Annotated in this window: 43 protein-coding genes (2 of these 43 only partly in view); 23 read left to right on the top strand and 20 right to left on the bottom strand. The window is 39.4% G+C overall.

Annotation, left to right across the window (positions count from 1 at the left end):
* The 3 genes from I6F48_RS05660 to I6F48_RS05650 all read right to left on the bottom strand — a co-directional run.
* A protein-coding gene (locus I6F48_RS05660; protein ID WP_197119023.1) for a S9 family peptidase crosses the window boundary here: on the bottom strand, nt 1–987 show its beginning. Its footprint begins 1,038 nt before the window's first position; only the first 987 of its 2,025 coding nucleotides appear in the window; it begins with the start codon at nt 985–987; its stop codon lies off the left edge, out of view.
* Between the two features lie 127 nt (nt 988–1,114).
* Nucleotides 1,115–2,425: a lysine N(6)-hydroxylase/L-ornithine N(5)-oxygenase family protein gene (locus tag I6F48_RS05655; protein WP_197119022.1), complete on the bottom strand. Its 1,311-nt coding sequence runs from the start codon at nt 2,423–2,425 to the stop codon at nt 1,115–1,117.
* Nucleotides 2,426–2,555: 130 nt separating this feature from the next.
* A complete protein-coding gene (locus I6F48_RS05650; RefSeq protein WP_197119021.1) occupies nt 2,556–3,893 on the bottom strand; it encodes a salicylate synthase in 1,338 nt (445 codons plus the stop codon).
* A gap of 130 nt (nt 3,894–4,023) precedes the next feature.
* Here I6F48_RS05650 and I6F48_RS05645 point away from each other — a divergent pair, with 130 nt between their 5' ends.
* The 10 genes from I6F48_RS05645 (at nt 4,024) to I6F48_RS05600 (ending at nt 21,372) form a co-directional block, all read left to right on the top strand.
* Nucleotides 4,024–10,218, top strand: a complete 6,195-nt coding sequence (locus I6F48_RS05645) for a non-ribosomal peptide synthetase (RefSeq protein WP_197119020.1) — start codon at nt 4,024–4,026, stop codon at nt 10,216–10,218.
* Nucleotides 10,211–10,423, top strand: coding sequence for an MbtH family protein (locus I6F48_RS05640; protein ID WP_197119019.1), 213 nt, complete (start codon nt 10,211–10,213; stop codon nt 10,421–10,423). Before I6F48_RS05645 ends, I6F48_RS05640 begins: the two co-directional genes overlap by 8 nt.
* Nucleotide 10,424: 1 nt before the next feature.
* Entirely contained in the window at nt 10,425–12,095 is a 1,671-nt protein-coding gene (locus I6F48_RS05635) for an amino acid adenylation domain-containing protein (protein WP_197119018.1), read from the top strand.
* 38 nt (nt 12,096–12,133) lie between these two features.
* Nucleotides 12,134–14,170 (top strand): condensation domain-containing protein, encoded by a 2,037-nt coding sequence (locus I6F48_RS05630; protein ID WP_197119017.1) that lies wholly within the window; start codon nt 12,134–12,136, stop codon nt 14,168–14,170.
* A complete protein-coding gene (locus I6F48_RS05625; RefSeq protein ID WP_331458724.1) occupies nt 14,167–15,894 on the top strand; it encodes a (2,3-dihydroxybenzoyl)adenylate synthase in 1,728 nt (575 codons plus the stop codon). The genes I6F48_RS05630 and I6F48_RS05625 overlap by 4 nt, the downstream gene beginning before the upstream one ends.
* The gene (locus tag I6F48_RS05620) at nt 15,878–16,690 is read left to right on the top strand and encodes a class I SAM-dependent methyltransferase (RefSeq protein WP_197119016.1); all 813 of its coding nucleotides are present in this window, start codon (nt 15,878–15,880) and stop codon (nt 16,688–16,690) included. The genes I6F48_RS05625 and I6F48_RS05620 overlap by 17 nt, the downstream gene beginning before the upstream one ends.
* A gap of 72 nt (nt 16,691–16,762) precedes the next feature.
* Entirely contained in the window at nt 16,763–17,977 is a 1,215-nt protein-coding gene (dapE, locus tag I6F48_RS05615; RefSeq protein ID WP_197119015.1) for a succinyl-diaminopimelate desuccinylase, read from the top strand.
* 612 nt (nt 17,978–18,589) lie between these two features.
* Nucleotides 18,590–19,510, top strand: a complete 921-nt coding sequence (locus I6F48_RS05610) for a heme/hemin ABC transporter substrate-binding protein (RefSeq protein WP_197119014.1) — start codon at nt 18,590–18,592, stop codon at nt 19,508–19,510.
* 2 nt (nt 19,511–19,512) lie between these two features.
* Nucleotides 19,513–20,565: a FecCD family ABC transporter permease gene (locus I6F48_RS05605; RefSeq protein ID WP_197119013.1), complete on the top strand. Its 1,053-nt coding sequence runs from the start codon at nt 19,513–19,515 to the stop codon at nt 20,563–20,565.
* Between the two features lie 3 nt (nt 20,566–20,568).
* Complete coding sequence (locus I6F48_RS05600; protein ID WP_166421815.1) at nt 20,569–21,372, top strand: heme ABC transporter ATP-binding protein; 804 nt, start codon at nt 20,569–20,571, stop codon at nt 21,370–21,372.
* Nucleotides 21,373–21,801: 429 nt separating this feature from the next.
* Here the strand turns inward: I6F48_RS05600 and I6F48_RS05595 are convergent, their stop codons facing one another.
* From I6F48_RS05595 to I6F48_RS05570, 6 genes are all read right to left on the bottom strand, one after another.
* The gene (locus I6F48_RS05595; protein ID WP_166377515.1) at nt 21,802–22,263 is read right to left on the bottom strand and encodes a hypothetical protein; all 462 of its coding nucleotides are present in this window, start codon (nt 22,261–22,263) and stop codon (nt 21,802–21,804) included.
* A gap of 79 nt (nt 22,264–22,342) precedes the next feature.
* The gene (locus tag I6F48_RS05590; RefSeq protein ID WP_197119012.1) at nt 22,343–24,409 is read right to left on the bottom strand and encodes a TonB-dependent receptor; all 2,067 of its coding nucleotides are present in this window, start codon (nt 24,407–24,409) and stop codon (nt 22,343–22,345) included.
* Between the two features lie 447 nt (nt 24,410–24,856).
* A complete protein-coding gene (locus tag I6F48_RS05585; protein WP_165740909.1) occupies nt 24,857–25,543 on the bottom strand; it encodes a 4'-phosphopantetheinyl transferase family protein in 687 nt (228 codons plus the stop codon).
* A gap of 345 nt (nt 25,544–25,888) precedes the next feature.
* On the bottom strand, nt 25,889–26,620 hold the full coding sequence (locus I6F48_RS05580) for a 5-oxoprolinase subunit PxpA (RefSeq protein ID WP_197119011.1): 732 nt from the start codon (nt 26,618–26,620) through the stop codon (nt 25,889–25,891).
* A gap of 1 nt (nt 26,621) precedes the next feature.
* Nucleotides 26,622–28,433, bottom strand: coding sequence for a glycoside hydrolase family 3 protein (locus tag I6F48_RS05575; RefSeq protein WP_165740907.1), 1,812 nt, complete (start codon nt 28,431–28,433; stop codon nt 26,622–26,624).
* Nucleotides 28,434–29,246: 813 nt separating this feature from the next.
* A complete protein-coding gene (locus tag I6F48_RS05570; RefSeq protein ID WP_024592711.1) occupies nt 29,247–29,771 on the bottom strand; it encodes a hypothetical protein in 525 nt (174 codons plus the stop codon).
* Between the two features lie 149 nt (nt 29,772–29,920).
* Between I6F48_RS05570 and I6F48_RS05565 the strand changes: the two genes are divergently transcribed.
* From I6F48_RS05565 to I6F48_RS05555, 3 genes are all read left to right on the top strand, one after another.
* Nucleotides 29,921–33,943, top strand: coding sequence for a rhombosortase-dependent M36 family metallopeptidase (locus I6F48_RS05565; RefSeq protein ID WP_197119010.1), 4,023 nt, complete (start codon nt 29,921–29,923; stop codon nt 33,941–33,943).
* A 459-nt stretch (nt 33,944–34,402) separates the two neighbouring features.
* The gene (locus I6F48_RS05560) at nt 34,403–35,926 is read left to right on the top strand and encodes a sensor domain-containing diguanylate cyclase (RefSeq protein ID WP_165727926.1); all 1,524 of its coding nucleotides are present in this window, start codon (nt 34,403–34,405) and stop codon (nt 35,924–35,926) included.
* A gap of 312 nt (nt 35,927–36,238) precedes the next feature.
* Nucleotides 36,239–36,427, top strand: coding sequence for a hypothetical protein (locus I6F48_RS05555; protein WP_197119009.1), 189 nt, complete (start codon nt 36,239–36,241; stop codon nt 36,425–36,427).
* Between the two features lie 181 nt (nt 36,428–36,608).
* Here the strand turns inward: I6F48_RS05555 and I6F48_RS05550 are convergent, their stop codons facing one another.
* On the bottom strand, nt 36,609–38,690 hold the full coding sequence (locus I6F48_RS05550; protein WP_197119008.1) for a TonB-dependent hemoglobin/transferrin/lactoferrin family receptor: 2,082 nt from the start codon (nt 38,688–38,690) through the stop codon (nt 36,609–36,611).
* A gap of 139 nt (nt 38,691–38,829) precedes the next feature.
* Between I6F48_RS05550 and I6F48_RS05545 the strand changes: the two genes are divergently transcribed.
* From I6F48_RS05545 to I6F48_RS05530, 4 genes are read left to right on the top strand one after another with little or no spacing between them, the layout of a single operon-like run.
* Nucleotides 38,830–39,639, top strand: a complete 810-nt coding sequence (locus tag I6F48_RS05545) for a heme/hemin ABC transporter substrate-binding protein (protein ID WP_197119007.1) — start codon at nt 38,830–38,832, stop codon at nt 39,637–39,639.
* Nucleotides 39,636–40,688 (top strand): FecCD family ABC transporter permease, encoded by a 1,053-nt coding sequence (locus I6F48_RS05540; RefSeq protein ID WP_197119006.1) that lies wholly within the window; start codon nt 39,636–39,638, stop codon nt 40,686–40,688. The genes I6F48_RS05545 and I6F48_RS05540 overlap by 4 nt, the downstream gene beginning before the upstream one ends.
* Nucleotides 40,685–41,473 carry a heme ABC transporter ATP-binding protein gene (locus tag I6F48_RS05535; protein WP_197119005.1) on the top strand — a complete coding sequence of 263 codons (789 nt, stop codon included), beginning with the start codon at nt 40,685–40,687 and terminating at the stop codon, nt 41,471–41,473. Before I6F48_RS05540 ends, I6F48_RS05535 begins: the two co-directional genes overlap by 4 nt.
* On the top strand, nt 41,470–42,189 hold the full coding sequence (locus I6F48_RS05530) for a HugZ family pyridoxamine 5'-phosphate oxidase (RefSeq protein WP_197119004.1): 720 nt from the start codon (nt 41,470–41,472) through the stop codon (nt 42,187–42,189). Before I6F48_RS05535 ends, I6F48_RS05530 begins: the two co-directional genes overlap by 4 nt.
* Nucleotides 42,190–42,255: 66 nt before the next feature.
* Here the strand turns inward: I6F48_RS05530 and I6F48_RS05525 are convergent, their stop codons facing one another.
* Nucleotides 42,256–43,188: a ChaN family lipoprotein gene (locus tag I6F48_RS05525; RefSeq protein WP_197119003.1), complete on the bottom strand. Its 933-nt coding sequence runs from the start codon at nt 43,186–43,188 to the stop codon at nt 42,256–42,258.
* Nucleotides 43,189–43,914: 726 nt separating this feature from the next.
* Here I6F48_RS05525 and I6F48_RS05520 point away from each other — a divergent pair.
* Nucleotides 43,915–44,295 carry a hypothetical protein gene (locus tag I6F48_RS05520; protein WP_010552898.1) on the top strand — a complete coding sequence of 127 codons (381 nt, stop codon included), beginning with the start codon at nt 43,915–43,917 and terminating at the stop codon, nt 44,293–44,295.
* Nucleotides 44,296–44,521: 226 nt separating this feature from the next.
* Here the strand turns inward: I6F48_RS05520 and I6F48_RS05515 are convergent, their stop codons facing one another.
* The gene (locus tag I6F48_RS05515) at nt 44,522–45,022 is read right to left on the bottom strand and encodes a lactoylglutathione lyase family protein (protein ID WP_002959229.1); all 501 of its coding nucleotides are present in this window, start codon (nt 45,020–45,022) and stop codon (nt 44,522–44,524) included.
* Nucleotides 45,023–45,141: 119 nt separating this feature from the next.
* On the opposite strand from I6F48_RS05515, the gene I6F48_RS05510 reads away from it, so the two are divergent.
* A complete protein-coding gene (locus I6F48_RS05510) occupies nt 45,142–46,017 on the top strand; it encodes a LysR family transcriptional regulator (protein ID WP_197119002.1) in 876 nt (291 codons plus the stop codon).
* Between the two features lie 61 nt (nt 46,018–46,078).
* Here the strand turns inward: I6F48_RS05510 and I6F48_RS05505 are convergent, their stop codons facing one another.
* Together I6F48_RS05505 and I6F48_RS05500 are read right to left on the bottom strand one after the other, a co-directional pair.
* Entirely contained in the window at nt 46,079–46,756 is a 678-nt protein-coding gene (locus I6F48_RS05505; RefSeq protein ID WP_024591580.1) for a haloacid dehalogenase type II, read from the bottom strand.
* An 80-nt stretch (nt 46,757–46,836) separates the two neighbouring features.
* A complete protein-coding gene (locus I6F48_RS05500; protein ID WP_165727934.1) occupies nt 46,837–47,613 on the bottom strand; it encodes a DODA-type extradiol aromatic ring-opening family dioxygenase in 777 nt (258 codons plus the stop codon).
* A 106-nt stretch (nt 47,614–47,719) separates the two neighbouring features.
* On the opposite strand from I6F48_RS05500, the gene I6F48_RS05495 reads away from it, so the two are divergent.
* Both I6F48_RS05495 and I6F48_RS05490 read left to right on the top strand, forming a co-directional pair.
* Nucleotides 47,720–48,625, top strand: a complete 906-nt coding sequence (locus I6F48_RS05495) for a LysR family transcriptional regulator (protein ID WP_197119001.1) — start codon at nt 47,720–47,722, stop codon at nt 48,623–48,625.
* Nucleotide 48,626: 1 nt separating this feature from the next.
* Nucleotides 48,627–49,574: a LysR family transcriptional regulator gene (locus I6F48_RS05490; RefSeq protein ID WP_166376680.1), complete on the top strand. Its 948-nt coding sequence runs from the start codon at nt 48,627–48,629 to the stop codon at nt 49,572–49,574.
* A 65-nt stretch (nt 49,575–49,639) separates the two neighbouring features.
* Here I6F48_RS05490 and I6F48_RS05485 read toward each other — a convergent pair whose 3' ends face one another.
* Complete coding sequence (locus tag I6F48_RS05485; RefSeq protein WP_166376679.1) at nt 49,640–50,647, bottom strand: zinc-binding alcohol dehydrogenase family protein; 1,008 nt, start codon at nt 50,645–50,647, stop codon at nt 49,640–49,642.
* 121 nt (nt 50,648–50,768) lie between these two features.
* Nucleotides 50,769–51,644: a LysR family transcriptional regulator gene (locus tag I6F48_RS05480; protein ID WP_197119000.1), complete on the bottom strand. Its 876-nt coding sequence runs from the start codon at nt 51,642–51,644 to the stop codon at nt 50,769–50,771.
* 90 nt (nt 51,645–51,734) lie between these two features.
* Here I6F48_RS05480 and I6F48_RS05475 point away from each other — a divergent pair, with 90 nt between their 5' ends.
* Nucleotides 51,735–52,163 (top strand): PACE efflux transporter, encoded by a 429-nt coding sequence (locus I6F48_RS05475; protein ID WP_165727937.1) that lies wholly within the window; start codon nt 51,735–51,737, stop codon nt 52,161–52,163.
* Nucleotides 52,164–52,623: 460 nt separating this feature from the next.
* Here the strand turns inward: I6F48_RS05475 and I6F48_RS05470 are convergent, their stop codons facing one another.
* Both I6F48_RS05470 and I6F48_RS05465 read right to left on the bottom strand, forming a co-directional pair.
* A complete protein-coding gene (locus I6F48_RS05470; protein ID WP_165727938.1) occupies nt 52,624–53,790 on the bottom strand; it encodes an aldo/keto reductase in 1,167 nt (388 codons plus the stop codon).
* 351 nt (nt 53,791–54,141) lie between these two features.
* Complete coding sequence (locus I6F48_RS05465; RefSeq protein WP_165727939.1) at nt 54,142–55,380, bottom strand: NADH:flavin oxidoreductase/NADH oxidase family protein; 1,239 nt, start codon at nt 55,378–55,380, stop codon at nt 54,142–54,144.
* Between the two features lie 100 nt (nt 55,381–55,480).
* On the opposite strand from I6F48_RS05465, the gene I6F48_RS05460 reads away from it, so the two are divergent.
* Nucleotides 55,481–55,888 (top strand): MerR family transcriptional regulator, encoded by a 408-nt coding sequence (locus tag I6F48_RS05460; protein ID WP_165739552.1) that lies wholly within the window; start codon nt 55,481–55,483, stop codon nt 55,886–55,888.
* A gap of 352 nt (nt 55,889–56,240) precedes the next feature.
* Here I6F48_RS05460 and I6F48_RS05455 read toward each other — a convergent pair whose 3' ends face one another.
* A complete protein-coding gene (locus tag I6F48_RS05455) occupies nt 56,241–56,432 on the bottom strand; it encodes a DUF3185 family protein (RefSeq protein WP_197118999.1) in 192 nt (63 codons plus the stop codon).
* A gap of 61 nt (nt 56,433–56,493) precedes the next feature.
* Nucleotides 56,494–57,671 carry the 3' portion of a DNA recombination protein RmuC gene (rmuC, locus tag I6F48_RS05450; RefSeq protein ID WP_197118998.1) on the bottom strand. Its footprint extends 295 nt past the window's final position, so only the last 1,178 of its 1,473 coding nucleotides appear in the window; its start codon lies beyond the right edge, outside the window — the gene reads right to left on this strand; its stop codon occupies nt 56,494–56,496.

Here is a 57,671-nt window from a genome sequence, read left to right as displayed (position 1 = left end):
TATGCCTTTGGAGTTTGCACTCCATTTCATTTGACCTACGCTACGATCAAAATCTGGCGTTAAGCTAGTTGTGTTACCTGTTTTTAAATCACGAATATAAAGCTGAGCGTTTTCGTAGTTAGTGCGTTTATCATCGTAACCTGTGTACGCTAAGTAACGACCATCGGGAGAGATTTTAGGTTGCTCGTCAGGTCCATTTCGGTCAGTAATTTCTGTTATATTTTGCGAAGCTAAATCAAATTTATAAATTTCACTATTTGTAGGCTTTAACTGATTGTTTGTGTGTCTATTTGCAGAGAAGTAAAGCGATTTACCATCTTTACTAAAACTAACATCACCTGCGTTATCAAACTCATCATGAGTAAGCTGTTTAGCATTCCCCCCGTTAGCATCTATAGAAAATACTTGGCTAAAACCTTTTTGCGTGTAACCGCCACCATCTGAACGGTAATAAACATCGTCAATAAATTTAGCTGGTTCTGCCCACGTTGCCCCTTTAGGTTTGCCTGGTAAGGTTACTGGCGCTGAAGCAGCACTTGGAACAAACATGCTAAATATTAATTGGCTAGAGTTAGGGCTCCATGTAATAGCACGTGGGCTATTCGTTAGATTACTAATTTTTGCCATAGCGCCTGTTTTAAGCCACTTAATATATATTTGGCTGCTGCCGTCACGGGTTGATATAAACGCAAGGCGCTGACCATCAGGAGAAAGAACTGGCGAGTAATCTATGTGCACGCCAGAGGTTAGCGGCTGCATTTGTTTGGTTTTGTAATCAACAGACCAAATATTACCCACTTTGCGATCTGTTTTTATATCCATACGATTACGCACAAAGTAAACGGTTTTACCGTCTTCGGTTATATCTATCTGATTCGCATATTCAAGGTCGAATACGTTTTCAAGTTGTAGCGTTTGCTCTGTTTGACTCGTAAAACCCGAAAAACTGACTGTTGCCAAAAGCGCAAAAGGGGTAATAAACTTCATTTTTATTCCTTGTTATTAAACAGTATCACATTTGTTATAAGGCAATAATGATTGAAAATAAACCCGATTGCGATGAATGCACATTACTTAGATAATGACTTATTTGAGTAATATGCATTTCAAGGGATTAAGCTAAAGCAACTGCTTGCTGAGCCTGTACTTGCAACTCTGCCTGTAATGAGTGTGCTATTTCTGCTGATCTCACTGAAAGTATTGAGAGTAAAGTGTCGCTTAAACCATGGGATGATTCTGAACGTCCTTGCAAAAATAACGATGGAAGAAAACGCTCGTCCGTTTTAACTTGATAATTTCGATCAATATCAATGTTTCCTAAATAGGCTTTAATAGGTTCTAACATAGGTGCCATTTTAGGTCGTTGATACCCTGTAGCTAAAATTACTAAATCGTAATTATTCGTGGCATGCTGATTTGATTTTCTATCAAGTATAGACAGCGTTATTTTTCCATTTTTTTCAGATGCTTCAGTAACTTCACTGTTAGGGCAATATGTATGTTGCTCCATCATGGCAACTTTTTGTTGATAAAAAATATTATATATTTGCTCAATCATCGATGAGTCAACAGCTGAATAATTAGCGTACTTATATTCTTTTAATAGCTCTTCTCTTTCTTGCTGCGTTTTACTGAATATAGAGTCTGTTGATGATGGGTTAAAAATTTCATTCACATAGGGACTTGAATCTGCTGGCTTCATCGAATTACCACGCATAATTAAATCAACTTTTGCGTGCGGATAATTATCATCAATATCAATAAAAGCTTCCGCAGCACTTTGCCCACCACCGATTATAGCAATGCGTAAGTCTTTTGTTTTTGCTGGAATAAGTTTAGCCATTTTTGATAGGTAGTGAGTATGATGAAATACAATCGGGGTTTGTTTTAGCGGTTGAAAAACTTCCGGTATTAAAGGGGTTCCGCCAGTGCCCATAACAAGTGATTTAGTAAAACGGATCTTACTTGTACCACCTGTATCTGCGGTTGTCACTTTGAGTAATTTTACTTTTTGATTATCCATAACCGGCTCAATAGAGGTAACCTCTTCGCCGTATTGACATTGAGAGGAAAAATGACCCGCAACCCAGCGCAGATAGTCATTAAATTCTAGCCTGCTTGGGTAGAAAGTACTTAAATTTATGAAGTCCACTAAACGATTATGTGAATGTAAATAATTTAAGAATGAGTAAGGGCTGGTTGGATTTCTCAATGTGACAAGATCTTTCAAAAATGAGACTTGTAGCCCACTTTGGTTAGTAATAGTATCACCATGCCATTGATATTCTGGCTGTTTATCAATAAATAAGGTATTTAGTGTGGTGGAATTGCTTTTAATTTCCTCTAAGGCAATCGCCAAAGCTATATTTGATGGGCCAAATCCGACACCAATGATATCGTATGTAGGTATTAGTGGCTGTGCCATGCTTAAACTCCTCGTTTAAAACAACTTTTATCTGCTACATAAATTTACTTTTTTTTATAAAAATGTGTAGCAGTGGGTATTAGCTGAATAAGGATTCATTAAGTATCCTTATTTAATGAATTACGTTAATTTAGCTTTTTTTTTCAACAACCCAAGGTGAAATGCTTGCTAGTTTTTCACTGGTTTCGGTGAGTTCTCTTTCTGGTGTTGAATCAAGTACAATTCCGGCTCCAGCCTGTAACCAGTGCTGATCGCCTTTACTCATAACACTGCGTAAAACTAATGCTGCGTCAATAACGCCTGTGTGATCTAGTTTTAAAATTGCGCCTGCATAAAGCCCTCTGCTACTGCCTTCGTGTCGTCGTATTTCTGAAAAAGCAGCCAGCTTTTGAATACCAGATGCTGTAACAGCAGGGAATAGGCTTTCGAATGCATGCCAAGCGTTATATTCTGTTTTTAGAGTGCCACAGACTCTCGAAGCTAAATGTTGCACAGAACCTCGCTTTTTTTGAACCATGAACTGTGGCACATGTACAGATTCTGGTTCACAAACTTCATTCATTTCGTCAACTGAAAGTCTCACAGATATTGCGTGTTCGTGGGTTTCTTTTGGATCTTTTAGTAACTCATCAAATATTTTTTGATCTGTTTCTGGATTACCTTCTAATCGTCGAGTACCCGCTAACGGCTCTGTTGTAACTTTACGGTTTTCATCAACTGAAAGTACAATTTCAGGACTAAACCCGGTGATTTTCCAACCAGCTAAATTCATTGTAAATGAACGAGCCGGTGTGTTCATTGAACGTCCTTGAAGCCAAGTCGCAGTGTAATCGGGAGAAAAATGTAGGGGAACCTTACGCGAGAGTATGACTTTTTCTAGTAAACCATTTTTGATATTGGCGACAGACTTTTTGACTGCATTTTTATAATTAATATTGTCTGGTATTTCGACATTTTTGTAAGGAACGTGTGCTCGTACAACTGCATTTTCTAGTATTAAGCGTACTTTTTGCTCAAGTTCACTGGATTTAGATTTAATGAGTGTTGGTTTTTTCCCTAGGGATACCGTTATTTTTGGCTCACAAATAAATAATAACGCTTCTTGGCCTGCTTTTTCTTCTTCGGTTAATAGTTCTGGTGATTTCAGGGCATACGCGAATTCAAAACTAGACCATCCACATGCTTGCCATTCACCATCCCAAGTATTTAATTCTTGCTGTAGGACTTGGCAGAGGTTTTCGCTGTTAACTTGGCACTGAGTTTTTCCTGCAGAGGTATTAGATTCAATGTGAGTTGCAAATACTGTTATAGATCGAACAATACCCCCTGCAAACCAACATTCACCGTTATCTTCGTAAATTAAATACTCTTTAAATATACCACTGTCGGCTAGAGCGGCTGCTCGTGCGAAGATTAAATTTTGCTCATCGCTTTGGGTTGTGCCTTCATTGGAAAAATTAGTTTTCATAATATCTTATGCTCCTTTTCAAAATACATTTTTCATACACACGGGATTAATTTTCAATCAATGTGTTGCAATAATAACTACAGTAAATAATAATGCAAATTATTATTATTTGTATTTTAGGGTCTGTTTTATGGATAATGCACTTAGGCTAAAGCTTGCGAGAAAATTGGCGGCAACTCGAAAAATAATCATGCCGAATAATAATGTGGACTCTTTATCGACATTAAATCAATGCTTTACAGTTTCAAAAGCAAAAAATGAGAGCAGTTATGTACTTTCTAATGCGCAAGAAAGGATGTGGTTACTTAATCAACTCGATCCACTTTCGTCTGCTTACAATGTTTGTGTCTTGTGGCAATTTAAGGGTTGTTTAGATGCGCGTGTTTTACAGCAAAGTTGTTTTGAATTAGTGAACAGGCACAGTATTTTTCGAACTTCCTATTATGCAGACCCTATTGTTGGTGCTCGACAAAAAGTGCTTGATGAGTTTCCTTTGCAGTGGTGTGAATATGATTTACAAGATTTAGATCAGCAGACGCGAGAAGTACGTCTTAAAGAAATAGCACAACATGCAAGTACAGAACCTTTCGATCTTGCAACTAAGAGTACACTTCGACTTGCTCTCGTAAAAATGACCGACAGTCATCACACTTTAGTTATGGTAGGGCAACATATTGTTTGGGACGGGGCGTCATTTGGTATTTTTTCCAATGAATTATCAACATACTATAGGCTAATTAAGAGCGGCGAATCTAAACAACGCGCTCCGTTACCCATCCAGTATTTAGATTTTGCTCAATGGCATCGTGAAAAATGGCAACAAGATTCCGAACAAAGCAAAGAGCAGGTTGCGTTCTGGCAAAAGCAGCTTACACCGCTACCTGAGCCTATTGATTTTCCAACTGATTTTCCTCGGGGAGTGAGACAAAATGAAAATGGTGGCTGGCACAGTGATAATCTTGATAAAGCAACAACACAAACCCTACTTACGTTAGCACGAGAAGAACAAGTTACAACTTTTGAAGCCATTATTGCGGTGATTGCTTTATTAATGACTCGGCTTTCTAGGGCCTCGGAAGTGACGATAGGGACAGTGGCTTCGCATCGTAATCTACCTGAGCTGAGTGACCTGATAGGTAATTTTGGTAATGTTATTCCACTGCGGATTAAGGTTGATAATAAACTTTGTTTTCGTGAACTGATCCGTGATAGTGCGACACAATGTCGTGCTGCTTTTTCACATGCAGATTTACCCTTTGAATTATTACTTGAAAAATTACAAATAAAACGAGGGGAATCGCAAAACCCATTATTAGACACTATGGTGACTTTCTTAAGCCATGGGATGTCTCCACCGGTAATCGATGACTTAGATGTACATTGGGAAAAGTATTTTAATGGTACAACGCAAACAGATCTCTCTTTTGACGCATTATTAAAAGATAACTGTCTTCAGTTTCAAGCCACTTGGCGTGCTTCATTATATAGACCAAAAACCATACCAAATCATTTAAAACGGCTGCTACAGTTACTTAAACACTGTGTCCAAGAACCAGATATAGCACTAGCTAACATTACCACTGTATTACCCGATGAAAATCAATTAATAAAATTGGGTCAACGCGATGCATTTTTAAGCCCAGTAACAACGCTCGTTGCTTGGTTTGAGAGTACCGTGGGTAAATACCCAAATCGAACTGCCGTTGAGTTAGTTGGCAGTGAAACGATAAAGAGTGTTTTGCAAAAACAAAACGTCCTGCATGACCTCAGCTTTTTAACGCTCAATGCAAGAGCAAATAGAGTCGCAAGGTGGCTAGTATCGCAAGGGATTGGGCCAGAGGATCGGGTTGCCATAATAATGCCTCGTCAGTTGGAATGGTTCGTTGTGATGCTTGGTACACTCAAGGCTGGTGCCGCTATTGTACCTATAGATCCAAATTATCCAGAGGATTACATTAACCGAGTACTTACATTGGCGGCGCCAAATATAGTAATTAATAACGGTGATACACATTCATTTGAATCAGCTAAAGCGACTGAATTACAAACTAAAACAGTCAGTTTGTTAGTTATTGAGAATGAAGCATTAAGTGTAAAAAATAGTGATCTTAATCTTACAAACGAAGAGAGATGCCGGCCATTGCGCTCATCTCATCCAGCCTGTATTACGTTTACATCAGGCTCAACAGGGCAGCCAAAAGGTGTTGTTGTAAAACATGCTTCGCTGGTTAACCTTATTGCTAGTCATAAACACGATCTCTATAGCGAAGCTTCTGCGCTTGTAGAACATAATCAGCTAAAAGTTGGCCATGCTTGGTCTTTGGCCTTTGATGCCTCATGGCAACCTACACTGTGGATGTTTGAAGGCCATAAAGTCTATTTATTTGATGCAAATACGATGCAAGACGCGGTCACTCTTGCCAAAGAGATAATGCTTAAAAAAATGGATTTTATTGAGTTAACTCCCAGTATGCTAGATGAAGTATTACCGTGGTTACAGTCAGGACTTACAGATACCAATGGGCAATTTATTGAACCTCACACACCTGCAATATTGGGTTTTGGTGGTGAATCGGTAAAACAAGAGCTTTGGCAACGTATAAAGAGCCTGCCTGGTACGTTGGGCTTTAATTTATATGGCCCGACAGAGGCAACAGTGGATGCAATGATTGCTAAAACCAATGCCGCTGAAAAGCCGGTAATAGGTGGGCCAGTTGCAGGAGGGCAAGTTTATGTTTTAGATAGTTGCTTGCAATTAGCGCCTTTAGGGGTGCATGGTGAGCTTGCAATTGCTGGTGCTGGATTAGCAAGAGGATACCTTGATCGTAGTGATTTAACAGCAAGCAAGTTTATTGCTAATCCTTTTTCTGAACAAGGTGAAAGACTTTACCTAAGTGGTGATAGAGTCAAATGGACAACTCAAGGAAATATTGAATACATTGGCCGTATAGACGAGCAAGTAAAAATTAGAGGTTTTCGTGTTGAGCCGCTCGAAGTTGAGTCAACCATTGAGCTGTTAATTAAATGTCCTTGCGCTGTGATTGCCAGAGCGGTTACTCAAAGTGCGATGGAGTTAATTTGTTATATTGAAAATGAAATTGAGCAACTAAGCGATAATCAAGAGGCTAATTTAAACTTAATAGCCCGCTTTCGCTATGTATGTGAGCAAGCTCTACCTCCTCACTTAGTCCCCAAGTATTTTGTAATTAATAAAAAACTACCTAAATTACCTAATGGAAAAATTAATCGTAAAGCGCTGTCGATACCTGATGATTTAGGTGTTATTGCCAAAAGAGCCCCTCGCAATGAACTGGAGAAAAAGCTATGTAGTTTAGTGTGTGACGTTTTAGGGATTGAGACAATAGGCATTGACGATGGATTTTTTGCAGTGGGTGGCGATAGTATTTCAGTGGTGAAATTAGTCAGTCGCGCTCGTCGAGAAGGGATCCACCTTACTCCTCGTCAAGTATTTAATGCAAAATGCATTGCGAATTTGGTTAAAGAATTACACGAAGTTGATCCCCTAGGAGACAGTCAAAATAGTAAAACGGTTAGCCACGATAGTAATGATAAAGGTCAGCTTACTTCAACTTCATTAATGCAGCGCTACCTTAATGCAGCGACACCGCTTGATCGATTTGCACAACTAGCAAGTGTAGTAGTGCCTGAAAGTATGACGGCTGGTGAACTAAAAGAGCTTGTGTATGCTTTACTTAATCGCCATGGGTTGTTGCGAGCTCAATTGGTGCAATCGGGTACGGGGGAGTTATCCCTAAATGTTCCGGTTGAAAATACCCAAACTATTTATTGTGAGCAAACTTATCAACAGTGTGATGATGATAAGTATAGAGTGTATTCTGAAAATACTGATTTACCCACTTTAGAAAACTCAGGTGTATTATCAGCAGCTGAGTTGGCAAAACAACTATGCAGTAATTTAAGTCCTAAAAACGGTGTTATGGTTGCCGTATTGTTAGTTAAAGAAAATGAAAATAATAACCAAAGGGCTTGGTTTGCCATAAACCATTTAGTCATAGATGCCTCATCATGGCATATTTTGGCTGAAGACCTTGCGATTGTCCGAAATCAGCAAGTGAATAATGAAAAACTTGAATTACCTCCCGTACCAACATCATGGCGTAGTTGGTCCAATCATATAAATAAATTAAGCCAGCAGTATATACCTGCGCCAAATTCAACCAATTTGGGAACGTTGGCAAGTGCTCACACATTAACTTGGAGCTTGGAACCTTATAATAAAACATGTCCTGCATTAACTGTCGCTCGTAGGTTAGGGCTTCCGCTGGCTAGTTTATTACCTGCTATAAGTTGCTTAGCTGCCATTACATCAAAATTAAAACCAGCTGTAGATAATCGCTGTCCTACCTTGGTACTAGAGCGGCATGGTCGAGAAATACAGGAACCAACACAAGATTTAAGCAGGACCATTGGCTGGTTTGCCCGTGAAGTTTATGTGGCTCTCAATAGTGATGTTTTAAAGACTAAATCGGATGAAATGTCGAGCCAGTTGATAGAAACAGTGTTGCGTAAATGGTGTGGTCAAATTATTCAGCAAGACTCTCCTTTTGTATCATCAAATGGTGTCGCGCCTGCTCAACAAAGTGTAAATGGTTGGTTAGTCGGTTTTAATTTTCTTGGTGATTTAAATTTATCCTCCAATTCAGATTTATGGTCAGTAACTCCGCTTCTTGAGCAGCTCACTGAAGCTTGCTCCGATCACTGGCCGTTACTAAATTCTTTAGATTTAACAGCCTACTACTGCCATAAAAAAGGGATAAAAACACTTCACTTTAATGCGATAACACCTAGTAGCGAATTGCACCATAGTGATCTACTACGATTTAAAGCTGAGTTAAATAAGCTTTTTCATCAACTACACAACTGTTTTATTGAAGAACAACAACAGCTACAAGCACAAGGTCTTGTTGGTAGTAATAATTTGACAATTAAGCCAGCTACGCCACTGCAAGTTGAAATGCTTCGCCACTGTCATGGACTAACAGATCCATGGACAACACAAATGGAAATAACTCTTTCTAATCAACACACCCCAGAAATATCTGAAAGTGCTTTAAAAGCAGGGGCCGCAGATCTTCTGCGCCGTCATGACGCGCTAAGATCAGGCTTTTTTATGAAAACATTTTCTACCTTTACTGCCGATATACTCGAGCCTGCATGGGAAACTTTAGATTTACGTGGTGAACCAAGTGAGCAATATGAAGCATTGTTAGTGCAGCATCGCACAGCATGGTACCAATATCGCTTTGAATTTGATGCTCCGCCACTCATGCGATTTTTATCTATACGTATAAGTGATAGTCAGTGGCTAATTTTGATTCATTGTCATCACTTACTGCTGGATGGTTGGTCAGCCCCTCGAATTTTGCAAGAGTGGCTTGGTGGAATGAGTGCTGAAGCCACTTTAGCTTATCCAGATTTACATTGGGGTCAATATCTTGATTGGTTACAAAAACAAGATCCGACAATAGCTTGTCAATATTGGAATAAAGCGCTGAATGGTTTCAAAGCCCCTTCATTATTATGCCCGACAAGACAACAACGATTTCCTTCACAAGAATTATCTAGTGTGCTTTGTGCTGCTGTAAATGCAGACATTAAAGCATTAGCTGCAAAGATTAATGTATCTACGGCCATGCTATTTCAATTGGCATGGGCTAAAACAGTGGGTAATGCACTTAATCAGGACGATGTCGTATTTGGTTTATTTGATTCTGGTCGTGCAGCGTCGTTAGCAGGTATTGAAACGCTTGTTGGGTTGGTTACTCAGTTAGTACCAATACGGATTAAGACCGGTTCTTTGAGTAGTCCAATTGCGTTGTTGCAGCAGTTGCAAACTGAACAATTTGAATGGCAAGCGTTAGCTCCGGTTAGGTTGGATAATTTGGAAGCGACTCATCGTTTTGGTGAATTTTTTGATACTTTATTAGTTATTGAAAATGCCCTTGATGCGGATACACAAACCGCAGAGCCAATTAAACAAGTCGATTCATCTCAAGGGCTTGCATTGGCAGGATTAAAGGATGTTAAGTGGCAAGATTCGGTTGGCCAAGCCGCTGCTTTATTTATCTACCCAGGTGCAACAACCAAGATCCGTTTGAGCTTTGACCCGCATGCAGTGGGCAAAAAACGTAGCGCTCAGCTATTAACTGATTTTGAGTTCTATTTGCAAGCACTTGTCGATAGTTGTAACAAATTCAGTCATGAAGCCGCAAATTCTGCGCAACTTAATAACAGCGAATTAAACCCCCTATCAACAGTCTCTTTGGAGTTAAATCATGAGTGAAAATATTTTCGATGATGAATCAATGGCATTTGTAGTCCTTATCAATCATGAAAAACAGTATTCGTTATGGCCTGAAGTATTAACTATTCCTTCTGGTTGGGAGCCGGTTTTTGGCCCTCAAACACGTGATACTTGTTTGAGTTGGCTAAATGATAATTGGACAGATTTACGTCCTAAATCACTCATAGAGATGGATGGAAATTAATATGGAGCAGATTAACAAAGGGATGCCAGCAGGTACAGCATGCCTGTATCAATCCTTTGCTGAACAAGCCGTTATGCACCCTAATCGCATCGCTGTTAGTGATGAACATAGCTCCTTGACATATAAAGCGCTTAAACAAAAAGCGGAGTTGGCATCACATCGACTTTATGCAAGTGGTGTTCGTACAGGAAACTGCGTGGCTTTAATATTGCCTAGAAACTGTGAGCAAATTATTCACGTGTTAGCAATATTGCAACTTGGAGCGTGCTATGTGCCGATTGATCCCGACTACCCCAAAGAAAGGATCGATTGGATAATTACTTGTAGTCAGCCTAGCGCAATTGTTACTCAGCGAGAGTTGAGCATGACGCTTTGGGGGAACGATTCACTTACTAAAGCTATGAGTCATTTGTTGTTTGTCGAGGACCAATTTAACTTTGTTCCAGATGAGCACGAGAAACCTGTTTACAGAGCCGCTGGTGCTTTCGCTTATATTATTTTTACTTCAGGGTCGACGGGAAACCCTAAGGGAGTTGTTGTAGGGCATCAGCAAGTTCTGGCCTTAATTAATGCGGCAATGCCTTTATTAGATGCAACACATACCGATGTTTGGGCTTTGTTTCATTCACTGGCTTTTGATTTTTCAGTGTGGGAAGTGTGGGGAGCCTTGACCACAGGAGCCAAGCTAACGATTATTCCAAAAAGTGTAATTTGGTCACCAGACGCCTTAGTGCAATATTTGAGAGCAGAAAAGGTCACTATTCTTAATCAAACGCCTTCAGCATTTTATGCCTTAATTGACGCAGAAAGTAAGGCTCTAAAAATGAGTGAGCAACCACTATGCTTGCGCAAAGTAGTCTTTGGTGGCGAAGCACTTAATTTGGATAAAGTAAAAAAATGGTGGCAGCTTTACCCTTGCGAAACATTGCAATTGATAAACATGTACGGGATCACAGAGACAACGGTGCACGTAACATGGCTAACACTAAGTGATTCACTTTGTGGCACTGAAAATAGTCCAATAGGTGAAGGGCTACCTAGTTTGGAGGTGCTTTTACTTGATGAAAATTTAGAAAAAGTGGCTGATGGTGAAATTGGTGAAATTTATGTAGCAGGAGATCAAGTGGCATTCGGTTACATCAATCGCCCTGATCTAACCGCGATGCGATTTGTTGCCAGTCCTTTTCATACTGGGAAGCGGATGTATCGTTCGGGTGACTTAGCGAAGCAACTTGATGGTCAACTCTTTTATATTGGTCGTGCAGACAGGCAATTGAAAGTAAGGGGGTTTCGTATTGAGCCGAGTGAAATAGAAGTTGTTTTAGAATCACATGCAAAGATACAAAGAGCAGCCGTGATAGCAAAACCATGCCTCGACAGTGGTTTATCAGATGGCTTAATTGCTATTTTAATCGCGACAGAGGAATCATTTACCGCACAACCAATAGCAACATTGAGAAATTATCTATCTCAGCATCTCCCTGTTCACTATTTACCTTCAGACTTTCTATTTGTTAAAAAATTCCCGCTAACAGTAAACGGAAAACTGGATGAAAAAGCGTTACTTATGCAGTGGCAAGCAAATCAAAAAAGTACTTCTTCTTTGCATCAACAGCGGCTAGAGCTGCTGCGTTTGAAGCAACAAGACATCCTCGCCAAGTCAACAACATGATTTGGTAAAGACAAACATTAAGAATGGAAACTACCCAAATGAATAAAAATAGTAATTCAGCCTCGCTATTAGAAGATGTACTTGCTGTCGTTAGTAATACGTTAAATTTACAGCCAGGTGCTGTATCAGCAGAATGTAACCTGATTGAAGCAGGACTTGATTCGATCACATTAATGAACTTAGTGTCAACTTGGCGAGCGGCTGGTTATGATATTAACTTTGCAGATTTAGCTAAAAAACCATTCGTGGGGGCATGGGTTGAGTATCTTAGGGTATCGGCTGCCAGCCTCGCTGATAATACACAAGACACTATCTTTGGGGTCCCAAAAATAAAAATCGGGAAACTTCCTCATGCGCCTTTTTCACTTGCGCCTATGCAGTATGCCTATTGGTTAGGACGTGATGTTAATCAACCGCTTGGGGGGGTATCAGCGCATCTGTATTGTGAATTTGAGTTGTCGGCAATCAATGATAAGTCACAGCCATTAGATTTAGCCCGTTTGACGCTAGCAATAGAGAAACTTGTTCAACGTCATAGCTCGTTGCGTTTACAGGTATGCTCTAGCGGACAGCAAATACATAATCCAAGTAATAATACAGTGCATGTCACCTTTAATGATTTACGGGATAAACCTACTGATGTTGCGCAGCAGTTACTAGAGCAGTATCGCTCGACCTATTCATCACAAATGTTAGATATTGAGTCAGGAGAAGTATTTGCGGTCGCTTTAAGCTTATTAGAAAATGGTAACAGTCGCCTGCATTTAGACATTGATATGATAGCTGCAGACGCCGTTAGTTATCGCACGCTACTGCGTGATCTTGCACTGTTATACGATGACCCCGATGTAGAACTTGCTGATTTAGCAATGAGTTATAAAGATTGCCGAATGGCCATTGAGCATAATTGGGAGTCAATAAAAGAAAGCTCAGGAATGTGGTGGCAAACACAGCTAGCTTCTTTACCCAATGGCCCATTACTACCTTTAAAAGCAGCTTCATCGCAGCACCCTATTACAACACGTCGCCATTTTAATATTGATCCGCAGCGTAAAGCACAATTATATGCGCAATGTCGTCAGTACGGATTAACCCCATCAGTGGTGTTAGCAACCGTGCTGGCAGAAACCCTGGCTGGATGGAGCAAAGATCCGCGTTTTATTCTTAATGTTCCTTTATTTCAACGTCCACTCGCAGGCCCTAATATTAAAGAGGTGGTAGGCGACTTTAGTAGTTCAATACTCCTCGATGTTGATACTGGCCCGACTGCAACTTTTGTGACACGAGCGCGTGATGTTCAATCTAGTATGCACGAGGGAGCAGCGCGCGCAGACTACGGTGGAGTTCATGTTTTAAGAGATTTAGGGCGTGCACGTGGGCAGCAAGTAACAGCGCCTGTTGTATTTACAAGCGCATTAAATTTAGGTGAGTTATTTGATGCAAATGTGCGCCGAGTATTTGGGGATCCTATTTGGATTATTTCTCAAGGGCCACAGGTATTACTTGATGCGCAAGTAACTGAACTTGATGGTGGTATTTTAATTAATTGGGATTGTCGAGAGGATGCTTTTGTTGATGGTGTGCTCGATGCAATGTTTGATTTTTTCAGTAATACCGTGGTGAACCTCGTCACTGAGCCAGATTATTGGGATACGCATATTGGTGATACGTTACCCAAAAATAGAGTCGTTGCTGAGACTCAAGAGCCAGTAATTACTAAAAATGTAGAACATGATGAAACCTCGTTAAGTATGCCAATAGTTCGTGTGGTAGCTTCTATTTGGCATGAAGTGATCGGGGGGGATGGTAGTAATATTCATCAAAACTTATTTGCTGCGGGTGGGGATTCTGTTTTAGCAAGTTCGTTAATCGCGCAAATTAGGGAAATCTTCGGATCCAATTCGATAGACATGAAAAGCTTATTTAGTTCACCTTCTATTGCAGGCATTGCCGCTTCAATTACTGGCTCGACCGATGCTGAAGAAGTATTACAAATTGCTCAAGTGTATTGTGAAATCTTAGATTTAGATGATGACGCACTCAGTGCTGAATTGGAAATGGAGGGGGCACTGTGACTGAGTTTGTGCCTACCGAAGCCGGGTTATATGCTTGGCCAGAAGAAATAAGCAGAAAATACAAAGAGCAAGGGGTGTGGGGAAATGAAAACTTTGCAAATTGGTTAACTGCAAAACTTAAGCAATATGCTGATGTTATTCTGCTCAGCGGCCCCGGCCTTCAATCTGGTGAATGGCAACAGATGACAGGCCAAGAAATAAGCGCTGTTGTGAATAATATAGTAGAGCATTGCCACAGTATTGGTCTTGGGCGAGGTGATAAAGTGGTGATGCAAATGGGTAATAATAATGCATTTGTATTAACCTTTTTCGCTTTACTCCAGCTAGGCGTTATTCCTGTCATGGCGTTACCTGGACATGGACAACGTGAAATTTTGCATTTTGTGAAATTAACACAAGCACGTGCTTGGTTTGTTAGTGAACAATCGATTAGTTTCGATTGTCATGCATTTGCCAATGAGCTACTTAATACAGTCCCAACACTTAAACATGTTGTTGTAGATGGCCTAGATTTAAAACCGCATCCGTCAATATTATCTTTACTAGAGTTTACTAAGGAAACTGAAGCTCAAATGACAGCACCTGAGTTTCCTGGTCTCGCAGCGGATCCTGCTGAAATGGCTTTATTATTATGCTCAGGCGGTACAACAGGAATACCGAAGTTAATTCCAAGAACACATAGAGATTACCTCTACAATATAAAAGCCAGTGCTAAGCTTTGTGAATTGAGTTCACAAGACCGCTATCTTGTTGCATTACCAGCGGCGCATAATTTTCCATTAGCTTGCCCAGGTATTTTAGGTGCGATTGAAGTGGGAGCTGGGGTAGTTATGTGTCCAGTGCCGAGTCCTGAAATTGCATTTGAGTATATTGAAAAAGCAGGGGTTACGGTGACAGCGTTAGTGCCGACTTTAGTGAAAACTTGGCTTAATTATGCTGCATTAGTAACACCTCCAACGGCGTGTCTTGATTTATTACAAGTTGGCGGTGCTAAACTTGATGAAGCTACAGCTCGCAGAATCGGTAATGAACTTAATTGTAATTTACAACAAGTGTTTGGCATGGCTGAAGGACTTCTTAATTTCACTCGTAATTCAGATCCTAGTGTTTTAAAACTCAAGACTCAAGGACGTCCATTATCTGATTTGGATGAAGTTAGGGTGGTGGACGAACAAGGCCAGGATGTTGCAAAGGGAAAGTGTGGCGAGCTGTTGACCAGAGGTCCATATACAATCCGTGGTTATTATAAAGACGAGCAGGCCAATCAAAAATCATTTACTACTGAAGGTTATTACCGTACTGGGGATCAGGTAAGGCGGCTAAGCAGTGGTCACCTTATTGTTGAAGGCCGAATCCAAGAGGTTCTTCGCCGAGGTGGAGAGACTATTTCGGTTGAAACATTAGAAGCTCATTTAGCCTGCCATCATGGCATAAAAGATGTTGCTGTTGTGGGACTACCTTGCGAACAACTCGGTGAACGAACATGCGCAGTTATCGTTTCGCAAGACCCAAATTCGCCTAAGTTAGCACTCAAAGACGTAAGGCAATACCTAGCGGCACAAGGTGTTGCACGCTATATGTTGCCAGATACAGTGGCGTATGTTGAACATATCCCATTAACCGTTATAGGTAAAATAGCTCGTAAAAAATTATCAGAAAAAATTAATTTTGATCTTAATAAACAACAAATCAAGGAATACAAACAATATGACTCAAATAAATGATACACAACTACCATTAGAAGATGCACCACAATGGCTGGCTGATGAATATGAGCAAGCTAATGATGGCCAATTTCTAGAGGCCTTACAGGCACTTAAAAAAACAGATTTATATAAAAATAATATTGCTGGCCTTGCTGCTGACATTGGTTGTGGTAGTGGTCGCTTAGCTGCTGAACTTGCGCATAGGGGGTGGAGTGTTGACGCTACTGATGTTTCAAAATCAATGATAAGTAAAACTATTGAGCGATGTAATGATTTGCCTGTTAATGCGAATGTGTGTGATGCGAAGCAATTAGTATTAAAGCCAAATATATATGATTTGGTGACTAGTTTTTGGATGCTTCATTGGCTCAAAGATGCAACTCATACGCTTGAACAAATGGCAGCAGCGGTAAAACCAGGTGGATGTATTGCTATACAGTGGAGCTGCAGTCAGCCAAACACAGAGGGATTTTTATTAAGGGATACATTACAGGAAGTATTTATGAGTCCCAAATGGAAGGACAGATTGAAAGATGCCCCTTTAGCTATGTTTCAACATTCTCTTGAAGATGTTTCAGCATTTTTTTTACACAAAGGATTTGAAGTGGTTTCTATTCGCGAGAATATCAATGTTGCAGGAGGGGAAAACCCCGAAAGTCTAAAAAAAGCATTACGAGCTGCCGCTTTTGCAGCTCAAACTGTTGTACTCGGTGATGATGTTGATCAGTTTATTGATGAATGTTTAACACTGCTATTTTCAAGAAATGCGATGAATGTGGCTAATAGTGAGTTGATAGTGCGTTTAAAGTATTAGTTATTACTGGGAGTTTGTTGTTTAACTTGTTGATGAAACAAACTACCTTAATACCCTTTATTTAATTATGAGGTGAGCCTTATCATCGATGAACACTTTACTTTAGCGGCTGAGTTAAAGAGCGAATACCAAAGTCGAGTAATTGAGTATGCACGTGAATTACTGCAATTTGAATCGGTAACACCTGATGACGCAGGTTGCCAAGCATGGATTGCAAAAAAGTTATCAATGCTGGGAGCAAAAGTCGATACATTTGAAAGTCATGGGGTGAGTAATCTAATTGCTGTTATATCTAATGGTGATGGACCCGATTTAGGTTTTTGTGGGCACACGGATGTTGTGCCCACAGGTAATCTTAATAAATGGCAAGCCCCACCTTTTGCAGGTGAAATTAAAAATGATTACTTGATCGGTCGAGGCATCGCAGATATGAAAGGCGGTATTGCCGCAGCCTTAGTTGCAGCTGAGATGCTAGTACTTGAAGCGCGCTTTGTTGGGCGACTATGGTTTTTAATTACCAGCGATGAAGAGGGCGATGCTTTATTCGGCTCATGTGAAATTGTAAAACACTTTAAAGATGCAAAACAGGACTTGGATTATTGTATTGTTGGAGAACCGACATCAATAAAGCAGTGCGGTGATATGCTAAAAATTGGACGCAGAGGGGCGTTGAGTTTTGCCATTCAAGTTAATGGAAAAAGTGCGCACGTTGCTTATCCGACTCAAGGCATTAATGCTATCCATCATGCCTGTAGCATTGTAAAAGATTTAATGAAATTTGATTGGGATAATAGAGATAACAATCAGCTTGGTACAACAATGCAAGTCACTCATATTGACTCAGGTCTGTGCAGCGATAATGTCATACCTGACGCTGTAATAATTAATTTAAATATTCGTTATACCAAGGCTTACAGTGAAGATGATCTAATTCATTTAGTCACTCATATTGTAACGCGAACTACTAATGATTTCTCACTAACAACATCGCATGCTTGCAACCCTTATTACTCTGCAGAGAATAGTAAAAATAAACTTTCGCTAATAAAAGAGTGCAAAACAGCCATTAATCAATGTACTGGTTTGCTTCCTCAAACCTCAACTGCAGGAGGAACTTCTGATGGCCGTTTTTTTAGCGATATTTGTCCGCAAGTAGTTGAACTTGGTTTAACTAACGGCACTATCCATCAAGAAAATGAACGAGTTCATATTAGTGAGCTTGGAAATTTAACAAATATCTATTTTACGGTGTTTAAAAAGTTACTAAGTAACCTGAACACGGGTTAAGAGATTTACTAACATATTGAATCATGCTGATATTTAAATTTATTTTCTCTAGCCAGAGATTTTCAGTGAAGATAAGGCGAATTTACGCGTCAATAGCTGGCCTATTGCAAGTAAATTCAACACAGTTAGCGCTGAAAATAGCTGCTCGAGATAGATTTATTATCCAGAGTTCAGGTTAAATAAACAGGGGAAAAATAAGCTTTAATTTACTTCTCGAGGTTGAGTTTGCAGCAGAGTGTTTGGTTTTTTGGCAAGGTAGCGCCTATGTGGTGTGATTGTTTACCATAAGTAGGTGATGGCAAGCATAAATGACACTCGCTGCTATTTAGGTTTGACTTGGTGATGAAACCCTTTTGTTACCCAGTATTTTACTTATTCTTACAAGGATACAGCCATTAGAGTAATGCGGGCCGTATGAGGTGACTTGGTTACACATTTCACGCCGTGATTAAATAGCCTTTAAATTGAAATCATTTAACTCCGAAAGCTCACATACCTTATTACCTAAGAGGTTAAACTAAATTTTATAGGGCATTAAAACAATCATAATAAAAGCTACTAGTTGCAAATGAAAACTGTTATTGTTTTTATTTGTAATTTAAGTTTAACATCATGAAACTCTCATCTATTTTATTTATTCCGTTTGTTATTTTACTTGCTAATAGCTATGTACATGCAAGTCCGCAGCCTCTTAACCCACAGCGAATAGTGGTTGCAGGGGGCTCAATAACAGAAGTTATTTACGCCCTTGGTGAACAACAACGCATTGTTGGCGTTGATAGCACCAGTGTTTATCCAGCCGCTGCAACTCAGAAGCCACAAATTGGCTATGTTCGCAAAATAAGCGTTGAAGGTGTGTTGTCATTAAATCCAGATATTATCCTCGCTGAATCAGATATTGGTCCTAAAAAAATGGTTGAGCAATTAAAGCTCACTGGCGCTAACTTGGTTATCTTGCATGAAAACGACAACTTTTGGCGTATTGAAAATAAAATAGAGCAAATAGCCAAACAATTAAATGTTGTGAGTAAGGGCAATATGCTCGCAGACTCTTTGCAAGCGGACCGCAAGGCCTTGTCATATATTTTAGAGCAAACAAGTACTAAACCTAAGGTTTTGGTTATCCGCAGTAGTCAACTTATGGTTGCAGGGGCAGAGACAACTGCTGATGAGTTGGTAACTATTGCAGGTGGAGTGAATATGATGGCTCAAACAATGGTTAACTGGCAGACGATTTCAAGCGAGGCCGCATTAGCACTAAATCCTGATGTGATTATTAGTATGGGAATTGGCGCCAATGATCAGCAACCAAGCGCTGAAATATTATCTGTTTTTAAATATTCAAATGCGATAAAAAATGGACGTATTTACAATTTTGATGCGCTCTATTTGTTAAGTATGGGCCCTAGAACGCCTCAAGCCGCGGTAGAACTAGCGCATGCATTTTATCCTAAAACACGCTTGCCGGATGGCTATCAATATAGATTTTTAAAATTAGCTGAAAACAGCACAAAACAACAGGACGAGCGATAGCTATGCTGGCGTTAGGAAATAGGTTATTAGCGCAACAACGGATACGGGTTTTATCTATTCCTGTTTTGTTTATTATTTGTATATTGGTATTTTTTATTGCCCTAAGTCAGGGAGGGGTTGTGATAACGCTGCGCGAGACGATGCTTATGCTAACCCAGCCGGTAGATGATCAGCTTAAGCACGCTATAATTTGGCAGATCCGCCTTCCTCGTATTCTACTTTCGATGGTTGTTGGAGCTGGTTTAGCAACCTGCGGTGCTGCAATGCAAGCTTTATTTAGAAATCCATTAGCAGATCCTGGCTTGATTGGCATTGCCAGTGGTGCAGCGTTAGGTGCAGTAGCAACTATTGTATTAGGAACAAGCTTGTTTGCTAATTTTAGCGACAACTTAGGCTACTATGCGGTGCCTGTAGGGGCATTTTTGAGTTGTATTGCGGTATGCATGTTTATCTATCGGTTGGGCGCGCAAAATGGGCGTTTTACTATTGTTAGCCTACTACTGGCAGGGATTGCCGTAAATGCGATTGTAAACGCTATTATCGGTATCTTAACACTGGTAAGTAATGAGCAACAATTGCGTGATTTAACATTTTGGAGTATGGGCTCTTTGGCGGGAAATCACCTTGCGATGATAATGCCAACACTCGGTATTATTATTGGTTGTTGTATTGGTTTATTACGTTTATCTAAACCTCTTAACGTGTATTTATTAGGAGAGGCTCAAGCGAAGCATGTCGGCATTAATGTGACTAAATTGAAAAAGCAGGTTTTTATATATACGGCACTTTGTACAGCAGCAGCCGTCGCAATTACGGGCGTTATTAGTTTTGTCGGCTTAATAGTACCGCATATTATGCGCTTAATATTAGGCCCAGATCACCGTTATTTATTACCAGCTTGTATGTTAGGGGGAGCATTAATGCTTAGCCTTGCTGATTTATTTGCCCGTACCATAATGCTACCAGCAGAAGTCCCCATTGGTCTAATAACCAGTGCTATTGGCGGTCCATTCTTTTTGATTATGCTGTTAAAAACTTACCAAGGAGCAAAGTGAACTATGTTAATTGGCAACCAACTTAGCGTAAAAATTAAACATAAAACGTTGCTGGATAATATTGATTTTTATGTAAAACCAAATGAAATTGTAGTTATCATTGGTCCCAATGGCGCAGGTAAATCATCATTAATGAAAGCATTATCAGGAGATTTACCGTTAAGTGGCGGAACTGTAAATATTAATCAACGAGAGTTAAATGAGTATAGTTTGCTAGAGCTTGCTAAATTAAGGGCGGTATTAACCCAGAGCTACGAGTTAGATTTTCCTTTCACCGTTAATGAAGTTGTTGATATGGCGCATTTTAGTCATCAAGAACAGTGCACGCAGGCTACCTTGAAACAGTTCTCTAATGATGCAATGAAAGCCGTAGGGATTACTCACCTAGCACAGCAATGCTTTACTCAGCTTTCTGGTGGTGAAAAGCAACGTACTCAATTAGCTCGTGTATTGTGCCAATTACAGCCAAGTTTAACTCAGCAAAAAAATGCTTATTTATTAATTGATGAGCCAACTGCTAGCTTAGATTTATATCATCAATATGAAGTCATGAACCAAGCCGTTACAACCGCAAAACAAGGCGCGGGAGTTGTTGCTGTTCTTCATGATTTATCACTTGCTGCGAGCTTTGCAGATCGAATTTACATGCTTGATAAAGGAAAAGTTGTTGCTCATGGCTCGCCTGAAGAAGTACTAACACAGCGCCATTTAAGTAATGTTTATAATATTAATGCAAAGCTGCAAACAGATATTGAAGATGTACTTCCCCACATTATGGTGGCGGAAAAAACACTCACAAATATATGATTTTAAGTTGTATCGATTACATATTATTGAGTGTTTTTATAAAGGGGTAATACCAATTCCATTAAGTATGTGATCTAAATTTTACGCAAAAAAAATAATTCAGTTCTAGGCGTAAATTGATGTAAATGGTTGTTCCCTTTACGAAATTTACAACAAAGAAATGGGTTGTTTTAGCAAGTAAAATAGATCAGCTATTTATTGGTATTGGTATTGGTATAACTAGGGCATGTTGAATTTTGGTGGTTGAATTTACAGCGGCCTGTTTGGTTTTTAGGTAAGGCAGAGCCTATGTAGTGTGGTCACTGCCCATAAATAGGCGATAACGCAGCATAAAGACCAAACATGCGCTTCCCTTTGAGGGACGATTAACTCTTTATTGCCTTGTTATTAACACGATTTGCTTACCTCAAAATAGATCACTTAATTAAGCTAATTGGTATTACCGCAATGAGAGTGGACAAGTGTAGCTACATCTTGTAATTCAATATTTTCAGGTATCGCTATCTCTTTGGTTGATGCCTGCAGCCATGTTGCAGCATCATCAAGTGATTTAAATACGGCTCCAGGTATACCAAAGGCTTTTTGAACGCTCATATTCTGCAATTTTTGATATTGCTCCTCAGGAACAACGATAAGCATCGCTTGAACAAGTTGTAGCATTTTCTCTGCCGCACCATTTTTAAGCCATTCTTGTGTTGCAGGACCCGCCCCTTTAGGGTGTTGTAAGGATGCTTCATCTGTATAAACACGCACTACAATAAATGCTTCAGCTCTATCAAACCAACGATCCCATGATATTAAAGAGTCTAAGTGCATTGCTAGCGTGCACTCCCCCTTTGCTACTGTTACAGCTAATGGCCAGAGGCTGCTATCGTATTTAATTGTTGTCATACTTAATAACCTTTGTTATTGATTTTATAGATTTTTCCACGGCAAATGATTTAGCTTTGCTGTGGAAAAATCTGATTGATTAGAATGTATACTGTATGCCCGCACTAATAGTTCTTGGTTGGGTCAATACTGCTGTATCAAAGTTAGTATCAGGTTCATTGCTATCAGCAGGTGCTGTACCTGGATACAATGCAACAGGAGCATCTTCATCAAAAATATTACGTACTGAAAGATACACTTTAGCTTGCTCAGAGATAACGTAGTTCAAACTTGTATCAAAGGTCGCAAAAGCGTCTGTTTTACCGCCTTCATCGTTTGAAATACTGGTATACCAGCCATCAGTGTACTGGCCACTAACGTTAACAACCCAATTATTTGATTGCCATGTGGTCCCTAATTTCATAGAAGCAGAAGGAACCGTAAGTAATGAGTTCCCTTCTAGGCCTGAGTTTGGATAATCAGTGATCTCAGAATCTAACAGTGCAAAACCACCATAAAGATTGAACTGATCATTAATCTGCCAATCGGCATTAAATTCAAAACCAATAGTAGTTACTTCGTCTGCATTTCTAACTACATAAGCTTCATCACGTGAGTTTTCAGGTGTTAAATCAAAAGGTAGTTGCATGTCTGTATATTGCGAATAAAACAGGTTTTGAGATGTGCTTATACTGTTATTAGCCCATTGCTGACGACCATAGATTTCTAAAGAGTTTACGTACTCTTCATCATATTCATAGTTAACAATTGGTGCGCCAAAGGAAATGCCGCCGCCGCCTGCATTATACCCGCGAGATAATTGTAAACCGACAATATGCGTATCACTTACTTGGTAGCTGAGCCCAAGCTTAGGTAATAAGGCACTGTAGTCGTTATCAGATTCTATTTTTGCAATCGCTCTATCAGGATCACCGCCTTCACGTTTGCGATTTTCTTTTTCGTAGCGTAAACCTGCCGTTAGCTCAAATTTGTCACTAAATGGGAGGGCACCCTCAGAGTAAATTGCAAAATTATCTGAATCATCAGTAAAGCTTTGTTTTACAATGAATTGGATCCAATCATCTTGTTTTGAAGTGTAGTAGCGACTACCAATAACCCATTGTTCGCCGTTATCACCTTGATAGCGTAAACGAGGTTCTATCACAAACTCTTTGTTATCAATATTCGCTTTAGAACCATCTGGCGTAGATTTACGTTCAAAATTAAAGTCTGTTGCTGAAGCCGTTACCTCTAACTGTAGTTGTTGAGTTAATGATGCGCTGTATTCAATGCCTAAGCTTTTAGTATGCGTAACATGAACGGGTTGTTGCGGAAAGTTAGAACGACGCTGATCAAATGGATAATCAATGATTTCACTATTTGGACCACTGTATTTGTTATCGGTTAGTGTGACAACAACGCGTGTACCGTATTTGTCATCGCCCTCATAAAGTAATTTCCCTCTAATTGCACGGCCTTCCATGTCAGCTGGGTCTTTAACACCAGGGTAAGATTCATAATCAACAGATGAACTACGTTCAAATTGATCTGCTGCAATTCGTAAGGAAAACTGCTCAGAAACAGGTTGATTATAAATAGCTGAAAGTCGTTTTTGGTCTAAATTCCCGCCTTCAGCACGAATTGTGAACTCTTGTTCAAACGTCGGATCTTGTGTTTCTACGCGTATTGTACCTGCTATTGCATTACGCCCAGCTAAAGTACTTTGTGGCCCTCTGAGAACTTCAATTTGTTCAAGGTCCCAAATACCTAAATCGCCAAAAACTATTTCGTTATAAGTAGCTGAACGACCATCAATTTGCCAGTTTAAGCGTGCTCTGCTGCCTGCAAAAAATGCATTCGCGTTTTCTGCAGCTCCAGTACCATCAATACCCCTTACTGTTGGAGCTTTACCAGTACCAGTGACCATTGTGATGTTTGGAATTTCGCTTAGTACGTCTCTTACGGTTCTTAATTCGGGGCGGCTTTCAAGTTCTTTACTATCGAAAACAACAACGCTATTACCACTTTGTAGTAGACTTCTTGATAATAACTCTCCAGTAACTTCAATAACGGTCATTTGATCCACTGCGTCATTGTTATCAGTATTAGCTAAAGCTGTAGTAGATGTAAGTGCTGCGAGGGGGATTAAAACATCCTTAAATTTCACAGGTACTCCCTTCTGTAAATGTAAATGATAATTGTTTTCAATGCTATATTCAATTGTATTAAAATACAACACTAAAGTTAATTAATGTTGTATTTTTAACTTAATTGTTAATCAGTAGAGAGGTGGTTTGGCTGTTATTTCAATCTAGGGCGATTTAATCGCGGCGTGAGGTTTGTAACCTAGTGGGCTTGGTAACGGCTCCTGCGTTACCCTACTGGCAGCGCATATTTGGCATTTATTCAACGTTATCGCCTATTTATGGGGAATAACCACACTACATAAGCTCAGCCTTGCCTAAATACCAAGCATACGGCTGAAAATTTAACCTCGAAAGATAAACAGGTCCTAGACAAATTTTTTATCTATTTGTTTCAAATAAAAATTTTAACGACGTATAGTGCAATTTAATTCGTTAAATTGCTCAAAGGTTTATGCAGGTTGGTATAACTAGGAATTTTTGAATTCGCACTCTGTGAGCACTATATTTTTGTCACATTGGTAAAATACGGTTAAGTAAGTGTCTTTAGGCACTTGCGGTGAAAGTGCTTGGGTTATTTTAAATTGCAGTTGTTGTTCATTAAAGGCAATGAGCGTAGCCGCTTCAAAGCCAAAAAATTGTTTCACACTTGCGTACAAAGCTTTAAAAATACTTTCTTTTGCTGAGAAGATAATGGTTAACGGGTGTGATACCTGCTCTGCGAACAATCTAAACTGAGGATAGTCATTAGGGTGCAAAATTTGTTCTTGTAGCTCTCGCTCTTGTTTTGCGCTCATTAGCTGTTCGATATCAATACCAATGCCAGCGATATCTGTGCGCTGAGAGGCCATTGCCATTGCAATCCCTTGAGTATGGGTAATACTAGCGATAACTTTATCAGGCCATATCGGCGCGCGATCATTGCTAGAAAGAATATCAAAAGAGGAAATACCGAGTGCGTTTAGTACTTTTTTCGCACAAAATCGGCCAGCCAAATACTCGGCCTTTCGTTTTGTGACTGCTTTTTGAAGTTGCAGCGGTGAAAAAATCTGATAACTCGAAAAGTCACTATCAATAAAGTGGTTACTATCAAATTTACAACAAAAAGTGCTGTGGCTAAGGTAGGGTGTAAACTGAGTATAAGGGGAAAGTTCCATATGCTATTTGCATTTTTCCTAAAATTAAGAGTAGCGCTTTAATGGTACGTTAAAAATATAATAAATAAAGTAAAGTTTATGACCTGTGCTGAGCTTAAGCTCATTACGTAATGTACAATATGCATGATTAATTAACCTGAACTCTGGATAATAAATCTATATCGAGCAGCTGTTTTCAGCGCTAACTGTGTTGAATTCACTTGCAATAGGCCAGCTATTGACGTGTAAATTTGCCTTGTTTTCACTGAAAATCTTTGGCTAGAGAAAATAAATTTAAATATCACCATGATTCAACACTTTAGTAAATCTCTTAACCAGAGCTCAGGTTACTTAGTTTTTGAGTGTTTAACGAGTTTGGCACAGAGCTTTGATCTCCTGAATAAGGGCAATGCTTGCTTCGTTATCGCCATGCACACATAAACTATCAGCATGTAAAGGTAATACCTTTCCCGATTGAGTTGTTACACAGCCTGTAGTTAACAGTTGTTTTACTTGCGCAATCAGTGCCGATTTATTATGCACGCTACCAGGAATATTCCGCGATACTAACAGTCCTGCATCGGTATATTGACGGTCCGCGAAGGCTTCTAAAATTAATGTTAATTGGTATGTTTTGGCAAGTTGCTGATGGCTTTGTGCTTTAGCCGTTGCAAGTAGCATGAGCTTTAATGGGGTTGGGTAGATGGCAATGGCATGCATGACAGTGTTTAATATTGTTTCATCAGCCATCATGTCGTTATAAAGCGCGCCATGTGGTTTAACATAGCTAAGCGTTAAACCTTGTACTTTTGCCATGCCCTCAATAGCGGCTATTTGATAATGCAGGCAGTTTATTAGCTCGCTTGTACTAAGATTCATTGAGCGCCTACCAAAACCTTGCAGGTCTGGGTAGCTTGGGTGAGCACCAATTTGTACGTTATGTTGCTTGGCAAGAGTGAGCGTGCTTGCCATTACATCGGCATCGCCGGCATGAAAACCACAGGCAATATTAGCCATATCAATATGTGGCATTACATCATCGTCTAGCCCCATTTTCCACGCGCCAAAACTTTCGCCTAAATCACAATTAAGTTTCATATTAATGCGCCTTTTGCGATTTTATTGTAACAGGCAGTACGCCGTTAGCAGGCGCTTCACCCAGTAACACTTTTGCAAGGGCGGTAAAAGCAGGCCCAGATACAATATCGTTTTTATCTACATCAATATTATATGCGTAGGATGCAAGTACAGCATTTGCATAATTACCAAATTTAGCAATGTCGTACGGTGCTCTTAGGCTTATAAAAACAGTGCTTTTGTTTTCCTCTTTTGCCATATTTAATAATGACTCAAGTGCTTTTGGTTGCTCTGCATTATTAAGTGCAAAATTAGGATCGTCTTTTAAATCATCCATACCGCCAATTTCTACCGCACTTTGATTAGGCGTTGCATTGCCGGCTATAACTATATCAGCAGCGTGTATTTGTGCTTTTGCGAGTGCAGGGTCGAACCCTTGTAAGCTACTACAGCTATAGGTGAATTTTTGCTGGCTGGTAGCTTCAATTGCTTGCTGCATTGCCATACATTTACGCGTGTCGGGCATAATAATATGAACATTACTTCCTGCTTTTAAATTAAGCGGTAAAATACTGTTATTATTTTTAACCTGCGTTATAGCCTCTACAGCAAGTTGCGCTTCTATTTCACGATGTGCTGCACTGCCAATAACCTGCTTAGCTTCAGTAAGCGCGGTAATAGGGTCAAAATTAGTGCTTAATCTAAATTTATTTTTAAGAGAGGTAATACGCATCGCAGATTGTGCTATTTCTTGCTCATCAAGTTGTTTTGATTTAACCGCTGCAACAAGCTCTTTAATAAGGTCATCGAGCTTGTTTAAATCATCCGGCGTTCTAATTTCAACGGGCATTAGGGCAATGTCAGCCCCAGCCGCAAACGTATTAATTACCGCTTGAGTTGGTGTAAAAAAGTTACTAATACCTGCCATATCAAGCGCATCGGTTACTACAACACCTTGGTAATTAAGCTCACCGCGTAAAATATCAGTAATGATTGCGCGCGACATTGTTGCCGGTTTTATCATGGTTTTGCCATCAACACTTACAAACGTTGTGCTATCGAGCGCTGGATACTGGATATGCGCCGTCATGATCATGCCAGGGTTTTGCTTGGCGATAATGTGTTTAAACGGTGATAGGTCTTGCTCGTAAATAACCTCTTTTACATGGTTTACTTGAGGCAAACCTGTATGGCTATCTACATTTGTATCGCCATGCCCAGGAAAGTGCTTTAACGAAGTAATAACGCCATTGTTTTCAAACCCTGCAACTTGAGCTGCGCCTAGCTTACTAACGAGTGCTGGGTTTTCACCAAATGAGCGTACGTTGATAACAGGGTTATCGGGGTTCATGTTTACATCAACCGTAGGCGCATAATTTACATTGATACCCAGCGAATTTAGCTCTTTAGCTATTACTGTTGCTGTTTTTGTGGCAAAGCTTGTACCGTGTTTTTTGTACGTTGCGCCAATCGACATATTACCGGTAAATGATGTAGCAACATCGCGTGGTAAACGCGCTACACGTCCGCCTTCTTGATCTATTGATATAAATAAAGGCAGCTTACTACTGGACTTACTTGCAGCTGTTTGCAATTGGCTATTAAGCGTAATGGTTTGTTCTATTGATTGAGTGTTTTCAGAAAATAAAATAACTCCGCCAATATCGTATTTAGCAATAGCGACGGCAAGCTCATTAGGTAACTCGGTCATTGGAGTTCGGCATTTATTACTTGCTCCTTGCTGGCAAAAGTAGCGAAAGTCGAGTATTAACTTTTGCCCAAGTTGTTGTTCAAGAGAAAGCACGGGTTTAGCAAACGAGGATTGTAATGGCATTAAACACCCAGATAAAAAAACGATAGACGGTACAATACACTTATTTAGCAAAACACACTCCAAGGCTAAAAAGTAGATAAATGTATGCAGCTTAACTACTTTTTAAAGTAACTGCAAAAGAAGGTTTTCTTTACAAAAACCATTAACGTATTGTAAAAATTGAAGAAAAATTATAGTTTTGAACTTAGTGAAAAGTTATATTTTTTCTGGCTTTATTGATATTAGGTAATAAATTTTTAATAGGGTGTAATTGCAGGCTTTATGCTCAATTATAGGTGCAAGTATTGAATGCCTAATACTTAGGATGGCATTCATTTTCGAAAGAATTATTAATAGCCTTAATCTTCGATTTCTTATTTTTCATTTAACGATTACAGCCTTTATTAGTACTTTAGTAAGTCGCTTTTATTCTACCTACCAAGCACAAAAGGAGCAGTTAAAAACTTACACTAAAAATAACTATGCCTGCGCTAATAAACTAGCATCAACAACTTATACTCTTTAGAATCAGCAATGCAATAACCTGCCTATTCAACTAAAAATCATCTTGAAAAGACAATATTGTGGCGCATTTAGGTAGAGAAGAATTTGTATTTTTTTACCTAATAAGAACAGCAAAGTGCGCAAAATAGCGGAGCGATCACGTCAAACCGTTGAGTCTATAAATACGTAAACTATTGGATTTATAATAATTCCTATTGGCATTGCAACTTGGTCTGAGCGTAGTAACGAAATAGACCAAGTTTACAAATGTGCTGACAAAGTACTTTACCATGTTAATAAGTATGGTAGTGGTAAGTGCATTGTTGCTGATTAAAAGTGTGTTTCGATAGGAGAGTAATCAATTGCAACTTCTACATTGCTCACTGAGCTATAATTGTTTAGATCTTTAGATAATCCTGCAATATCAACATCCTTTTCAACAAGTAATGTGTAATTGTGAGCTGTCGATTTAACTAACTCATAATTATTTTTTAACTCATCAGGCAAAGAATCGGTATTTAATGTAATGGTAAGAGTACCTGTTACTACACCTTTTTGCTTTAAGTTCTGATTATAAATAACGTCGCCTTTAAATAACTGCTCAGAGTTAAAAATAAGCTTATCACCCGATGAATTTATGCTTTTAGATGCTTTTTTCATAATACCTTGACTACTTTCTTTTTTAGGAAAAATAGTGTCAGTTTTCTGGTTCTTAGATGGTTCTTTTATAATGATTTCTGCTGTTTTAGGTAGCGCCTGAGAGTTGTTAACCTCTGTTTTTTCACTGTTATTACATGCAGATAGTAATAAAGCTGCAATTATTGGCACTGAACTTATAAAAATTATTTTTTGCATTCGTTTACCTTTGTTTACTTTTCTCTAAATTTAAAGCTATTCAGCTTCATTCAAGTATGTATATTAACAACTTAACTATGCGTTTACATAAAATAATCAATTAAAAAACATTATGTACTTTAATATAATAAATACAAACAGGTGGATACATGTCTCAATTTAAATTAACAACTATTGCCATAGTTGTAGCATCAACATTAGCAGCAGGTGAGCTAACGGCCGCTGAACAAACCCGATTTTATGATGTAAGTGCTACAAATGCAGTTACTCAGGGTACTTCTTTAGCTGCTGTTCAGCAGAGAACCTTAGCCGAACGCGCCACTGTATCTGGTCAAAAATCTATTTACGATGCACAAATGGGTAAAGCAACATTTTTATGGCAAGCAATAGGTCAGCGTAAGCCTGACATGGCTTTAATCGCAGCTGATAACCGTAATCAATATGCTGCTGACTTTTATATTGAAACTTTAACAGGTATTAGTAATCGTAAAACAACAGCATCTTCTGCTGTTATGGTTGATTTATCAGAGCAAAAACGCGGTTCTATTAGTGCAAAATACAAGCAACAAGTAAACGGTGTTGAAGTTTTTAACCGCGAATACAACTTGTTAATGGATAAAGAGTACAACCTAGTAGCAAGCTCGGGTTATTTTGCTGATACGTCGTCATCTAAAAATAAACTTGCTGCATTAACGGGTTTTGTAAGCTCTGAGCAAAGTATAAAAAAAGCATTTAGTGAATTAGCAAATATTGATGTCTCACTTCGTAAAATTGGTAACGAGGGTGGATATGCAAAGTATGAGGCTAAATCATTAGATGACTCTAAGATTGTTTTAGGTACACCACGTGCAAAAGAAGTATTTTTTGAAGTTGCAGGCGAGCTTAAATCTGCTTACTACATTGAAGTAGAAGTAGCAGAAGTTGGCTCTTTAGAAAGTGACTACTTTAGTTATGTAGTAGATTCGAATAACAGCAAAGTATATTTTGCGAAAGATTTGAAATCTCATGCAGCTGACTTTAATTACCGTGTTTACGCTAACCAAGATGGCTACCCAATGGAAAGCCCGCACGGTGACGTAATTCCTGCAGATGGCCCAGGGCAAGTAGACGAGACTGAGATTTTAGACGCGCCAATGGTATCTCTATCTTACTACAGTAAACTAAGCACAATGGACCCATGGTTAGCTGATGATGCAACGACAACATCAGGTAATAACGTATTTGCTTACGCAGATGTGGTTGCACCTCAAGACTTTAGTGAAGGTGACTTTACTGCTGAAACAACAGCAGACTTCACATTTGACTACCCTTATAAAGTAGATGAAGTTGCAAATAGCTACGCAAACCGTAAAGCGGCTATTGTTAACTTGTTTTATATGAATAACTTTTTACATGATTTTTTCTATGATCATGGTTTTGATGAAACGTCAAATGTAGCTCAAGTATCTAACTTTGGTCGTGGCGGCGTAGAAGGTGACCCGATTGAAGCACAGGCTCAAGATAACTCAGGTCGTAATAACGCAAATATGTCTACGCCAGCTGATGGTGCTAGCCCACGTATGCAAATGTACTTGTACAACAGTAAAGATGCCGTTGTTGGTGTAGATTTTGGTATTACAGTAACTTCACATGACTCTTTAGGCCTTTTAGCTTCAACAAAAGAATCTGGCTTTGGTAAATACCAATTCAGTGATGTGGCTGCAGAAGTTGTTCGTTTAGATGATGGAAATACAGTAGATTCAACAAGTGTGAATGATGGTTGTGAGCCTGCTATAAATGCAGCTGAACTAGCGGGTAAAATTGCAATTGTAGACCGTGGCTCATGCTCATTTACAATTAAAGTAAAAAATGCACAAGATGCGGGTGCAATAGCAACTATCGTTGTTAATAATGACCCAGATACAGCAGAACCGGCACCAATGGGCGGTGAAGACGATACTGTAACTATTCCAAATATGGGTTTAAATTACGCTGATGGTCATGCAATGTATGACCTAATTGATGCTAGTGAAGTTGTTACTGTAAACATGTTTACCAAAGCAACATTAAAAGATGGTACGTTTGATAATGGTATTATTGCTCATGAATGGGGTCACTACATTAGTAACCGCTTAGTCGGTAATTCATCAGGCCTTATTAACTTCCAAGGCCGCGCAATGGGCGAAGGCTGGGGCGATTTCCACTCATTAATGTTTATCGCTAAAGAAAGCGATATAAATATCACAGGTAACGATAAGTTCCAAAAAGCATATGGTAGCGGCACATTTGTAGAAGACTTCTACTTCGGTATTCGTCGTCTTCCTTATTCAACTGATACAGATGTAAATGCATTATCGTTCCGACATATTACTGAAAATGCTGGTGCTGATATTGGTATTTCACCAACAAGCGTGGCTTCTCCTCATGCTGCCGGCGAAATTTGGGCAACTGTATTATGGGAAAACTACGTAACGCTTATTAACGAGCATGGCTTTAATGAAGCACAAACTCGAATGGCAGATTACTTAGTTGCAGGTTACAAATTAACACCTATAGCACCAACCTACACTGAAGCACGTGATGCTATTTTAGCTGCTGCCTATGCAGTAGACCCTGCTGATTACAAGTTAATGGTAGGCGCATTTGCTAAACGTGGTATGGGTCTTGGCGCAGTATCGCCAGATCGTTTCAGTGAAGACCTTACTGGTGTAGTTGAATCAGATAAAACACAGCTTTCTAGCTATGCTTTTGCAAGTGCTGACTTAAACAACATGTACAATGGTACAGAGCTTGGTTTTTGTACTAACGACAATATTTTAGATAAAGGCGAAACGAGTACGGTTAGCGTAACAATTACTAACCGTGGTAGTGAAGTACTTAGTGGTACAACAGCACAACTGACAGTTATAAGCGATCATGATGTAACATTTGAAAATGATGGCCTACTTACTTTTGGTGAAGTTCAACCGTACGAAGCAATAACAAGTAACGATATTAAAGTTACTTTGAACGAAGCGGGTACAGCTGAAACACTAGAAATTGAAGTCACATTCCCTGAAATTGAAACAGACGATGATATCGTTGAAGCGCTTGATCAAACACTTACGTTTGAAGTAAATATGGGCTTTAAGTCAGAAACGCCTGTTGGAGCTGTAGTTTCTGATGATATGGAAGTAGCAAGTTCATCACTATTAGATTTAAAAGAAAACGTAATGTTTGGTGGTGATTTAGCTGCTGGCACTCAAGTAATGGATAATAGTAGTAATATTGCATTCTTTGAACAAGGTGGCTTTGGCCTAGGCACACAAGCAATGCGCCTTGTAAATAATGGCTTCCAATCGGATGTAGCAGTAGAGAGTAAGTCATTCGAAGTCGGTTACTCTGGCGACTTTGAAATTTCATTCTGGCATTTCTATAGTATCGAGGAAAACTGGGATGGTGGTGTTGTAGAAGTTAGTGTTAATGGTGGTGACTGGGTTGATGCTACTGAAATTGGCGGCACATTTGATGTTGGCTATGACGCTGTTCTAATCGAAAACGATTCTCAAGAGCTTCAAGAACGTGAAACATACACAGGTAATAACGTACAAGATAGTGGCGCGTATGGTAATTATGAAACTATCAACTTTGGTGATGCTCTAAACGGCAACTTAGTAAAAGTACGCTTTAGAATTTCATCAGATGGCGCAGTAAGTGATTTAGGTTGGTGGATTGATAACCTAACTATGTCTAACGTTTTATCTCCTGTATTTTCAGAACTTGTAGCGGGTGATTCACTAGCATGTGATAACGCAGCTCCACTTGTTTTAGTAGAAAGCGCATCAGCGGAAATTACTGAATCTGCTACAGGAACAATTACAGCAACAGCGTCAGATCGCAATGGTCAAACACTAACTTATGCTTGGACTCAGGTTAGCGGTAGTGATGCTACGCTCACTGGTACTGATACAGCAACTTTGAGCTTCACACCTGCAGCTATTACTGCAGATGAAGAGCTTGTTTTTGAAGTTGCCGTAAGTGATGGTGTAACAACTGTGACTCAACAAAGTACTGTAATGGTAAAAAATGAAGCGGTAGCAACAGTGCCTGTAACAGAAGCAAAATCTAGCGGTGGTGGTAGTTTTGGCTTTATAGCTTTATTACTTACTCCATTAGTATGGTTTAATAGACGTCGTAAAAACGTTAGTAAATAAGTTTAAATAACATCCCGTCGTCTCTAAACACATGACGGCTTTAATGAAAGGCCAGTAGCTTTTGCTTCTGGCCTTTTTTATAAACTTAGTGTGATGTTTTTAGTCCTGACCTCATATTAACTTTTTCATGGCCATACACTTTGACTTATCTATTAGTCATATTGCCTTTTTATACGACATCAACAACTTATATCTTAAAGCTTAATAAACAACCTCGGTGCGTTCACTTAGTTGGCTAGAGTTTTACTGATTAAAGGATAAAAAATGGCAATACTGGAATATATTATTTATCACGCCATACCCTAACGCATAGTCGCTAAATTGAACAAACCAACTTAATTAAAAACACTTAAACGGGTATAATACCTAACTTCGTATAATACGCGCTGAATTTGAGTGCTTTGGAATGCAGCTTTGCTATATAAATTACTACCCGCTTTAAATTTAAGATTTCTTATATTGCTACTCGCATTCTCTGCAGCACTGAGCACATTGGTAGGGAGTTTTTATTCTACCTATCAGGTTCAAAAAGAGCAGTTAACATCATATACGCTAAAAAGTAATTTAGCCTATGCACAAAAATTAGCCTCCGCAACTGATAACTTTTTAAAGTCTGCGCTTCAGCAGCTTGAATACTCAGCTAAAATTATTGAGCAATCACCAAATAACTCCAAATTATTAAACGATGAAGCCATTCGTTTAAATCATCAAACGGATAGCTTTAACTCTGTTGTGATTAATTTACATGGTGTAGTTGCAGCGACGTCGCCTCACTTTGAAAGTTTAATAGGCCAACAAATACAGTCTCCAGGAGCAATAGAAGCACTAAAAGAAAAACGCCCATTAATTAGTGAGCCTTATTTATCGGCAGCTGATAATTTAATTGTTTTTATTTCGCACCCGCTATTTGATTCTGAAGGTAAGTATTTAGGTTATATTGGGGGCTCTCTTTATTTAAAAGAGAAAAATATTTTAAATGAGCTTTTAGAACAACATTACTACAAAGGTGGTTCGTACCTTTATGTTGTTAGCTCAAATAAGCGCATTTTATATCACCCAGAACCTGCCAGAATCGGCAACGTTATTGCTAACAATGCTGTGATTGACGCTGTTATAGATGGCGAAATAGGCACTTCAACGGTTATTAATAGCTTAAATAAGCCGATGCTCGCAGGCTACGCACCCATTACTTTATCTAAATGGGGAATAGTGGCGCAAAGACCATTAGAATCAACGCTCTCTTCGCTAGATACATTAACTATTGAAGTCATTAAACAAACAATACCTATGGCATTAGTCACATTTATTTTTATTGGTTTATTCGCACACTTTATAGCAAGGCCGCTAAAGCGATTAGCCGATAACGCAAATACACTCGATGATCCAAAAAGCTTAGAAAAACTTAAAAGCGTGAAGTCGTGGTATTTTGAAAGTCAAGAACTGAAGTTAGCGATGTTAAGAGAGGTTACTTTATTACAAGCACAAATAGGTGTGCTACGCCATGACTCACAAACAGATCCCTTAACAGATACGCATAACAGAAGAAGCTTAAACGGCCTACTTAACCAGCTTATGCTAAAGCAAACCCCATTCGCTATATTAGAAATTGATATCGACTTTTTTAAACGTGTTAACGATACTTTTGGACATGATAAAGGCGACGAAACTTTAGTTTCGCTAACAAATATAATTAAAAAACTATCAAGAAGAGACGACATAGTATCAAGAATCGGCGGTGAAGAATTTGTTCTTGTACTACCAAATGAAAACAGCCAAAGTGCCTATAAAATAGCAGAGCGTTTACGTAAAACAGTAGAATCGACAGAAATAAACACCATAGGAAAAATCACTATTTCTATAGGTATTGCGACCTGGCCTGAGCATAGTACTGATATTGCCCAAGTATATAAATGTGCCGATAAGGCGCTATACCATGCTAAAGAGCATGGTCGTAACCGATGCGTAGTGGCCGATATTAGCTAAGCGCAGCTTAGTTAAGTAATACACTGTATTACTTTAAATTGATAAATACTTTACAGAGAGTTTATTAAGCCAGCCATCTGCTTTTGATGGCTTGTAAATCATTACTATGCCTTTGCTATAGTGACTGTTAACCCCCTTTACAGTTATTTTTGTAAGCGCTAAGTCATCAATCAAAAAATTTGGTAAATACGCTAATGCCAAAGCAGTTTTACTACCAAACTAACTTTTTAAAACCCGTTATATGTTGAAAAATCACGACTAATAAAACACAAAAATGCATTTTCATTAGTAAAACTAACGCAGCAACAAGGCTTGGTAATTCATAAAATACAAAGTAAACCAAGTTATGACTCGTTAAGCTTAGTGCCACTGACTAAAGGTGAATATAATGGGGAGTTAAAGTGTAATACTACAATTAATACAGCGCTTAAAAGTAAGCTAGAGGCATGTTTTAAAAGCGTACCAAGCTATCTAGAAACAAAAGATTTATCGGTTAATTAATTTATAAATAGCCAGCGCTTTTTAGCTTTAAAAGCACTGGTTTTATAAAGTGTTACTTCGCATTAAGTGTGTACAAATTTGCTTAAACATACTTGCCATTAAGTAATTTAACTTGAGTAAATATGTGACAAGTAAACGCTGCATTCCCATGCAGCGTTTGTTGCCATTTGTTTAGCCCTAATTAAAACTGGTAGCTTACTCTTGCTGAAAAGTTACGCCCAGGTTGGCTGTATTGGCTAAAATCAGCACTTTGCGACTGGCCTGCAATTAGCTCAAAAGGCACATATTCTTTATCGAGTAAGTTAAGTACGCCTACATTAAGCTGCCATGCTTGCCACTCGTAGTTTGCATATAAATCAACAATGCCGTAGCCATGCCCTTGTGTGGTTTTATCGCCGTTTGCATCAAGTACTACATCAGATTGCGATTTAGCTAAACGCCATGCAGCGGTCCAGTTAATATTACCGAGTTCTGTACTTAACAATACTGAGCCGTTTAACGGGCTAATGCTGGTAAGTGGCTGATCGGTTTCTTTGTTTTCACCATCAACGTAGGCCACGTTTGCCTCAAGCAGAATATTTTCAGCAACATACACGGCAATCCCTGCTTCTACACCGCTTATTTGTGTTTCGCTAATATTTTGATACTGATACAGCGTTTTGTTTACGCCAGGAATATACGTTGGCTCAACACCCACCACTGCAGTTTCAATAAAGTCATCGAATGCTGCATAAAAAGCACTTACATTTACGCTAATATCGCTGCTTGCGTACCTAAGCCCAAGCTCAAATGAGTCGCTGCTTTCTGGGTCTAAATCGGCGTTCGGTAATATTTGATAAAACGGCTCTACACCGTGGCTTTGATAAGCTTGGTCGTGTGGTGGTATTTTAAAACCTCGTACGTATTGCCCATACCACGACAAGTTATCATCCACTTGATATATAACACCTAGCTTAGGCGAAAAAGCAGATTCGGTAATATCATCAAGCTGCGCATCGGCATATAGTTCATCATTTTTAGCCTCTAAGGTGTAGTAATCATATCGCACGCCTGCAATAACCGACCACGCACTGTTATTAAACGAAATACTGTCTTGTACATAAGCGCCAATTAAAGAGGTATCGGCACCCGGAAACGCTTTTTGTTTTTGGTCTGTAAAATCAACCGTGCCATCAGCTAAAATACGCGTTTTTAAACGTGGGCGAGTGGTGTCGTATAAATCGATATCAATCCCGTATACCACTTCGTGATCGGTCGTTTCTCCTTTAAGTCCTTTATTAAATACTGCTTTTAAACCTAAAATATTTTGCTCAAAGCGATAGTCGTTATAATCGGTGTAGGTGCTTGCGCCACTAATTTGATCGCTTTGCTGCTCGTAACTACTGTAAGACACTTGCCCATACCATTTATCGAACGCGGCTGTTGCTACCTCTGAATGATAATCTAGCGCCAATGACCAACTAGTGTCGTCTTCTTCGGTTTCTTGAACGGCAGGAGTAATTACTTGCTCAATTGTTTGGTTAAAGTAATCGAGGGTATATTTAAGTGTGCGTTTTTCATCAAGCTGTTGCTCAAATTTAACTAATAAAGCATCCGACTTTGCATCGTAGCCGGGTAAGTTTTCGTCATAGTTTTGTACTTCCTCGCTGTCGCGGTGGCTATAAACCGCGCTTACAGCAAAGTCACCTAAGTCTTTTGCAGCGGTAATATCGGCGGCAACTTGATTACTTTGACCTTGATACCCCAGCGCCATTTTTACAAAGCTGCTGTTATCTTTTAAGTAATCGCTTGGATCTTTAGTGGTTATAACCACAATGCCGCCGAGTGCGTCAGAGCCATATAAAGACGATGCAGCACCTTTGGCTACTTCTACTTGTTTTACGCCTGCTACATCAAAGTAATTACGGCCAACTAAATAACCCCCTCCGCCTGCATAACCATCGTTGGTACGTCGGCCATCTTTTATAAATACAACACGGTTACCACCAACACCACGTACGGTGAGTGTTTGCGCGCCTGCACCACTACCAGTGGTTGCAATACTTGGGTCGTATTTAAACATGGTTTGTAAATCTACAGCTAGCTGGCGCTCTATGTCTTGCTCGGTAATAACAGTAACTGAGCCTGTTACATCTTTAAGCTTTTGTTCAAAGCGCGAGCCACTCACAACAATATGATCGTCAATTATGTTTTCGGCAAATGCAGTGCCCGAGCCAAGTAGTAAGGTTGCTATAGCAGTAAATTTAAATGCAGAGGGATTCATTTTAACTCCAAATGATAATAGTTATTATTTATGGCGAGGATGTTACAACTAAGTCAAATTAAGATCAATTAATTATGATAATCATTTTCATTTAGATTTAACTGGTTATAATAGCCGAAAAATAAAACCGGAGTGTGTAATGAAATACCTATTTATATTGTTTGCTTTAGTCGCTCAACCTGCACTTGCACAAGAGCGCGTTATTAGTGCTGGCGGCACCCTTACAGAAATAATTTATGCGCTAGGCAAACAAAGTACCCTTGTAGCGGTTGATCAATCGAGCATGTACCCGCAACAAGCTACGCAATTACCGCAGGTGGGTTATTACCGCGATTTAGTAGCAGAAGGCGTACTTTCTATGCGCCCAACCACCTTATTAGCACTTGAAGGAGCAGGGCGAAGCCAAGCGCTTAAACAAATTGAGGCAACAGGGGTTAAGCTAATTCATTATAAAAAGCCTACTTCTGTTAATGAGCTACTTGCGCTAATTAAACGCCTTGGTACCGATTTAAACGCTAAGCAAAAAGCGCAATCACTTATTACGCACATTACAAACTCATTACCTGTAAAAGCAAAAACGCAAACACACAGTGCGCTATTTTTACTCTCAGCTAATGAGCGCGGGCTTGTTGCGGCAGGGCAAGAAACCGTCCCTAATTTATTATTTAGCTATGCGGGCATTACTAATATAGCCGCTACGCATTCAGGCTTTAAAGCAATTAACAGTGAAGTACTTGCTGTAAATCAGCCCGAATTTTTAGTTGCGCCAAAGCATGTTGTACAAAGCCTTGGTGGTAAACAAGCCTTTTGTAAGCAAGCTCCGCTACGCTTATTAAAAGCCGCGCAAAGCTGTAACTTACTTGTAATGGATAGCTTACTTTCGCTTGGCATGTCGCCGCGTATTGCCACAGCAATTAATGAGCTTAACGAATATAAAACCCAATTATGAACACCCTAACATTGAGCCGCTTTACGCCCATAACACTTAGCCCAACCCATAAATGGATGCTATTAGCCTCTGTGTGTATTTTTGCTTTGGCGTTACTAAGCATAGGGTACGGCCCTGCCGGATGGGATTGGCGTTTAGCCATTGCTTGGCTTGCGCCCGAGTATTTTAACCAGTTTGATGCCCTGCAAATTAATGTAGTAATGCAAATACGCTTACCACGTTTTGTACTTGCTGTATTAGTAGGGCTGATACTTGCCCAAACAGGGGCGGCAACTCAAGCACTATGCCGCAACCCATTGGCCGACCCATCTATTATTGGCATTAGTGCCGGTGCGGCTATGGTTGCTGTGGCCTTTATAGCACTTAGCGCGCAGTTTAATTTTAACGCTCAGCTGTACTTACCTTATGCCTCGTTTTTAGGAGCGCTTGGCGTTACCTCGCTGGTATATTTTATTGCCAAGCAGCAAGGGCAAATTAATATCACCACACTTATATTAGTCGGGGTTGCTATTAACGCATTAGCATTTGCGATTATTGGGCTATTGAGCTTTTTTGCCGACGACAGTGCATTGCGATTAATAAATTATTGGACCATGGGCTCATTAGGTGGGGCAAGCTGGAGTACGATTATTCAAGCGGCGCCGTTACTGCTTATTAGCCTTATTGGCCTTTGGCAATTAAAAGAACCAATGAACTTACTCCTGATTGGCGAGTCACAAGCTCAGTACCTAGGAGTAGACACTAATAAACTTAAATTATATGTAATTATACTCGTTGCATTAGGAGTAGGTGCGGTTGTAGCGCTTACCGGTTTAATAGGGTTTGTTGGCTTGGTAGTCCCGCATATTGCTCGCTTAATGGTGGGGCCGCATTTACGTAATATGCTGCCGCTTTGTATGCTAATTGGCATAGTGGTATTGCTACTTTCAGACTGGCTAGCACGCATTGTAATAATGCCAGCAGAGCTACCCATTGGCATTATTACCGCGCTATTGGGCGCGCCATTGTTTATTTACTTAATCGTTAAAAATAAGCGAGGTTGGTCATGATCACGTTTAATAATTTAAGCGTTGGCTTTGATAATCATAGCGTTTTAAACGCTATTGATGGCAGCGCTAAACAAGGGCAACTTGTAGCACTACTTGGTGAAAATGGCGCAGGTAAATCTACCTTGCTGCATACCTTAGCAGGTATGCACTCCTTTACAGGCAGTGTACTTTTTAATGCTAAGCCGCTGGCCTCTCACGCTAAAAGACGCCTTGCAACACAGCGCGCAGTCATGATGCAAGCTAACCACGTAGGGTTTGATTTTAATGTATTTGAGCTTATTGCAATGGGTCGCTATCCGTATGTAGAGTCATTAAAAATGCAAAGCGAAAAAGTACATAAATACGCCGCTATTATGGATTTAAACCAGTATTTAACTCGCCGCGTAAGTGCGCTTTCGGGCGGAGAGCAACAACGTGTTCATATGGCGCGTACTTTAGCGCAGCTTAATGCCTTTACACAATCGGCAGAGCCAAAACTAATGCTGCTCGACGAGCCTACATCAGCACTTGATATGCGCCACCAACATGCACTGCTCAGCTGCGTTAAAACCTTTGTAGAGCAGGGCAACAGCGCCATTATTGCAATACACGATCTAAATTTAGCCAGCCTTTATGCAACCGATGCTATTTTACTGCACAACAAAAAAGTGTTGCAAAGTGGGCCTATAAACACCGTATTAACAGAACAAAACTTACAACAAATGTACGCCATGAAACTGCACGTAAATCCTCATCCTTATAACGATGCACCCATGGTTTTTTCCCAACGTCAGGAGTTTTTATGAGAGAGCAAGCATTAAACGATGCACGCACCTTGGTTTACAAAACCAATGCCGGTGTCATGTCGACTATTTCTAACAATTTACGCGGCTACCCGTTTGGCTCGGTAACCCCTTATATGTGCGACGAACAAGGCCGTGTTTACTTTTTTATTAGCGATATAGCCCAGCACACTAAAAATCTAAAGCACGACTCTCGTATGAGCCTTACTATATTTGATGCCGCCGACTACGGCGACCAAAACGAGCACGGGCGAGTAACACTCGTTGGCGATGGCTCTGTTGTGCCAAGCGAGCAAGCAGACACTTTACTCAACAATTATATTGCCTTATACCCCGAAGCCGCTAGCTATCGCAACGCGCACGACTTTCAGTTATGGCAATTAGACGTAATACGTGTGCGTTACATTGGTGGCTTTGGAAAAATATTTTGGCTTGAACAAAATGAATGGCAAGACGAAGTAAAAAACTGGGACGAAAGCCAGCAGCAAAGCATGATAAGCCATATGAACGACGACCATCAAGATGCTATGTCACTCATATTAATGCAGCACTATAACGTAGCCGATAACACCCCAATAATGAGCGGCCTACTACCCACTGGCTTTTATATACAAAGCCAAAAGCGTAACTACTTTATTAACTTTAAAACCCAGTGCAACAGCCCGATAGAGGTTCGCAAAGCGCTGGTTACGTTAACTAACCAAGCTCGAAGTAACTAAACTAAATACATGACGACATAGTTAACCTGAGCTCTGGTTAAGAGGTTTACTAACTATGTCGTTATTTTATAAGCAAGCTGTTTGCTCGCCTCGCTTGCCTAACGCTTTAAAAGCCGCTTGTTGATGTTCTTTTTGTATGTAACGGGGTGGCAAAGGGTTAACCTGCAACTGATATCCTGTTTGATTAGCTTGTACATTTGTTACCGGCGATATCCAGACAACATTTAACTCTGGCGCTAAACGTTTAATAACACGCGCTATACCTTCGCCATTTTTCACATGAAAATCGCCCGCAATATGCATTACCTGCGTATTTTTATGTGCTGTTATATAGTTAACAATAGACTCCCCCATGGTTTCATCCCATGTAACTTGTGCTGAAAAATAGTTTTCGTTTTGACTGGGCGAGCCGTGGTGCATTGAGGTCATAAAACGTTGTTTATATTCACTGGGGGACGTATCAATAGTGCTCGCAATATAGCTCTGCTGTGTTTCATCAAGTTTATTTAGGTAACTTATGCCTTGCCTGCCAACACACGTAACAATATTTTTAGGCGCATTTGCAGCGATTACATCGCTATTGTTCGTTTTTGCCAGCTCTACCAGCGCCCGATAATCGCTTTTGTAATTAGGCCATGCTTGGGTGTTATCAATTAAGTACTGCTCACCAATTTCACCCTTAACGAACTGGTTTAAAGTAAGCTGATCTGCGCGGCTAAATTGTTCAAGCGACAGGGCAGTGCGTTTATTACCTACACTTAATTGCTCAAATAACTCCGCCTGAAATAAATGTACGCCCGGATGTGTATGCCATTCACCCACTAAAACCACATCGGCATTTAATAGCGAAGGCTCTAATAATACAGAGCTAACAGGCTTTGCTTGTGCATTATAAAGCGCTGAGTAATAAAGCGATGAGCTTTTATCAGGCGGCACAGTGGTTGTACTACAACCACTCAAACCCGTAACTAACGCCAGAGTTAACATAGACTTTTTCATACACACCTTTCAAAACCCGTTAATACAAATAATTATCAATATCATATACTTGTAATACCTATTAAGCCAGCCAAACTGCTGCTTACTTACATAATCAAGGAAATGAGCGAAACGCGCATTTATATGCCTTAACTTTGCTTGTAAATATTAAATAGCTTTTGATAGCAATGCCTTAGGTAATTTGTTAAAACTGTATAAAGTAGAAACATGAGCGTGACATCGGCAGAAGTATGCTCGATTCGCGGCCTATAAAATTGTTAGATGTTAAATGGAGTTCTATGAAGCATCCACTTTTTAGTGAAAACATGGAAGATGGTTTTAGCCTATTCTTACTAAAATGTTCAGAATCAAGAAGCTGTCTCTTATTTGGTACCTCAGCTCTTTTGTTATTTATATTTGCAAGTCAAAACACCAGTTTTATGAGTTTCCTTAATGAACACTGGTTTGGTAACATTCTTAAGATTTTATGTGTAATTGGAGCTTTATTAAGTTGGTTTTCAGCACAAGCACATTCATATAAAAATGGACACTTTAAACTAGTAGCTTCCATATTCTTACTTTGGCCCATTAGCTATATATACTTGTTTTATATACAGTTAACTAAAAAACCTAACGTAAATATCAAATGAAAAAATTATAGCTGGCTGTTTTTTGTTCCTAAAACCATTTTGGTCAACTATATTTTTCCGCTTATGTAAGCGTTAGGCACTGGAGAAGGTTTAATAGATGGAACCAAATTATTCAGAATATTCTATTACTGAATTGCAAGAAGCTATCACGTCTATTGATAGGGCTTTGTACCCTGAACGCTTTGAGCTATTAAAAGCCGAACTATTAAATAGAGACGAGGAAGAGCATAATGCTTCTCAATTAGTAAGTCTTTCATCAAAGGACTTACTTATTAAGCTCAGCAATGCATTTTTTGTAATTCCGTTGATGATCTATGTAGGAGTAGATGCACTTAATAGCGGTGAAATACTCCTTAAAGGAGCAGCTATATCAAAAAATGAAAACTTTATATTATTTACATTAAGCGTAATGTTTTGTTTTTTAATCTCAGCGGTACTGACATGTAGCCTGTTTGTGGATAAGAGCAAAAGTTCCTAACAAATACATTATGTCGTTCATAAATTCACTAGGACACAGTTCGATTGGTAGTGTTTTTCTGGAGGTTGATAATATTTTCAACTCAGGGCAAAACATGCTGCACAAGCTAAGCAAAAACAAGTTATAGAGAATAAGAAGACGGTGAAGTGTATTTAAAAACTCTATAACTGAAACAAAAAGACCGCAGTAATAAATACTGCGGTCTTTGTTTTTAGCTAAGTGCTATTTAGTAAGCGCCTGCGCTGTAAATTAGCTCGTAGCTGTGGCTGTAAATCTCAAGTATGTTACCAAACGGGTCTTCCATGTAGATCATGCGGTATGGTTTTTCACCTGGGTAGTAATAACGTGGGGCTTCCATACGTTTTTTACCGCCAGCTTCCACAATACGCTCGGCTAAACCTTCTACATCAGGGTCTTGAACGCAAAAATGGAAAATACCAGTTTTCCAGTATTCAAAGTTGTCTTTAGGGTTTTCTTGGTTTTTAAATTCAAAAATTTCGACACCAATACGATCGCCTGTAGATAGGTGTGCTATTTTGAATTTTTCCCATTTTTCACCAAACACTTCTGTACACATTTCACCAATTGGGCTTTTATCTTCGGTTATCAAAGTAGGTTCCATAATAGTGTACCAACCCATAACCTTTGTATAAAACTCAACGGCTTTTTCAACGTCGGGTACTGAAATACCAATGTGCGAAAAACTACGTGGATATGTATGACTCATAATGCTTCCTCTTTAACGTGTGACTTATTTTGTCTTACGACTAGTTGATGGAGTTAGTTTACGAACCGCTACATATTAAGTAAAATTATCATTAATCATCATTTTGAGTACATTTTGTAATGATAAATCCAACATGGCTAAACACCTTTTGCACTTTGGTTGAAGTAAATCACTTTACCCAAACAGCTGAGCGCCTTTATATGACCCAGTCTGGCGTAAGTCAGCATATTAAAAAGCTAGAGCAGCAAGTTAACTGCGCTTTACTTGAGCGCCATGGTAAGCAGTTTTCTCTTACTCCTCAGGGCCAAAACTTATATCAGCAGGGCAGCCTACTTCTTAAAGATTGGCAATTTTTAGAACAACAATTAAAAGATGATTCGCCGTACAGCGGAGCGGTAAAGATTCAATCTCCGGGCAGTTGTGGTTTAAAGTTTTATAATCAATTATTAGCACTGCAATCTGAGCATAAAGAACTAATTATTGATTACCGCTTTGCGCCCAATGTAAGTGTTGAACAAGCTGTAGCAAACCACAGTGCCGACATTGGGTTTTTAACTCAAGCTCCAACATTTAGCGAACTAACCAGCCATAAAATAAGCCAAGAGCCACTACTACTTGTAACGCCTGCAGGTATAAACATGCCTAATTGGCAAACCCTGTGTGAGCTAGGGTTTATTGCTCACCCCGATGCAAGCCATCATGCGCAGCTACTACTAAGCGAAAACTACAGTGAGTTTGAGCATATTGACCAAATAAGACGTACGGGATTTTCTAACCAAATTAGTTTGATACTAGAACCTGTAAGCTTAGGGCTGAGTTTTACGGTATTACCTGCTCATGCTGTTGGCGCATTCAATAAACCACTACTTATAAAAACACATCATTTAAAATGTCCGGTTAGTGAATCTATTTATGTGTGCCATCACCGAAATAGGCCGTTGGCAAAACGTATGAATACAGTGATTGAGCTAATAAAGGCGGGAGTAAATAGTTAAAACGTAAACCCCCTTTACACCCACGGCACTTAATACCATAAGCAAAAGGGGGAATAGAAAATTAGTTAACGCTTTCTAATTTTGCTTTTAAATCGAGTAAATCGGTTGCAATAGTATTTGGCTGTATTTCCCACGGATCAAAAATTGAATCTTTAGATCGTTGAATCCACGCCGCTCGCATACCGTGCGATATGGCACCGGTTACATCAAACGGGTTACTTGATACAAGCCACGTGTTTGCGCCTGTTGAATTGGTTTCGCGTAAAAAGTGGCTATAAACCCCTGGGTTTGGTTTAAAGGTTTTAACGTCGTCGGCACTTACTACCCCTTCAAAAAGCTCACTAATGCCAGCGGTTTCTAATAAGGTATGAACTGCGTCGGCAGCGCCGTTTGAAAATGCAAACAAACGGTAATCTTTCGCTTTTAATTGCTCAAGGCCTGCTTTTACATCATCGAACGCAGGAAGCGTTTTATAAAGCTCTAGCAGTTGCCCCTTTTGATCTTCACTTAGCTCGGTTTTGTGCGCTAAGCAGGCGTAATCGAGTGCGTGTTTTGTACATAGCGAGAAAGGAATATAATTTTGCATTAATCCACGTCTAAATGAATACTCTAATTGCTTTTCGCGCCATGTATTTGAAAATGCTTGGGCGTTATCGCCAATCATGTCGTCGAGTAAGGACAGTACGCCGTGAGTGTTTATTAGCGTACCGTATACGTCAAATGCAAGTGTAGTTGCCATGTTTGCTCCGCAATAAAATAAATGAAGTTGGTTTTAGAGTACTTGCTTACAGCTTAACTTAATTTGAACGAACGCTCAAATTAATAAAACTTATAAGCATCGAGTGCTAAAATATCCATTTCTATATCTTCATGTATTTTTTTGGCTTTACCGTCACTACTTCCAAGCGCTGCAAAAAGAGGTAAAAAGTGCTCCTGGGTAGGGTGATTAAATAAAGCATGGGGTGCTTCATTTAAATAGCTAAGTAACGCCTGGGTGTTTTGCGCTATTAATTTTTGCTCAACCCAATAAGTAAACTCATTAACCATTTGAACACGATTAGGTGTAGCAGGGCTTTTAAATATTTCACGTAGATTGTGACTAATACCGCCTGAGCCAATAATTAATACGTTATCGCTGCGCAGTGGTGCAAGTAACTGTCCGTATTTATACATCGCCTGAGCGCCTAAACGCGTGTTAATAGACACCTGAACAATGGGAATATTAGCTGCTGGGTACATTAAGCGCAGCGGGATCCACACACCATGATCCCACCCTTGATCTGCACTTTGCACCGTTTTAATACCCGCTTTGTAAAAGTGCTCACTAATAGTATTAGCAAGCTTAGGGTCTCCTGGTGCTGGGTATTGAATTTCATATAGGGGCTTGGGGAAGTTATAAAAGTCGTGAATAGTATGCGGCGTATCTCCTGATGTAATAACTATATCGTGCGCTTCATCAAAGTGGGCAGAAAAAACCACAATAGCACGTGGTTTACTAAGCGTTTGACCTAATGATGCAAGAAAATCTGACGTAGCCGATTGCTGAACAGCCATCATTGGCGAGCCGTGAGATATAAATAAAGCTGGCTGAGTCATACTAAAACCTTAAACAAATAAACGTGTTATAAACACTATATAAGTTTCTAATTTGACGATAAATATGATACTTATTTATACATTATCAACAAGGCATTGTTAAAAAATGGATAAGCTCACCACCATGAAGACCTTTTTAGCCGTTGTGCAAGAAGGATCATTTTCAAAAGCGGCCGATAAACTCGATATTTCGCCGCAGTTAGTCAGCAAATATATTTCTGCGCTGGAAGATAATCTACGCACACGTTTATTACACCGTACAACGCGAAAAGTAAGTGTTACAGAGGCTGGAAATCAGTATTATCAGCGTTGTCAGCAGGTGGTTATTGATATTGAAGACATGGAAAACTCCCTCAATAACTTAAGCGAAAATGTATCGGGTGTGCTTAGTATTAGTGCGCCTATGTCGTTTGGTACAAAGCATTTAGCAGGCTTGCTAGTTGATTTTCAAAAGCAGTATCCAAATTTAAAGTTAGATTTACGGCTCACCGACCAATATGTAGACATAGTAGAGCAGGGTATTGATATTGCTCTGCGCATTGGCGTATTAAAAAACTCAACGTTGATAGCTAAAAAAATTGCACCTATACACCTAGCGGTGTTTGCGTCACCCGACTATTTAAAACGCCATGGCACGCCACAAACGCTTTTAGATTTACAGTCACATAATTATTTACGCTATTCCCACAGCGAGCCCACAAAGCGATTATTTGGGGTTAATGAGCTAAAAAGCGAGCTAAAGCTTGAAAGTAACTTTGTGGCTAACAATGGTGATTTGCTACTAAATACAGCCATTGCGGGTGGTGGTATTGCTATGCAGCCAACATTTATAGCAGGGGAAGCACTGGCTCAAGGTAAAGTAGTGCGCATTTTAAAAGACTATGAACCCGAGCCAATGGGGCTTTACATGGTGTATGCAAACAGACAGTTTTTACCCAGTAAAGTACGTGCGTTTGTTGATTTTGCAAGTGGCTATTATGGCGATACACCTTACTGGGATTTAGGAGAGTGATATGTCGATAACTAATCAATTAACGTTATTTGTAGATGTAGTGCAAAAAGGCTCATTTGCCAAAGCCGCAGCACTGCATGATATGGATAATTCGTCGCTGTCTAAACAAATTAAAAAACTCGAAACCAGTTTAGGTGTGCAATTGTTAAATCGTTCTACGCGCTCGTTTTCGCTCACCTCAGCAGGAGAGGAAATTTTAACGCAAGCGCATATTCTTATCGATACACTTTCTGATATCCATAGCATAGCCGACTCGTATCAGGCAAAGCCAAAAGGTATTTTGCGCATTACCTCCGGTATGTTTTTTGGTCAGCAGTATATTCAGCCCGCTATTAATATATTTATGCAAAAGTATCCTGAGGTAAAAATAACCTTGATGCTTGACGATAAGCGTAACGATATTATTGCCGATCATTACGATTTAGCCTTTAGAATAGGCAAACTAAACGACTCTAATTTAATGGCTAGAAAAATTGCTAATATGCACTTTGCGCTTGTTGCATCACATGATTTTATAAAAAAGCACGGAATGCCAAGCACGCCAGAAGATTTATTAGCTTTACCCGCTATTATTTATGGCAATGGCGATGTAAGTCTCGACCAAGTTAAGTTAAGCACTGAGCCTCATGGTGATGAGCAAAAAATACATAAAATGAAAGGCAATTACAAAGTGAGTGATGTACGCGCTATGGTCGATGCAGTAAAAGCAGGGCTTGGGTATGTAATGCTCGATTTATTTAATCTAGAAGAACCTATTGATAAAATGGGCCTTGTGCCGCTTTTAACTAATTATAAACTATCAACTATGGGCACAGGTATTTACGCGCTTTACCCTCATCGTAAACAAACCCCATTGGTAAGTGAGTTTATTAAAACCGTGCAAGAGTATATTGGTACACCGCCATTTTGGGTTGAACATATGCCTAATTACAAACAGTTATACAAATAGCAGATATAAAAAAGCCCCGTTAGGGGCTTTTTTGTGTACTCAAAATATACTTATAAAGTGGTTATTTAAAAGCCCTCTAAAACAACTTTACCTTTAGCCGTTTGCGTTTCAAGATGCTGATGCGCTTTACGTAAATTAACGGCGTTAATAGTGCCTAAATGCTCACCAAATGTTGTTTTAATCAGGCCTTCGTCAATCATCGTCGCTACGTTATTTAAAATAACGTGTTGCTCTTGCATATCGTCTGTTTTAAATAATGAACGAGTAAACATAAGCTCCCAATGTACCGACACACATTTGGTTTTGAATGGCACAATATCAAGTGTTTCAGGGTCGTCAATCAGTGCAAACTTACCTTGTGGCTTAATCACTTTAACTATTTCAGGCAAGTGTTGAGCAGTGTTATTTAAACTAACGACATAATCTACTTCACCTAAATTTTTAGCTGCAAACTCTTCACTTAATAAATTACGGTGATTAATAATAGTATCGGCACCTAAATCCTCTAACCACGACGTGGTTTCGGCGCGAGACGCTGTAGCAATAATTTTAAGCTTAGTGCGCTGCTTTAACAATTGCACCATAATTGAGCCTACACCGCCGGCAGCACCAATCACTAAAATACTTTTAGAATCATCATTTTCAGCTACGTTTAATCTATCAAACAACAACTCCCATGCGGTAAGGCTAGTAAGAGGAAGCGCTGCGGCTTCAAAGTTAGATAACGTCGTTGGCATTTTACCTACAATACGCTCATCAACTAATTGAAACTGTGCATTACTACCTGAACGCGTTACATCGCCGGCATACCAAACTTTGTCGCCAGGTTTAAATAAAGACACATTTTCGCCAACAGATTTAACAACGCCTGTAGCATCAAAGCCAAGTACTTTGTATTCGCCTTCTGGCGCTGGCATTGATTCACGAATTTTAAAATCAGCCGGATTAACAGATACTGCTTTTACTTCCACTAAAATATCGTGGCCGTGTGCTGTTGGCATTTCAAGTTCGATGTCTTGAAGTGATAGCTCGTTTGAAACAGGTAAGTTTTGTTGATATCCAATTGCTTTCATGTGTTTTGCCTCTCGTCGTTTAATACGCTGTGTTAATGACGCTATTTTGGCTTTATTGACACAGTTAAAAAAGAGGTAAAAAACCCAATCATTATGGAAATAATATTCCACAATAGAAATTTTATAACAGCCCTCGTAATACACTTCGAAGCGCTTTAAACGCTTTTTGATTACTATGCCGCTGATGCTGTAATACATCAACATTAGCCAACCAACCCATTTTTTCAAACTCAAGAGGAAGTTTAACCAGCTCACCACTTTGTACTGCATCTAGAGCTACATGGTTTGGTAATAAGCACCACCCGTTACCTTGTATTGCTAGCTCGAGTAATACAAAGTAATTATCGGCATACCAAATCTCTGGGCTAATTTTTAGCTGAAAGCTGCTTGTTTGTGTATTGCGCGAACGAAGAAGAAGTTGTCTATGTAGCCGAAGACCATCCATATTCTCACATCTGATCCCCGCTAAAGGGTGCGACTTAGCAACATATAAATCAAATTTTACCGTTCCAATACATTCATAGTCTAAGTAACTCGGTATATTTAATTCACTAAAAATAATACCCGTCATAGGCTTTTCGCTGTTTAGCATGTCAATTATGTCATGGCTGGATGCACTTAAAAACTCAAGCGATACGTAAGAATACTTACTTTGCAGCTTGCTAATAATACTCGCGATAGTTTTAAACGGGATCCCTTCGTCAAGTGCGATAGTGATTTCGGTTGGTGTTTTTTCGTTTAGTGCTAATGCAGAGTTTGTTAATCGCTGGTGTTGATTAAGCACGGCCTTAGCCTGGGGTAGTAACTGTTTACCGGCTTCGGTTAATTGTGGATAGCGCCCTGTGCGCTCAAATAATGTCGCATTACAGTCTATTTCTAAATTAATAATATGCTGACTTACTACCGACTGCGCTTTACTTAAACTACGCGCTGCGGCCGAAAACGATCCAGCCTCAACGGTAGCTACAAATGCCTGAAGTTGTTCAATACTAAACATATCGCTTTTACCGATACTAGCTAACTAACATGTATCTTAATAATGAATGAAAATAACCGTCTCGTCATTCACTAAAGAACTTATTTATATATGAACACAGCAGAACGTATTTTTCAGGCCCTAATATTTGAGATGATTGCATTATTTATTATTGTTCCTGCATCTGTTTATTTTGGTGGGTTTGCAACAGGAAAAATGGCAATTGTAGGTATTGGTTTATCAATTTTTGCCATGTTGTGGAACTACATTTACAACATAGTGTTTGATAAAATAGTTGGGCATAACCGAATCGAGCGAGGTTTAGTAACCCGCATTACGCATGCATGTGGCTTTGAGCTGGGTATGTTAGTAATAACGCTGCCAATACTTGCTTGGTATTTAAATATTACATGGCTAGCCGCTACAGCATTAGAAGCTGGCTTTTTAGTTTTTATACTCATATACACGTATATTTTTAATGTGTTGTACGATAAGTACCAACCTTACAAAAGATGGGTTAATAAATCGCAATGTGCTTGATATTTTTAAGTTTATAAAAGCAACGCTGTGGAGTATTGAGATCGTTTTGGCAAAAGCGCAATGGCAATAAATAACGGTAAATGTGGCTTTTAATTAAACCAATTAGCACTGCTCAATTGACTAAGTAGTGCTAATTTACTATTTGTACTATTTACCGGCTAACTGTAATGGGGGTTTACAGTAACTTTTTGCTTTATATATTTAGCCCTTTCAATATGTTCCACACGCTCTCACCACTAGGATGAAGCGCAGCATGATACCGATACGCGTAATATGTAATAGGCACGTAATAATGCTTTTGACTACCTAATAACTAAGTTTAAAAACTTCGTTTTTAAACGCCAGCAAGCTGCGCTTATACAAATGCCCAACAATCAATGTACTTACTACTAAGCGTTGCTTAAAAATAAACCACACTGACTATAACTAGGTGTGCCAAGCAAATGGCACACCTATTTTGTTATGTGGGTATGGGCGCGTTTTCTGCAATAAGCTGTTTAGATTTCAATTCACTCCAAAATTCGCTTGGTATGGTAACTTTCATTGAGGCTACATTAGCTTTAATTTGCTCTGCCGTGCGTGCGCCAGGAATAATTGAGGATACCGTTGAAGGTGCCTCTGCGAATTGCAGTGCAGCTGTTTTAATATCAATCCCATGTTTAGATGCAATGTCGCTTATTGCATTAAACTTTTGCTGCATAGGCCCAGGAATTTTAGGTGAATAATTAAAGCGGTTACGACCGGCTAAAAAACCACCATTAAGCGGAGCACCAATGACTGCTGAAACACCTCGTTTATCAAGCATAGGAAAGGTTTTATCAAGTGCCTGCTTATGATCTAAAATTGAATATTGCAGCGCTAGTAAGCAAATATCAGGGTCTGACATATCAAGCGCTTTATAAATAGCATGAGGTGTATTTACTCCAAAACCCCAGCCTTTAATTATTCCTTCATCACGCATTTTAGTTAACTCAGGAATAGCCCCTTTTGCAGCCTGATCAAAATACTTAAGCCAATCATCTCCCATATCACTATTTTGCGGTGATAAATCGTGAATATAAACAATATCAAGTGAGGCGACACCAATACGATGTAACGTGTCTTCTATTGAACGACGCGTACCTGATGCAGAGTAATCATATTTATAATGAAAAGGTGAGTGATCAGCCCAATGCCAACTATTTTCTAGAGGCTCTGCTGAAGGGGTAAGAAGGCGACCTACTTTTGAGGATAAAACATAATCTTCATGCTTTTTGTTTCGAAGTAAATCACCGAAGCGCCTTTCACTTAAACTCAAGCCGTAAAAAGGTGACGTATCAAAATGACGAATACCAGAATCCCATGCTGCATTTAGCATTGTTAAAATTTCTGCATCGCTTGATATAGTATTAAAGCCATTCCCAGCGGCAAGACCGCCTAAGCCCATTCTGGATTCAGGCCGGTAATGCTTAGCGTTAGTAACATCGTTTGTGGGCAGAGCAGCGCTTTTATCTATTGATCCTTTAGTTTGCATAACACTGCCGTTAGACATTTTTACTTTTAATTGTTCAGCCAAAGCTGAAGCACTAAAAATAGAGCCTAAACTTAAAGCAGCGCCTGCTTTAATAAAATTTCTGCGAGATACCATGTAACTATTCTCCTTGAGTAAGGTTAAATATCTACGCTATAAACTAGTATAAATACCAACCAAACTCAAGCGAGAGGAAAGCAATAAATGTCAATACTTTCAATAAGATAGCTAAATTAACAAACGCTGAACGCGCACTTTAATTAACATTTTAGAATGATTATTTTCTTTACTCGTACAGTACTTTAATATGCACAAAATAGTGCACTTTAATAGCTTGATAAAAAAGCAAACTTCCAAATTGGTGCACGCCTTAATACTCATTTACACAACATAAAAATGGTTACATTTATTCAAGTGTAAAAATTAGTAAACAAAACCGGAATACATAAAAAGAGTGAATACCAAAGCTTAGTTAATCTCACTAGCAAAGCGATTGCGGTAACGCTTAGTTAATTTAACCGAGCGTAGCTGGTCGCTAATTAAAGTAAATATTGGTGAAGCGTTTGTTTTTACAGATTTGCCTTGGCCTATACGTCGTATTTGCCTTTTTACCAGTGCCATAGTGGCAAGCCCTGCGAGGGTTTTATCTTGCCAAGTAACACTGGGTAATACGGCTAGTTGCAGTGGCTCATTTTGCCATTTGTTTGGTAAATTTGGTTGGTATGCAAGCGCAGTGGCAATACCCACGAGGGCCACTCCACTTTCAATCACGTTGTTGGCAATAGATAAGCGACTAATGCCGCCGGTGGTCATTATTGGGATTGATGAGCGGTGGCTAATCGCTTTTGCAAACTCTAAAAAGTATGCTTCGCGGGCAAGTGTGCGTTCGTCACCTGTTTTACCTTGCATGGCAGGGGCTTCGTAGCTACCACCCGAAAGCTCTACAAAATCAACATTGAGTTCATTCAATAAATCCACTACAACTTGCGCGTCACTGGATTCGAACCCACCACGTTGAAAATCTGCAGAGTTTAACTTTACTGAAACCGAAAAGGTCGGGGAACAAACCGCTTTAATACTGCGGGTTATTTCGAGAAGTAAACGGGCTCTATTTTGTAAACTTCCCCCCCATTTATCGTCGCGCTTATTGGTAAGTGGCGATAAAAACTGGGCAAGTAAATAGCCATGCGCTGCATGTATTTGTACGCCATTAAAACCGGCTTTTTCGGCTTGTAGTGCAGTTTGTGTAAAGCGGGTAATAACATCGTCAATGTCGGTTTGCGTCATTGCCTTTGGTACGCCAAATAAGTGCGAGTGCTTACCCATATTAAGTGCAATACTTGACGCTGATAGAGCCTTTCCACCCATTTTTTTAAATACTTGCCTACCAGGGTGATTAATTTGCATCACCACTTTGCAATTATTTTGCTTTGATAAACGAGCAAGCTCGGCAAAGGCAGTAATATCGGTACTTTGCTCAAGCACAAGGCCACCAGGGCCTGTCATCGCTAAATGATCAACCATTACATTGCCAGTAATAATTAGCCCTGTACCGCCTTTAGCCCATGCGCTATAAACGTTTTTAAGTGCTTGGGAGGGTGTTTGGTCCTCTTGTGCTAGGTTTTCTTCCATAGCGGCTTTGGCAATACGATTTTTTAATACTAAACCACTTGGCAAGGTAAAGGAGGTAAACACAGGGTTGCGCATAATTATTGGCTAATTAAATTGACATTAAAACAACTATAACCTTAAAGTTAGCTTGAAGGTCAACCTACTAAGTTTATGTAAAGTGGAGTTATTATTAGTTATGAAAATAGGCGAACTTGCAAAACTTACCAACATACCTGCCAGCACTATTCGTTTTTACGAAAGCAAAGGGTTATTAACACCAACCACTCGCAGTGCTAATGGTTATAGGCTGTACACCCAACAAAACTTAGAAAAACTGCAATTAATTAAATTTTCACAAAGCTTGGGTTTTTCACTCAACGAAATACCTTTATTACGTAACGAAAACGGCGAGCTAAACCACACAGTAATAATCGAACGTTTAGAAAAAAAACAAAAAGAAGCTGACATTTTGATTGAGAAAATGCAGAAAAAGTCACAGCGTATTGGCAGTTTAACTGCGTTACTAAACTCTTATTGGGATAAAGGCGAATGCCTGCCAGAAAGTAAATTAAATGAATTACTAGAAGTGATGGATTACAAATAAACTAATACAGCTTATTCAGGGCCTGTTTATCTTTTGAGGTTGAATTTGCAGCAGACTGTTTGGTATTTAGGCAAGGCAGAGTCTATGTAGTGTGGTTATTCCCCATAAACAGACGATAACGTAGTATAAATGCCAAACATGCGCTGCCCTAAGGGTTCTGCCTAGGGGCAATTTACTCTTTGTAGCTCGGTTTTTACTTATTATTACATGGATGTAAGCCATTAGAATAACGCAGGAGCAGTTATCGAGCCCACTAAATTACAAACCTCGCGCCGCGATTAAATAGCCCCTAGATTGAACACATTTTATCCTGAAAGGTCAACAAGCCCCAGTAAGCTGTATTTTATTTATGTTACTTAAGCTTTTTAATGCCAATTAACACACAGATGGCACCGCCAATAATACCCACCCATGCTTCTATTGGTGTATCACCACTAAATGCGCGGCTTAACTGCGAAGCCGCCGCATCATAAACGTCATATCCCCACATAATTAAAGCGATACCTATAACTATTAAAACAATACCTATAATCTTATTATTCATAAACACCTCTGGTTTCTAACGTACATTATTTAACATACTTAATTGAAAACACTTAATAAATCTAATCAAGCTCTAGCTGCGCACGTTCAACGCTCTCACTAGGTAACTCTTTTTGTACCGATACACCAAGCTCTTTAAACTCTGATGCTTGTTTAATTAAATTACCTTTACCGCGGTATAATTGCGAGAACGCTTTGTCGTAACTTTCTTTCGCTTTATCAAGCTGCTTACCAACGCCTTCCATACTTAATAAAAAACCATTGAGCTTGTTATAAAAACGCTCAGCCCGATTTGCCAGCTCTTTTGAGTATTTGGTTTGCTCTTCAAAACGCCAAAGCTGTTTAACAATATTTAAACTAGTAAGCAGGGTAGTAGGTGTAGCTACCAGTATATTTTTTTCGATTGCTTGTTGGTAAATATCACTTTGATATTTAAGTGCTTCTACAAAAGCTGATTCTATTGGTACAAACATAACCACAACTTCAGGCGAATTAAGCCCTGGTAAACGGTCGTACGATTTACTCGCAAGCTCATTAATACGTGCTGTAACGGCGTTTACATGCTCTTTAATTGCTTGATTAGCATCTAGCTCATTTTCAGCGTTCACATAGCGTGTATAAGCATTTAATGATGTTTTAGCATCAATGACTAAGTGGCGGCCTTGTGGTAAGTAAACAACTACATCAGGGCGTAAGCGGCCATCTTCAGTGTTAAACGACACTTCGCGCTTATAATCAACGCCAGCACGTAAGCCAGCGCTATCTAAGACGTTTTCGAGCATGAGTTCGCCCCAATTACCTTGGGTTTTCTTTTGCCCTTGTAACGCGTTGCTGAGCTTGTCGGCTTGATCTGTTATAGCTTGGCTTTTAGCTTGCAAATGCAATAGCTCGGTTTTAAGCGCGGTTCGTTGTTTTATGTCTTCAACATGTATTGATTCCATTTTTTCTCTAAAGCCTTTTAACTCGCCTTGAACCGGTTTTAATAATTGTTCAATGCTTTCTTGATTTAAGGTTTTAAAGCTTTGTGATTTTTCTTCTAGAATCTTATTGGCTAGGTTTTCAAATTCTTTTTTGAGCATATTTTTACTTTGCTCAATTTGCGCGAGTTGCTCGGTAAAGCTTTGTTGTTTTTGCTCGAGGGTAGTGCGCATATTATTATATTCAACATCGCGTTGATTATATTGCTCACGAAGCGCTGCAAGCTCGCCTTCGGCTTTACGCCAAAAGTGATTGTATTGAA

The organism is Pseudoalteromonas sp. SWYJ118 (assembly GCF_015864505.1).
GTDB classification, from domain to species: Bacteria; Pseudomonadota; Gammaproteobacteria; order Enterobacterales; family Alteromonadaceae; genus Pseudoalteromonas; species Pseudoalteromonas arctica.
The sequence above is the reverse complement of the archived record's forward strand: the minus strand, read 5'-3'. Positions and strand labels throughout refer to the sequence as shown.

Excerpts from the sequence above, each read along its gene's own strand:
- I6F48_RS05610 (WP_197119014.1), top strand. The coding sequence starts at position 18,590 with ATGAAACTCTCATCTATTTTATTTATTCCGTTTGTTATTTTACTTGCT.
- I6F48_RS05455 (WP_197118999.1), bottom strand. The coding sequence starts at position 56,432 with ATGAATAATAAGATTATAGGTATTGTTTTAATAGTTATAGGTATCGCT.
- I6F48_RS05500 (WP_165727934.1), bottom strand. The coding sequence starts at position 47,613 with ATGACTCAGCCAGCTTTATTTATATCTCACGGCTCGCCAATGATGGCT.
- I6F48_RS05480 (WP_197119000.1), bottom strand. The coding sequence starts at position 51,644 with ATGTTTAGTATTGAACAACTTCAGGCATTTGTAGCTACCGTTGAGGCT.
- I6F48_RS05520 (WP_010552898.1), top strand. The coding sequence starts at position 43,915 with ATGGAACCAAATTATTCAGAATATTCTATTACTGAATTGCAAGAAGCT.
- I6F48_RS05510 (WP_197119002.1), top strand. The coding sequence starts at position 45,142 with ATGATAAATCCAACATGGCTAAACACCTTTTGCACTTTGGTTGAAGTA.
- I6F48_RS05475 (WP_165727937.1), top strand. The coding sequence starts at position 51,735 with ATGAACACAGCAGAACGTATTTTTCAGGCCCTAATATTTGAGATGATT.
- I6F48_RS05600 (WP_166421815.1), top strand. The coding sequence starts at position 20,569 with ATGTTAATTGGCAACCAACTTAGCGTAAAAATTAAACATAAAACGTTG.
- I6F48_RS05470 (WP_165727938.1), bottom strand. The coding sequence starts at position 53,790 with ATGGTATCTCGCAGAAATTTTATTAAAGCAGGCGCTGCTTTAAGTTTA.
- I6F48_RS05460 (WP_165739552.1), top strand. The coding sequence starts at position 55,481 with ATGAAAATAGGCGAACTTGCAAAACTTACCAACATACCTGCCAGCACT.
- I6F48_RS05595 (WP_166377515.1), bottom strand. The coding sequence starts at position 22,263 with ATGACAACAATTAAATACGATAGCAGCCTCTGGCCATTAGCTGTAACA.
- I6F48_RS05495 (WP_197119001.1), top strand. The coding sequence starts at position 47,720 with ATGGATAAGCTCACCACCATGAAGACCTTTTTAGCCGTTGTGCAAGAA.
- I6F48_RS05550 (WP_197119008.1), bottom strand. The coding sequence starts at position 38,690 with ATGAATCCCTCTGCATTTAAATTTACTGCTATAGCAACCTTACTACTT.
- I6F48_RS05530 (WP_197119004.1), top strand. The coding sequence starts at position 41,470 with ATGAGAGAGCAAGCATTAAACGATGCACGCACCTTGGTTTACAAAACC.
- I6F48_RS05645 (WP_197119020.1), top strand. The coding sequence starts at position 4,024 with ATGGATAATGCACTTAGGCTAAAGCTTGCGAGAAAATTGGCGGCAACT.
- I6F48_RS05565 (WP_197119010.1), top strand. The coding sequence starts at position 29,921 with ATGTCTCAATTTAAATTAACAACTATTGCCATAGTTGTAGCATCAACA.
- I6F48_RS05505 (WP_024591580.1), bottom strand. The coding sequence starts at position 46,756 with ATGGCAACTACACTTGCATTTGACGTATACGGTACGCTAATAAACACT.
- I6F48_RS05525 (WP_197119003.1), bottom strand. The coding sequence starts at position 43,188 with ATGAAAAAGTCTATGTTAACTCTGGCGTTAGTTACGGGTTTGAGTGGT.
- I6F48_RS05620 (WP_197119016.1), top strand. The coding sequence starts at position 15,878 with ATGACTCAAATAAATGATACACAACTACCATTAGAAGATGCACCACAA.
- I6F48_RS05575 (WP_165740907.1), bottom strand. The coding sequence starts at position 28,433 with ATGCCATTACAATCCTCGTTTGCTAAACCCGTGCTTTCTCTTGAACAA.
- I6F48_RS05650 (WP_197119021.1), bottom strand. The coding sequence starts at position 3,893 with ATGAAAACTAATTTTTCCAATGAAGGCACAACCCAAAGCGATGAGCAA.
- I6F48_RS05655 (WP_197119022.1), bottom strand. The coding sequence starts at position 2,425 with ATGGCACAGCCACTAATACCTACATACGATATCATTGGTGTCGGATTT.
- I6F48_RS05570 (WP_024592711.1), bottom strand. The coding sequence starts at position 29,771 with ATGCAAAAAATAATTTTTATAAGTTCAGTGCCAATAATTGCAGCTTTA.
- I6F48_RS05490 (WP_166376680.1), top strand. The coding sequence starts at position 48,627 with ATGTCGATAACTAATCAATTAACGTTATTTGTAGATGTAGTGCAAAAA.
- I6F48_RS05535 (WP_197119005.1), top strand. The coding sequence starts at position 40,685 with ATGATCACGTTTAATAATTTAAGCGTTGGCTTTGATAATCATAGCGTT.
- I6F48_RS05545 (WP_197119007.1), top strand. The coding sequence starts at position 38,830 with ATGAAATACCTATTTATATTGTTTGCTTTAGTCGCTCAACCTGCACTT.
- I6F48_RS05485 (WP_166376679.1), bottom strand. The coding sequence starts at position 50,647 with ATGAAAGCAATTGGATATCAACAAAACTTACCTGTTTCAAACGAGCTA.
- I6F48_RS05630 (WP_197119017.1), top strand. The coding sequence starts at position 12,134 with ATGAATAAAAATAGTAATTCAGCCTCGCTATTAGAAGATGTACTTGCT.
- I6F48_RS05640 (WP_197119019.1), top strand. The coding sequence starts at position 10,211 with ATGAGTGAAAATATTTTCGATGATGAATCAATGGCATTTGTAGTCCTT.
- I6F48_RS05540 (WP_197119006.1), top strand. The coding sequence starts at position 39,636 with ATGAACACCCTAACATTGAGCCGCTTTACGCCCATAACACTTAGCCCA.
- I6F48_RS05605 (WP_197119013.1), top strand. The coding sequence starts at position 19,513 with ATGCTGGCGTTAGGAAATAGGTTATTAGCGCAACAACGGATACGGGTT.
- I6F48_RS05465 (WP_165727939.1), bottom strand. The coding sequence starts at position 55,380 with ATGCGCAACCCTGTGTTTACCTCCTTTACCTTGCCAAGTGGTTTAGTA.
- I6F48_RS05635 (WP_197119018.1), top strand. The coding sequence starts at position 10,425 with ATGGAGCAGATTAACAAAGGGATGCCAGCAGGTACAGCATGCCTGTAT.
- I6F48_RS05515 (WP_002959229.1), bottom strand. The coding sequence starts at position 45,022 with ATGAGTCATACATATCCACGTAGTTTTTCGCACATTGGTATTTCAGTA.
- I6F48_RS05580 (WP_197119011.1), bottom strand. The coding sequence starts at position 26,620 with ATGAAACTTAATTGTGATTTAGGCGAAAGTTTTGGCGCGTGGAAAATG.
- I6F48_RS05585 (WP_165740909.1), bottom strand. The coding sequence starts at position 25,543 with ATGGAACTTTCCCCTTATACTCAGTTTACACCCTACCTTAGCCACAGC.